Source organism: Mesorhizobium sp. CA5 (assembly GCF_020165105.1).
GTDB lineage: Bacteria > Pseudomonadota > Alphaproteobacteria > Rhizobiales > Rhizobiaceae > Mesorhizobium.
In genome coordinates this window covers 1-55,049 of sequence record NZ_JAIUHJ010000024.1, presented here as the reverse complement: position 1 = coordinate 55,049, position 55,049 = coordinate 1, and the positions used below count along the sequence as shown (strand labels likewise).

Genomic DNA, 55,049 nt, shown 5'->3' with positions numbered 1-55,049 from the left:
GGAATCCATGCCGTGACGTCGAAGCGCCGCAGCGTTTCAGAATTCTGCACCGTTTGCACCCTACGGCAACCGTCACGGCATGGATTCTAGGGTCTGCGCTCCGCTACGCGTCGCTCCGCCCTAGAATGACGAAGGCACGGATGGTCGCCCTAGTTCCCCTGCGCGTCGTCATACGCCTTCTTGATGTCGTCCGGCCAATCCTTCATCGACGGCCAGGCCTGCGGCTCGCCATTGTCGCCGCGGCGGGCGAAATAGACTTTCTGCTTGGCCGGGTCGAGCGCCATAAAGCCGTCATTGCCGCCGCAGTCATGCGGCACGCAGCCGGTGGCGTAGAAGGCGCCGGACGCCGTCTTTTCGGTGCCGCCGCCGACCAGAAGGCTGGTCGCCATGTCGGGCATGTCGTTGCCCAGCAACGCCTGTCCGGCCTTGTAGACGGCCTCGTTGTGGAAGGCGTCAATGATGTTGTCCAATTTCGACGGGTCGACATCCTTCCAGCCGGTGCCGGGCTCCGGCGTGTAGGTCAGGGTGCCGGAGGTCGTCAGCCCTTCCGTGGGCGACCATTGCAGCGCTGGCTTGGACTCGCCCGGCAGCAGATAGGGCACGAAATAGATGGCGCTGTCGGAGACTGCTGCCGGCGGCGCGCCGCATTCGTCCTGCTCGACCGTGGTGGTCTGGATCTCGCCGTCCTTCGGCTTCCAGACGATGACCTTGGCCGGCCCGCACTGGTTGCCGCCGTCACCGACATCGACCAGCGCCACGTTGACGTCGCCGATCTTGACGATCCTGTCGAAGAACACGTCGTAATTGCTGGCCAACTGCTTGCCGTCATAGGCAAGCACCCTTTCGCTGTCCTGCTCCGGCTGCGTGATGGTGAGCTGCCCGCCCTCGAACGGGATCGGCGCCTGCTTGTCGTCATCCGACGCGGCCTGGTCGTTGCCCTGGTCGGCCGCGCCTTGATCGGGCGCCGGCTGGTCGGACGCGGCGGGCGCCGGCTGCGTGGCCGGCGCGGTGGTCTGCGCATTGGCGCCGATCGTGGCGAGAAGGATTGCCACCGATGCGCAAGCGCCGGCCAGAAGCAAGCGTGTCATGACTGTCCCTCCATTCAGCCGCCACCAACCCGGCCTGCCATGGCCAGGGCCTATCGGTATAGCTTAGGTGCTCAGGCCCAGGGGCGCAGCTCGGCGTTCTTCTTCTCGAAGGACGCGATGGCGCCGGCCTTCTCCATGGTCAGCCCGATGTCGTCGAGGCCGTTCAAGAGGCAGTGGCGCTTGAAGTCGTCGAGGTCGAATTTGACCACGCCGCCGTCCGGCCCACGAATTTCCTTGGCTTCCAGATCGATCGACAGCGTCGCGTTGGAGCCGCGCGAAGCGTCGTCCATCAGCTTGTCGAGGTCTTCCGGGCTGACCGTGATCGGCAGGATGCCGTTCTTGAAGCAGTTGTTGTAGAAGATGTCGGCGAAAGAGGTCGAGATCACGCAGCGGATGCCGAAATCGAGCAGCGCCCAGGGCGCATGCTCGCGGCTCGAGCCGCAGCCGAAATTGTCGCCGGCCACCAGGATCTGCGCCTTGCGGTAGGCCGGCTTGTTGAGCACGAAATCCGGGTTCTCCGAACCGTCCTCATTGTAGCGCATCTCCGCGAACAGGCCGGTGCCGAGCCCGGTGCGCTTGATCGTCTTGAGATAATCCTTCGGGATGATCATGTCGGTGTCGACATTGACGATCGGCATGGGCGCGGCGACGCCGGTGAGCTTGGTGAATTTATCCATGGTCCTTGCCCGTCTTCTTCGTGGCTTGCGGGGAATTTTGCCGGACGGTTTACACAAAGCCGGCGGCAAATGAAAGGCAACTGTTCGTGCGCAGGCCTTGGGCCAATGTCGAGCATGGCATGCGCGCCGGAGCTGGAACACCTCAAAAAACGGCTTCGAAATCCTGGCCGGCTGGTGCAATCTGCGGCCATGGCCGATCCTTCAAAAGTCCTTTACGCCAGCGAGCCTGCCCTCGACGTCGCCGAATTCCGCCGCGTGCTGGTCGAATCCGGTCTCGGTGAAACACGGCCCGTCGACGATGAAGCGCGCCTGAAGATAATGCTCGGCAATGCCAATCTGGTGCTGACAGCGCGGCTCGACATCGAAGGCAAGCCGCTGATCGGCGTCGCGCGCGGCGTCACCGATTTTTCCTGGGTCTGCTACATCTCCGAGCTCGCCGTCTCCAAGACGGCGCAAGGACTCGGCGTCGGCAAGGGCCTGATGGACGAAGCACAGCGCCACCTTGGCCCTTCGGTCGCCATCAGCCTGATCTCGATGCCCAATGCCGTCGGCTTCTACGAGCGCATCGGCATGACGCGCATGACCGACGCGTTCTGGTTCTCCCGCAAGCGCTGACCTGAACCGCCGCCGATATCGGAGCCGATTTCTGCTTGGAATCGGCGAGCCAGATCGACCCCCACTCCGTCGAGCTTCGCTCGACACCTCTCCCCCGATCGACGGGGGAGAGGAACGGTGCGAGTTCGCCGACCCTGGCTCCCTTCCTCTCCCTCCGGAGGGGGGAGAGGTGGCGCTGCGAAGCAGCGACGGAGTGGGGGAAGGCGCTGCTCAAAATCGAAGCCGCCCCAAGACAAGTACAATCCGGCAAGAAAACTCAGGCAATCAGCAATCAGGCGGAGAATATTTTCGCCACCGCTTGACATGCAACCAGATGGTTGCATATTAAAGTCATGAGCATGGATGCCGTCTTTCGCGCTTTGGCCGACCCGACCCGCCGGCAATTGCTGGACAGCCTCCATGCCCGGAACGGGCAGACGCTGAACGCGCTCTGCGAGCACATGGAGATGACGCGCCAGGCGGTGACCAAGCACCTGGCGATCCTCGAGGAGGCGAACCTCGTCACCACCATGCGCCGAGGCCGCGAGAAGGAGCACTACCTCAACCCCGTTCCGATCAACGAGATCGCCGAGCGCTGGATCGGCAAGTTCGAGCGGGGGCGGCTTGCCGCTCTCAGCGACCTGAAGCAACGCCTTGAAAGGGAAGAGCCGTGAGCGAGAACAGTTTTGTCTATGTCACCTACATCCGCACCACGCCTGAAAAACTCTGGCAGGCGCTGACTGACCCGGAATTCAACCGGCGGTTCTTCCTCAGCTCCTACCAGGAGAGCGACTGGAAGGTCGGCTCGAGCTGGAAACTGGTCTTCCCCGACGGCCGCATCGCCGATTCCGGCGAGATCCTCGAGATCGACCCGCCGCGGCGTCTGGTGATCAAATGGCGCAACGAATGGATGCCCGAGGTGAAGGAGGACGGCTACACCCGCTGCACCTTCACCATCGAGCCCGACGGCGAATTGATGAAGCTCGCCGTCACCCACGAGGCCGACGGCCCGCACAGGCTGATCCAGAACGTCGCCAAGGGCTGGCCGCTGGTGCTGGCGAGCCTCAAGAGCCTGCTCGAGACCGGCAAGGGTTTCGAGCGCCCGCCGTCAAAAGGGTAAAGTTCGTTTCGGACACGAGACAATTGCCGGCAGAGGTGGATTCGATGCTTCAATTATCCTTGCCGCAAGCCATGGCGAATGCGGACACGGTCATGGCCTCGGCCGAGCTTCCCGCCTCGCCGGACGAAGTTGGCGCGGCGCTGATAACCAGCGAGGTCGAGCGCTGGTGGGGTTCGCCCGAAACTTACCGCATGACCGGCTGGAACGCCGATCTGCGCGTCGGCGGAAGCTGGCGTGTCACGGTGCGAACCGCCGACGGCAGGCGCCTGCCCGCCGGCGGAGAGTTTCTCGAGATCGAAATGCCGCGCCGGATCGTGCAGACGCAGCGCTACGACTGGGACCATCCGGCGCTCGGCCGGCGCGAAACGACCCTCGCCTATCTGCTGGAGCCGATCGCCGGCGGCACGCGGCTCACCATCTGCCATGGCGGCTTCGCAGGTTTCCCGGACGCCGCCGCGGAACATGCCGAAGGCTGGGCGCGGGTGCTTGGGTGGCTGCAAACATATTTTAGTGACGGACGGCAGGCGGCTTAGCGCCACCTTCTCCCCTTCTTGTGGGAGAAGGTGGATCGGCGCGCAGCGCCGAGACGGATGAGGGGTGTTCCAGCGGAGTGAGAGGCTTGCTTTCCCTGGAGCACCCCTCATCCGTCGCCTTCGGCGACACCTTCTCCCACAAGGGGAGAAGGGGGAGCCCTCAAATCACGTTCAGCTCCCGGAACGCCCGTCCTTCTGCCACACGCTCATATCCAAATGCCGTACAGTCGATCGTCCGATACCCGCCATGCACGATGAGCTCGGCGATCGACTTCCCCACCGCCGGCGCCTGTTGCAGGCCGTGGCCGGAAAAGCCGTTGGCGAACAGGAAATTGTCGACCTCCGGATGCGGCCCGATCACCGCGTTCTGATCGAGCGTGTTGTAGTCGTAATGCCCGACCCAGGCGCGCATCGGCTTGATCGCCTCGAAGGCCGGGATGCGGGTGGCGAGCACCGGCCAGATCACCTCTTCGAACAGCGGCCAGTTAACCTCGAAATCCGTTGGATCGGGCGCATGATCGCCTTCCTCCGGCTCGGCGCCGCCGGTGATGTAGACCGAGCCTTCGGGCCGCACATAGATGCCGGACGGATCCACCAGCAGCGGCATGTCGGCGAATTTGTCGCGCGCTTCGAAGACGAAGACATTGCGCTTGCGCGGCTCGACCGGCAGCGCCAGCCCGGCCAAGGCGGCGACCTTGCCGGCATTCGGCCCGGCCGCGTTGACGACGATGCCGGCTTCCAGCGTCTCGCCATTGTCGAGGCTTACACTGGTGACGCGGTTGCCGTCCCGCGCGATGCCGGTGACGGAGGCGGTGATGAGATCGATCTTCTTGTCGCGCAGCGCCTTGCGGAACAACATCAGCATCGCATGCGCGTCGAACCAGCCTTCGCCGGTGCGGCCATAGGCGCCGGCGGCAATGCCTTCGGCCGATAGCCAGGAGAAACGCTGCGTCAGCTGGCCGGCATCCTCCAGCACAATGTCGGCGCCCTCGGCGACCTGCGTCTCGTGATTGGCCTTGAGGATCGGCAGCCCGGCCTCGCCGGCGAGGATGAGATAGCCGCCCTCGCGAAAGCCGATATCGGCATCGGCGCCGAAGGTTTCCTTCAGCCGCCGGAACAGTTTCAGCGTGAACTGCGACAGGCGGATGTTTTCAGGGATCGAGAATTGCTGGCGGATCGAGGCGCAGGACAAGGTCGTCGCCGCATGCGAGAATTGCGGATCGCGCTCGATCAGCGCGATCGAGCCGGTAAAGCCCTCCTCGCGCAAATAATAGGCGACCGAGGACCCGACGATGGCCCCGCCGATGATGACGATGTCGTAGCGCACGCTTTTGGTTCTCCGACTCCAGAGCATGATCCCGACGCTCGGGTTCGCACGCTCAAATCAATGCAGGAAGATCGATCTCGAAGCGCGTGCCGCGCTCGGAGTCAACCAGCCTGATCGTGCCATCATGCGCTTTCAGGAGGGCCAGCACGATGCCGAGCCCCATGCCGGTGCCGCCGGTCTCGCGCCGCGTGGTGAAGAAGGGCTCGAAGATCCTGGCGCGGTTGGCGGCCGAGATTCCGTCGCCGTCGTCGCCGATCCGGACCGACGCGCGCTCGCCGTCGGCTGAAGCATGGATCGCCACCTGTCGGGCGGCATGTCGTGCCGAATTGTCGATGAGATTGGCGAGCACGATGCCGAGATTCTCGGCCGAGATGCCGAGCCTGATGTCGCCGCCGCCTTCAAGCCGCGCTTCCAGCCTTGTGTCGATCGGCAAGGACGCCAACGCCGCATGAAGCGTCGTGCTTTCGCCGCTCGGTTCCAGATTTTCAGCGCGCGCCAGGTCAAGCAGCCGGCGCACCAGGAGATTGAGCCGCCCGGCGTCGGTGACGATGTTGTTGGAGAAACGCTGGCGCTCGGCCTCGTCCATCGCGCCGCCGGAATCCCTCAGCAGCTCCGCCGCGCCCTGGATCGCCGTCAACGGCGATTTCAGCTCATGCGAGACATGGGTGGCGAAGGTCTGGATGCTGTCGGAGCGCGCCTGCAGTTTTTGCGCCATGTCGAGGAACGCCGCCGACAGCGCCGCCATCTCGCGCGTGCCGTGATGGGCGAGCGGCCTGATCGCCTCGCGGTCGCCGGCGGCGATGCGTTTCGTCCGCTCGATCAGCGCGTAGATCGGCCGGCTGACAGTACGGATGAACACCAGCGCGATCAGCAGCGTGCCGCCGAGGATGGCGATCGCCGCCAACGTCACCTTGCCGCGCTCGCCATAGAGGTGCTTGACGATGTTGTTCGGCGTTCGCGACAGATAGACCACGCCCGCGACCCGGCCGTCGAGCTCGACCGGCAGGGCGACGAAGACGCGCACCCTGGTGCCGCGGCTCACCGAATAGAGCGGCGGCGGCGGTTGGTCGGGAATGCGCAGCCTGAGCGCGCTGGCATAAGCGCCTGAAAGCGCGGTCCGCACCTCCTCGACATCGCCGAGCGACCGGCCGACCTCGTCGCCGCCGGCGATCACCACGCCGCGCGGATCGAGCAGCCGGAAGCCGGCAAGCGTCGTTTTCTGCGTCTCGTCGAGGATGCCGTCGAGCCGCGCGCCTATTGCCGCGAAGGCCGGATCGGCGGTGGCGGGAAGCGCCGCCGGGCGCGTCGGCATGACATCGTCCGAGGCAAGGTCGAGGCGCGGCTCGATCGGATCATAGGGATAGTTGTTGTCCCTTGCCGGATCGGCCGAGATCGGCGACCCGAGTTTTTCCTGGGGAATGCCGGCAGCGCGCACCTCCTGGGCATAGACGGCGGCGGCGACCGCGCCTTGCGCGATGAGCTCGCCTTCGGTCTGGCGGATGAGCTGGTTCTCGTAGAGCCGGAAGAAGAACAGTCCGACCAGCGGCAGCGCCATCACCAGGATGAGGATGACGACGACGACGGTGGCAAGCCTGGGCCGCCACTTCTCCTTGCTCAACCACCGCATCGGCCGAGCCGGAAGCCAACGCCATGCACCGTGGCGATCGCATCGAGACAGCCGACCGCCGCCAGCTTGGCCCGCACATTGCGGATATGGCTGTCGACCGTGCGCTCCGAGACATGGATGTTGGAGGCATAGGCATTGGCCATCACCGCGTCGCGGCCAAGCACATGCTGCGGGCGGGCGAGGAAGCCCTTCAGGATCGCGAACTCGATCGCCGTCAAGATGAGCGGCTTGCCGTCGAAGCTGGCTTCATGGCTTGCCGGGACGAGCATGAGCTTGCCATGCGCGAATTGACGCTCGTCGGCTTCTTCTTCGACCGGCGCGGGACGCGCGCGCCGCAGGATGACGTTGACGCGGGCGACCAGCTCGCGCGGGCTGAACGGTTTCGTCACATAATCGTCGCCGCCCATCTCCAGCCCGAGCACCCGGTCGATCTCCTCGTCGCGCGCGGACAAAAACAGCACCGGCACGTCGGACTTCTGCCGCAGCCTGCGGCAGACCTCCAGCCCGTCCATCTCCGGCATGCCGATATCGAGCACGATGAGATCGGGCGCGCGGCGCTCGACCGCTTGCAGCGCCGCTGCGCCGTCGGCGACGGCGGCCGTCTTCATGCCGGCCTTTTCCAGCGCGAAGCAGATGATCTCGCGGATATGCGGGTCGTCGTCAGCGACGAGAATGTTGTGCGGCATGAAATCAGCGGCCCGGCGCGTAAGGTTGGATGACGGCAGGATTAGAGCAATTCCAGGGAAAAGTGCGAAATTGTTTTCGGTCGGGAGTGGAGCGGCCTCGGGGCGAAAAGCAGGATACCCGCCCCATGGCATGGTCTTTGCGGCTCGACGAGCCACCAGCCGTCATTGCGGAGCCGGCGCGGCAGCGACCAGCGGGATGTGTGACGTGTTCGCATGACGCCGGTTTCGCCGGCCGGTGCGGTAAGTGCGCGGCGGAATCCCGGAGCTTTTCAGCAAGGGTTTGCAGATTTGGTGCAGGCAGGTCGCCTTTTCGGCGGGATAATCGCGTAGGGCGCTCCCCCTCTCCGTCTCGGCTTCGCCGAGCCACCTCTCTCCCGCCTCTGGCGGGGGCGAGGAACCCAGGCCTGCGAAGGTCGCGCGCCCTCGGCGATTAGCGTTTCCTCGCCCCCACAAAGTGGGGGAGAGGTGGCTCGGCGCGCAGCGTCGAGACGGAGCGGGGGCTGGCGCCGCCATATGCGATTGTCCTGTCCCCTCCGCCTTGCCTCATCCGCCATCACCCGGCATAGATCGGCGATGGCTCAAGAACCCTACCGCCCGCGCCGCTCTGTGCTTTACATTCCCGCCTCCAACGACAAGGCGTTTGCCAAGCTCGGCTCCCTGGCCTGCGACGCCGTCATCATCGATCTCGAAGACGCCGTCCTGCCCGCCGGCAAAAAAGCGGCGCGCGACAAGATTGCCGGCATCCTGGCTGGGCGCCCCGAACGGCGCTGCGAGATGGTGGTGCGCATCAATCCTTTGGCCAGCGAATGGGGCACCCATGACTTGTTGGCAGTGGCCAAGGCCGAGCCCGACGGCATTCTTCTGCCCAAGATCGCCACGCCGCGCGACATCCTCGAGGCCGGCGACCTGCTCGACGACAATTTCGCGCCGGACAGCGTGAAACTATGGGTGATGGTCGAGACGCCCAGGGCGCTGCTCAACATCGGCGCCATCGCCGAACTCGGCCGCGATCCGGCTTCGAGGCTGGCTTGTTTCGTGACCGGAACGAATGACCTGGTGAAGGCGACCGGCATCCTGGCGACGCCCGACCGACGCTATCTGATGCCGTGGCTGATGCAGCTGGTGCTTGCGGCGCGGGCCGGCGGTCTCGATGTCATCGATGGCGTTGCCAATGATTTTCGCGATCTCGGCGCTTTTGCCCGCGAATGCGCCGACGGGGCCGCCATGGGTTTCGACGGCAAGTCGCTGATCCATCCCGCCCAGATCGAGCCGGCGAACCGCGCCTTTTCGCCGTCGCCCGAGAGGCTGGCTGCGGCCCGGGCGATCAAGGATGCGTTCGCGCGGCCCGAGAATGCCGGCAAGGGCGTGATTGCGATGGACGGGCGCATGGTCGAACGGCTGCATCTGGCGGAAGCCGAGAAACTTCTGGCGAAGGCCGCGATCATCGGCGCATGATGCGCCGGTCTTCAAGATAGGCTCGATAAATGAAACTCTACCGCTTTCTGTCCGGTCCGGACGATTCAACTTTCTGCCACAAGGTGACGGCAGCCCTGAACAAGGGCTGGCACCTGTTCGGCTCGCCGACCTATGCCTTTGACCAGCAGACGAAGTCGATGCGCTGCGGCCAGGCCGTGGTGAAGGACGTCGAAGGCCAGGACTACACAGCCGACACCAAGCTCAGCGACTGGTAGGAGGGCAGCAGGCTCTCTCATTCGTCATCCTAGGGCGTAGCGACGCGAAGCGGAGCGCAGACCCTAGGATCCATTCCGTTCCCTCTGCCGAAGGGCGCGGCGGGCCAGAATATAGGGAAATTGCGGTGTCGGGCGGCAGGCGTTCCGTTCTGCACCGCGGCTTGGTGTTGATGGAATGGCATGGATCCTAGGGTCTACGCGCGTCGCTTCGCTCCTTGCTTCGCCCGACGAGGTGCGTGCTCAGCCTGCCGCCGCCTGCTCCGCCGCCTCCTCGATCCGCTCCATGTCGTCGTCCGACAGGCCGAAATGGTGGCCGATCTCATGGATCAGCACGTGGGTGACGATGTCGCCCATCGTCTCTTCATTCTCGGCCCAGTAGTCGAGGATGGCGCGGCGGTAGAGCGTGATGCGGTTTGGACCTTCGCCGGTCTGCGGGTTCCAGCGCTCGGCGATGCCGCGCCCCTCGAACAGACCGAGCAGGTCGAAGGGCGTCTCCAGCGACAGATCGTCCATGATCTCGTCGGTCGGGAACTCGGCGATCTGGATGATGATCTCGCCGGTGAGCTTGCGGAACTCGTCCGGCAGATGGGCATAGGCCTCCAGCGCCAGAAGCTCCATCTCGTCCATCGACGGCGAGAGCTGGTCGTGCCAGGTGCGGGTCTTGTAGATGCGGGCCATGAAATGTCCTTTAATCCCGGCATATAGGCTTTCACGCCGATTGAGGCAAATGGACCGGCTGGGGTGTTCGCTTTCAAGGTAAAAGACGAAGGAATAAATTCCTTGCGACTCTGCTTGACTCTTCCGGGCGCCTCTGGAATCTATAGGAACATAACAGGAACAACTGCTGCTGGAAGTGAACGTCATGGCGATGAGCGCCGTGGCGCGGGACACTGTTTTTGCCCTGCGCCGCCAGATCGCGAAGATCGAGGGAACGCTGCCCGAGCGCCTGCAGGCGCCCTTGGGGTGCGCGCCCGAAGCAATTCCAGGAAAAGTGCGAAGCAGTTTTCCCTCCGGAATGGCGCAAAACCAAACATCCAGCGATGCCGCCGGGCCGGACATGACGATTGTCCGGCGCGGCCTTGCCGTGGCTTCGGCGGATGCTTTCCTGCACACCGGCATCGATAGGCTCGATGCAGCGCTTGGCGGCGGCCTACCCAAGGCGGCGCTCAGCGAAATCCATGGCCTGGAGACCCGCGATGCCGGCGCCGTTGCCGGCTTTGCGCTGTCGCTCGTAAGCCTGGTCCTCAGGGAGAAGCAGGGTCTGCCGATCCTCTGGGTCGGCACGGCGGAAATCTTCCACGAGGCCGGCATGCCCTATGCCAGGGGCCTTCATGCCCTGTTCGGCATCGAGCCTGGGCAATTGCTGTTTTCCGAGGCGCCGAAGCTGCTCGACGCGCTGTGGATTGCCGAGGAGGCCGCCCGCATGACGGCCTTTGCCGCGGTCATCCTCGAGATCCGCGGCAGTCCGCGGCTTCTCGACCTCACCGCCACGCGCCGGCTGCATGCGCGGGCCCGGAGCGCCGGCCGGCCGCTGCTGTTGCTGCGCCAGGCCGGCGAGACCGATCCCACCGCCGCTCCGGTGCGCCTCATCGTTTCGGCGGCGCCCGCGGCAAGCCGCGAGACCCTCGCCGGGCCGCTCGCCGGCTCGATCGGCCGCCCCGCCTTCAAAGTCGATATCGGCAAGAGCCGCACGGCCCTGCCTGGACAGTTCACACTGGAGTGGAACCCCGATGAGCATGCTTTTGCAGAAAGAACAGAGAATTCTGTCGCTGTGGTTCCCGCATCTGGCCGCGGAGCGGATCCTGCGCCAGCGTCTGGGGCGGTCCTGGCGTTCCCGGCCCTCGCATCGCCTGCCGTCGCTTCAGCCGCCGCTGGTGATCAGCCATCGCGACAACAACACCCAGCGCATCGCAGCCCTCGACGAGCGGGCTGAGGCGCTCAGATTGAAGCGCGGCATGGGCATCGCCGATGCGCGCGCCATGCATCCCTCGATCGATGTGGTCGAGGCAGACCCGGAAGCCGACCGCCGCCTGCTCGAAGGCCTTGCCGACTGGTGCGACCGCTACACGCCGCTGGTGGCGATCGACGGCGAGGACGGGCTGTTCCTCGACGTCACCGGCTGCACGCATCTGTTCGGCGGCGAGCGCGCCATGCAGGACGAGATCCTCGCCCGCTTCTTCCAGCAGGGCTTCGATGTTCGCGCCGGGCTGGCCTCGACGCCGGGCGCCGCCTGGGCGGCGGCGCGCTTCCATGGCGATCGCATCGTGGCCGGCGGCGAGGAGGAGGCGCTGCTTTCGCCGCTGCCCTTGTCGGCGCTGCGCATCGCGCCGGAAACCCGCGCCAGCCTGGAAAGTGTGGGCCTGCGCACCGCCGGCGCGGTGATGGCAGCACCCCGCGCGCCGCTCGCCCGCCGTTTCGGCGCCACCTTGCTTCTGCGCCTCGACCAGGCGCTCGGCCGCCTCGACGAGGCCGTGTCGCCGCGCCTTCCCGTCGCGCCGCTCTCGGTCGAGCGCCATCTTGCCGAGCCGGTCGTGCTCACCGACGACATCGAGCGGCTGGTGAGCCGGCTGGCGATCGCCTTGAAGACCGACCTCGAACGCCGCGGCGAGGGCGCAAGGACGCTGGCGCTGCTTCTCTTCCGCGTCGATGGCGCCGTCAACCGCATCGCCGTCGGCACCTCCCGCCCGATGCGCGAGCCGCGTCTGATCCAAAGACTGTTCCATGAGCGGCTCACCGCGCTGGAGCAGAGCATCGACGCCGGCTTCGGCTTCGATCTCGTGCGGCTGTCCGTGCTGTCGGTCGCGGCCTTCGACCTGGTTCAGGGCGACCTCACCGGCGAGACCGACGACGATGACGCCGACATCGCGCTCTTTGCCGACCGCGTCCGCGCCCGTCTCGGCGAAGCCGCCGTGCTGAAGCCGGTGGTCGTCGAAAGCCATCTGCCGGAACGCGCCGTCAAAACCGTGCCTTTCACCGAAGCGCCGCAAGGACGCGCCCCGGCGGCCGGACGGACGCCGCCGCCCCGAACAGCGCCACCGATGACCGTTTACCCGCCGGAGCGGCCGGTGCGCCTGTTCCGCTCGCCCGAGCCGATCGAGGTGCCGGCGACCGAGATCCCGGAGGGACCGCCGATGAATTTCCGCTGGCGGCGCGCGCTCTATCGTGTCGCCCGCGCCGAGGGGCCGGAGCGCATCGCCGCCGAATGGTGGCGCCAGCTGCCCGGCGAGGAAGAGGCGCCGACCCGCGACTATTACCGCATCGAGGACAGCGAGGGACGCCGCTACTGGCTCTACCGCCAGGGCCTCTACAACAGCGCGCCGCAGGCCGCGCCGCCGCGCTGGTTCATGCATGGAGTGTTCGCATGAACGCGCTGACCGTCATCCCCTATGCCGAATTCGGCATAAGCTCGAATTTCTCCTTCCTGCGCGGCGCTTCGAAACCCGAGGAGCTGGTGGTGACGGCGAAGTTCTACGGTTTTGCCTCGATCGGCCTTGCCGACCGCAACACGGTCGCCGGCGTCGTGCGCGCCTGGCAACAGGCCAGGGTGGAAAAGCTCGCCTACCATCCCGGCTGCCGCCTGGTGTTTGGCGACGGCACGCCGGACATCCTCGCCTATCCCCGCGACCGCCAGGGCTGGGGGCATCTCTGCCGCATGCTCACGCAAGCCAATCTGCGCGACGAGAACGAGAAGGGCGCGACGCTGCTCCAGTTGAGCGACCTGCTCGAATGGGGCGATCGGATGTCGCTGGCGATCCTGCCCGATCTGTCGGCACAAGACAACCTGGCATTCATTAGCCGGTTTAAGGATCGCTTCGGCGCAGCGCTCCGGCTGGCCGTGGCGCCGGATTATGCCGGCAACGACCGTTTCCGCATCGAGCAGGCTTCCGCGATGGCCGAGCATGCCCGCGTCCCGCTGATGGCGACCAACGACGTGCTCTACCATGCCGCCGATCGCCGGCCGCTGCAGGACGTGCTGACCGCAATCCGCCTCAACACGCCGGTTTCCGAGGTCGGGCTGGAGCTGATGGCCAATGCCGAGCGCCACCTGAAGCCGCCGCTGGAGATGGCGCGGCTTTTCCGCCGCCACCCGCAGGCGTTGGCCGAGACACTGCGCTTCGCCGACGAGCTCGCCTTCTCGCTCAGCGACCTCGAATACAATTATCCGGACGAGCCGACCGAATCCGGGCTTGGACCGCAGGCCGAGCTCGAACGGTTGGCGCGGGAAGGCGCGGCCGTTCGCTATCCGGCCGGCGTTCCCGAGGATGTGCTGAAACGCATCGACAGCGAGCTCGTTTTGATCGAGCGCCTGAACTATGCCCGCTATTTCCTCACCGTCCATGACATCGTCAAATTCGCCCGCAGCCAGGGCATCCTTTGCCAGGGCCGCGGTTCGGCCGCCAATTCGATCATCTGCTTCTGCATCGGCATCACCGAGGTCGGCCCCGATCGCATCGACACCTTGTTCGAACGTTTCATCTCGGAGGAACGCAACGAGCCGCCCGACATCGACGTCGACTTCGAGCATGAGCGGCGCGAAGAGGTCATTCAGTACATCTATACGAAATACAGCGCCAAGCGCACCGCCTTGGCCGCCGCCGTCATCAGCTATCGCGGCCGCTCGGCCCTGCGCGAGGTGGCCAAGGCCATGGGCTTGTCGGAGGATGTCCGCAGCGCGCTCTCCAGCACCATCTGGGGCTGGTCGACCTCCGAGCTCGGCGAAAGGGAAGCCAATGCCGGCGGCCTCGACCGCACCGATCCGCTGTCGCGGCAGGTGCTGGAGCGCGCCAACGAGATCATGGGCTTTCCCCGCCATCTTTCCCAGCATGTCGGCGGCTTCGTCATCACCCGCGACCGGCTCGACGAGGTCGTGCCCATCGTCAAGACGGCGATGGAGGAGCGCAAGATGGTCGAGTGGGACAAGGACGATCTCGACGCGGTGAAGATCCTCAAGGTGGACGTGCTGGCGCTCGGCATGCTGACCTGCCTGAAGCGCGCCTTCACCTTGCTCACCGATCATTATCCGCGGGCGCGGGATCCATTTGGACAGCCTTATGTGCTCGCGACCCTTCCCGAGGAGGACAGGCGCGTTTACGCCATGATCCAAAGAGCCGACACGCTCGGCGTCTTCCAGATCGAGTCGCGTGCGCAGATGTCGATGCTGCCGCGCCTCAAGCCGGCAAATTTCTACGACCTTGTCATCGAGGTGGCGATCGTGCGCCCCGGCCCGATCCAGGGCGATATGGTGCATCCCTATCTGCGCCGGCGGCAGGGCAAGGAGAAGGCCGAATACCCCAGGCCTGAGTTGGAAGAGATTCTCGGCAAGACCCTTGGGGTACCTTTGTTCCAGGAGCAGGCGATGAAGATCGCCATTGTCGCCGGCGGCTTCAAGCCGGGTGAGGCAGACGAGTTGCGCCGCGCCATGGCGACCTTCAAACGCACCGGCACGATAGGAAACTATGAAACGCGAATGGTCGAGGGAATGGTCAAGAAGGGCTATCCCAGAGAGTTCGCCGAGCGCTGCTTCAAGCAGATTGAAGGCTTTGGCGAATATGGCTTTCCCGAAAGCCATGCCGCGTCCTTCGCGCTGCTTGTCTATGCCTCCTGTTGGTTCAAGACCTTTTATCCCGACGTGTTCTGCGCCGCGATCCTGAATTCCCAGCCGATGGGTTTTTACCAGCCGGCCCAGCTCGTGCGCGATGCGCGCGACCATGGCGTCGAGGTGCGCGAGGTCGACATCAACCATTCCGTCTGGGACTGCACACTGGAGGAAACCGCCTTCGATCCGTCCCGCATTCTCGAGCGCCACGCCTCGATGCGCGGCGTCATCGAGACGGCTCACGCCGTCCGCCTCGGCTTCCGCCAGATCAAGGGCCTGTCCGAAGAGCGCATGGATATAGTCGTCGCCCGCCGCGGCGACGGCTATCGCTCGGTCAGGGACGTCTGGCTGCGTTCGGGCCTCGATGTCGGCGAGATCGAACGATTGGCGCAGGCGGACGCCTTCCGCTCGATCGGCCTCGACCGCCGTGCCGCGCTCTGGGAAGTCCGCGCCCTTGACGGCAAGAGCGCCGCCGAGAAATTGCCGTTGTTCGACCAGCCCTCGCTTCGCCTGCGCGAGCTGGAGCCGGAAACGAAACTGCCGAAAATGCCGCTCGGCGAGCATGTCGTGCACGATTACCGCTCGCTCGGCCTATCTTTGAAGGAACACCCCGTCGCCTTCCTGCGCGAACGGCTGGATCGCGCCGGCGTCACCCCCAACGCCCGTTTGCGGTCTGTGCGCGACGGCCGCCGCGTTTCCGTCGCCGGGCTGGTGCTGGTGCGCCAGCGTCCGGGCAAGGGCAATGCCATTTTCCTCACGCTGGAAGACGAAAAATCGATCGCCAACGTCATCATCTGGCCACGCGTCTTCGACCGCTTCCGCCCGGTGGTCATGGGCGCGCGCTTCATCCGCGTCACCGGCAAGCTGCAGCATGAATCGGACGTCATCCACATCGTCGCCGACCGGATCGAGGATTTGACGTCCTGGCTGAGCGTGCTGCTGGAGACCGCCAATCGGCCGGTCATCGAGCATAATCCCGCCGAACGGCCGGTTGGAACCGCCGCAAGCCGTGGCCGGCCGGTCCATCAGGAGATCGAAGCCCTGTCGGGTGCCGCGCAACAAGTCATGCCGAAAGGGCGGAATTTTCAGTAGAACGATACGGGAAGCAGACGCCCGACTGCGTGTGCCGTCACGATGCACAACTTTGATGTCGGCGGGACAGCGCCCCCCTCTGTCCTACCGGACATCTCCCCCTCAAGGGGGGAGATCAGACGTCACGCCGGCTTTTCGCTAATCTCCTACACTGCAGAATGGACGGGAGGCCCAAGCTGCCAATCTCCCCCCTAGAGGGGGAGATGGCCGGCAGGCCAGAGGGGGGCGCGAAGGATCGCCTACCTACGTCACTGTACCAAGCACAGCCCACTCACGAAGCCCCGCCGAGCCGAGGCGGCGGTGGGGTCAGCATGTCCTCGGCCGAGATCGTGCGCGCCTCCGACGGCAGCATGATCGGGATGCCGTCGCGCACCGGATAAGCGAGCTTCGCCACGCGCGAGACCAGCTCGTTGCGCTCAGGGTCCCAGGTTAGCGGTCCTTTGGTCAGCGGGCAGGCGAGCAGCTCCAGCAGCTTCGGGTCGACCGTGGCTTTTCGTCCGTCCCGTCCGTCCGCCATGAACTCATCCCCGTGCCGGCAAGCTATTGTAGACTCGAGCCAAACTCATCATCCTCGCGCGCCAGCGTCATTTCGGTGATGGCGATCAGTGTTTCGGCGCGCGTCTTCAGGTCCGGCGCTTCCAGCAGCGCCTGCTTCTCGGCCGGCCCGTAGGGCGCCATCATCGACAGCGCGTTGACCAGCATGCCGTTTTCGGCGCGGCTGACGCTTTCCCAGTCGGCCTCGAGGTCGTTGGCCTGCAGATAGGAACGAAAAGCCTTGAGCAGCGCCGGCCGGTCGACGTCGGCGCCGGCCGGGTCTTCCTCGAGGTCGGCGAGAAACGGCGCGATCTTGCACTGCCGGAACGGCGCCTTTGCCGTAAGCTCCTGCACAATGCGGAACCGGCACACGCCCTGCAGCGAGATCAAATAGCGCCCGTCGCCCGTCTCGGCGAGCGAGATGATGCGCCCGGCGCAGCCGACGCTGCACAGTTCAGGCTCGCCGTCGTCGCGCAATGCGCCGTCGAGGCTGGGCTGGATCATGCCGATCAGCCGCGAGCCGGCCATCGCCAGATCGATCATCTGCAGATAGCGCGGCTCGAAAACGTTGAGCGGCATGCGGCCGCCCGGCAGAAGCAGCGCGCCGGCGAGCGGGAAAACCGGGATTGCCGCCGGCAGATCCTTGGCAAGCCTGTAAAGTGCGTTACCGACGCGCACCGCAACCCTCCCAAAGCAACGCCGGCAAGCGTATCAAGCTGCAATCTCCTCTCGCACCGGCGAATTCGTCACGATCGGCATCCGGCCCGCCCTTATCTGGCGCTGATGTCCCACTGCGCAAGCCTGCCGGCCGCGACAGCCGGCAAAAAATTCACGGCAATTCCGGGAAAGTATCAGTTGGGGTCGGCAAATTCGCCGCAGCTTTCCGTCTGGAATTGCGCAAACCGAACTTAAAGCGGTTCAGCGGCTCTGTGAATCGCCGAAACCGTCCTACGAGAACAGCAGCGACGAGAGCTTGCGGCGTGCCGCGAGCGTCGCCTCGTCGGTCATTCCCCAGGCTTCGAATAGCTTCAACAGCTGCGCCCTGGCGCCGTCGTCGTTCCAGGTCCGGTCGGCCTTGACGATCGCCAGCAAATTGTCGGCGGCCGCGTCACGCTCGCCGCGCGCGTTCTGGATCATCGCCAGATCGAAGCGCGCCTGATGGTCGGCGGGGTTGGCGGCGAGCCGGCGCTCGAGCTCGGCCGGACTGCCGAGCGCGGCCGCTTCCGCGGCAAGCGTCATCTTGGCGCGCAGCGCAGCCAGCGCGGGCGCGTCCTTCTTGTCCTCGGGCGCTCGCGCCAGCACGGCCTCGGCGCCTTCCACGTCCCCGGCATCGTACAGGATCTCGCCCAGGCCTGCGATCGCCTCGATCGTCTCCGGCGCCTGCTCGAGGACCGCGTCGTAAATGCCGGCCGCGGTCTGGACGTCGCCGGCCGTGCGCGCCTCGGCCGCCGCCGCAAGTGCGTCGGCGATCTGCGCCGCGCCGCCGCCCTTGCCGCCGACCTTCTCGATGAATTGGGCGACCTGGCTTTCCGGAACCGCGCCCATGAAACCGTCGACGGGCTGGCCGTCCTTGAAGGCGATGACCGCGGGAATCGACTGGATGCCGAGCTGGCCGGCGATCGAGGGATGATCGTCGATGTTCATCTTGACCAGCTTGACCTTGCCGCCGGCGTTCTTCACCGCCTTTTCGAGCTGCGGCGTCAGCTGCTTGCAAGGCCCGCACCATGGCGCCCAGAAGTCGACCAGCACCGGCTGGCGGCGCGATTCCTGGATGACGTCGGCGGCGAAAGTCGCGGTTGTGGTGTCCTTGATCAGGTCGGCCGCCGCCGGCCCGTCGCCGAGCGAAACCTTGGCGCGGTCGCCGCCGCCATATTGCACCGTCTGGGCATACTGGCCGCCATTGCCGCCAAACGCGCCGCTATACGGATTGTTGTCACTCATCTTGTCGCCCTTTCGGTCACGCTCTCAGGCGTCGGCGCCCGGCGCGTCATTGTCGGATTTCGCAACCGCCTTCCATGTGGCGATCAGCCCCCGAGTTTCAAGGCAATAAGGCCTTCAAGGCAAGGGCACTTTCAAGGTCATGAGACTTTCAGGATAACAGGATCATGGCCGGTTGCCTCGACGAATCTGATCAGGTCGGCGGCGGCGATCGAGGTCGTCGCCTCATTGGTCAGCGGATGGCCGTTGATGACGTCGTGGCTCATCAACGCGTCGTCGAGCACGACCTTGACCTTGCCTTCCGTGTCGTTGATCAGGCCGAAAACGGTGACCGCGCCGGGGATGACGCCGAGCAGCTCCATCAGCATTTCCGGCTTGCCGAACGACACCCGGCCGGCGGCGCCGATCAGGTGGTGGATCTGCTTCAGGTCGACCACGGCGTCCTCGCCGACGGTGACAAGGAAATAATTGTCCTTCTTGTCCTTGAGGAACAGGTTCTTGGTGTGGCCGCCGGGAATCTCGCCGCGCAGGCCTTGCGAATCGGCGACCGTGAACAGCGGCGGGTGCCTGACCGTCGAGACGGAAATGCCGAGATCGGCAAGAAATTCGTTGAGCTCGGCTTCGGTCTTCGGCATCGGTCCTCGCGCGGTCAAAAAAGGGCTCATGCCGTTTACGGCCAACGGTGCCATCGGGGCAAGGCCGCCGGAGCCATTGCGGGCAAAGCGGGCGGCGGCTTGCCTGCGGATTTGCGAGCAGTCCGGTTTCGCCGCCGCTTCGATGCTTTTGAAGCGAACGTCGCCGCGGGAAGAATTCACGCCAAAAAAGACCGTCATTTCCCTGTTGCAATCGCCGCGCTCTTCGGCCATATAGGCGCGGCTTGCGGCCCAAGGCCGCGCGAGCGGGTGTAGCTCAGGGGTAGAGCACAACCTTGCCAAGGTTGGGGTCGGGCGTTCGAATCGCCTCACCCGCTCCAGTTTCCTTCAAGGGATCAAGCAAACGAAAAGCCGCGGTCTCCGCGGCTTTTTCGCGTTTGCGGCTAGCGGGAAACCCACCCGCGGCACAGCGCCGGAGTTACGTCTGGACCGTCGGCAACGCGCATTGCCGCATCCCCACGGATCTCCCGCAAGACATCCAGCAGATAGTTCACGCGATATTTTCCTTCAAACAGCCACGCTCGCCTTCCGGAAAGTATCCGCTGCCCATCAGACTTGAGTCGCATGCCGAAGGGACTGTAGAGCCTCTTTTGCCGGGCGCCCGACAACTGTTATGTTGTGTGAAAGTGCTGGAATAATCCGGCCGGGCAGTCTCGCGGGAGTCATTCCCGCAAGTCGTTACATTGGGGCATAGCTGGAGCAATTCCAGGAAAGTATGAGCGGTTATGCTCGGCGACTTCGCCGTAGTCTCCGTTCGGAATTGCGTCAAAGCAAAGATAGAGCAGACGTCGGCCATGAGGTTCACAGCCTTACAGGATCCGTGCGGCCAACGGATGGTGTTCGATTTGCGGTCCGGTTTCCCGGCGCGAATGCCGGACATGTTGCTGCTTGGCCCGATTCGCGAGGAGGCGGAGCAGCTCGCGGGCCAGGCAGATGAATTCCTCTCGGTGCCGCGCTCGGCCGTGCCTCTTTCTCGATATTTGATCGCCCCGCAATGGAACGATTGGGCATCATCGGAACTTTAGCTTGCGCTAAAACAAGGAGCGCCTATGAGGTTCGCAGCAATACAGGATCCTTGCGACGACTGGCTTGTCTGCGATCTGGTTTCCGATCTCCCGGCGGAGATAGCAGGCCGGCTGCTGATCGGGCTGACGCAAGGCGAAGCCGAGCGACTTGCCGACCAGGCCAATGCCGGGCTAATCGGGCAGGCGATCGATTGGCCGATCCCGCTCGCCAGCGTCGCCTGAAGACGGCTGGGCTTGGGAACCCGCCTCGCCGACGGCGCATCGGCGATTCAACCCCAGATCACATCGGATAACGTTTGCGTGCTGCTCCATTTCAACGCCGCGGCGGTTTCTATATCTCCTCCCTGGGCCGAGATCCGCCGGCGGCGAATGGCCAGCACCGCGACACGACGCGACCGGACGGCCCGTTTTCGGAAAAAGCGGTCTTGCCGCTTCCTCCATCACGAGGAGATGTCATCATGCGTTCTTTCACCCCAAAACTCATCGCAGCCGCCTCGATCTTCGCGGCCATACCGCTTTCGAGCGCCTATGCTGTGCACCGCCACCATAGGGCGCAGATCGACACAATGACCACGGCGTCAGTGCCGGCGGAGCCCGAAGCGAGAGCCGCGACGCAGCAGCTGCTTGGCGTGAAGCAAGGCATCCGTGCGGCCAGGCAGGCCGGCAAGATCACGCAGGAACAGGCTCGCGACCTGATGCGGCAGGCCGATAGCATCCAGCCCGCCGGCGGCCGTTCTGCGATCGGGCGGATCAATGAGCTGGATCAGCGGCTTCGAAACGCTACCGGCCAGGGAATCTATATGGGCGACGGCTCGGACGGCGGCTATTATCCGAACGGCTGACCCCCTGAACTAGCTGAGCGGTGCGATGCGGCAGTCCTGGAGCAATTCCGGGAAAGCCGGATCGCGCTCCGGCCCGGCGCCGTCGCTTTCGGCCCGCGCACGAAATAAGAACCTGAAGCGGCCCGGCGTTTCGCAAGATCGCCGAACCGCTTCACGCCTGGCGCTGCCGTCACCGATTCTGCCGCTACGCCAGCCGCGCCCGTGTCGTCCTCGGCGTCGCCAGCAGCAGGCTTGTCTCGCTCCCCGTAATGCCGGGGATCAGCCGGATGCGCCGCAGCACCGCGTCGAAGTCCGTCAGCGTGGCGGTGCCGAGCTCGACCACCAGGTCCCAGCGGCCGTTGGTGGTGTGGATGGTCGAGACCTCGGCGAGGCCGCCGAGGGCCTTGACGACGCGGTCGGCGGCATGGCCTTCGATCTCGATCGTCATCACGCCGCGTATCTTCTGATCGACCGCGTCGGCGCGCAGCACCACAGTGTAGCCGATGATCTCGCCGGACTTTTCCAGCCGTTCCATGCGCGACCTGACCGTGGCGCGTGACACGCCGAGATCGATGGCGAGGTCGGATACACTGCGCCGCGCATCGTGCCTCAGCAGCGTCACCAGTTTCTCGTCCAGCGCGTCCATGGCTTCCATTTCGATCAAATCATCTGACCATTATGATAGATTAGTCTTCTCGAAATGCCAATTTTCACTGTTCAAGCCGCCAGCAGCTGATGGTTCACTCCTTCGATCAATCGCAAGGTGAGAAAAGATGCGCTGCAGGATCGTCGGCGCGCCGGTGCAGGACGGCGCGGGCAGGATGGGATGCGAGATGGGGCCGAGCGCGCTGCGCACAGCAGGGCTGGTCTCGGTGCTGGCCGAGCTCGGCCACCAGGTCGAGGACTGGGGCGCGGTCGAGAAAGCCGCGGCGCGGCCCGTGGCGCACGGCAATCTCGCGCTGAAGGCGCTGCCGGAGATCTCCGCCTGGACGGCGGCAATCGCCGAGACCGCTTACGCGGCTTCGCGGGACGCCATGCCGATCTTCCTCGGCGGCGACCATTCGATCTCCGCCGGCACTATGTCGGGCGTGGCGCGCCGCGCGGCCGAGCGCGGACGGCCGCTCTTCGTGCTGTGGCTCGACGCGCATCCCGATTTCCACACGCTCGACACCACCACCAGCGGCAATCTGCACGGCGTGCCGCTCGCCTATGCCAGCGGCCAGGCCGGCTTCAAGGGCTATTTCCCGGATCTGCCGCAAGCCGTCGACCCGGTCCGCATCTGCGCCATCGGCCTGCGCAGCGTCGATCCGGCCGAGCGCCGCGCGCTTACTGAAGCCGGCGTCACCGTGCACGACATGCGCGCCATCGACGAGCACGGCATCGCCCCGCTGCTGCGCGCCTTCCTGGCCCGCGTCGAGGAGGAGAACGGGCTCTTGCATGTCAGCCTCGACGTCGATTTTCTCGACCCTTCGATCGCGCCGGCCGTCGGCACCACCGTGCCCGGCGGCGCCACCTTCCGCGAGGCGCATCTGGTGATGGAGATGCTGTCCGACTCGGGCCTCGTCTCAAGCCTCGACCTGGTCGAACTGAACCCCTTCCTCGACGAGCGCGGCCGTACCGCCACCCTGATGGTCGACCTCACCGCCAGCCTGATGGGCCGCCGCATCATGGATCGCCCGACCCGCAGCCATTCCGGAAACCTCTGATCATGACCCAGCCTTCGCGCCTTGCCATCGTTCCCTTTGTCAGCGTCGATCGCATGATGAAGCTGGTGCTCGCCATCGGCGTCGAGCGCTTCCTCACCGAGCTCGCCGCCTATATCGAGGAGGATTTCCGCCGCTGGGAGCTGTTCGACAAGACGCCGCGCATCGCCTCGCACAGCCATGACGGCGTCATCGAGCTGATGCCGACCAGCGACGGCAAGATGTACGGCTTCAAATATGTCAACGGCCATCCGAAGAACATGCGCGAAGGCCGCCAGACCGTAACCGCTTTCGGCGTGCTCGCCGATGTCGGCTCCGGCTATCCGATGCTGTTGACCGAGATGACCATCCTGACGGCGCTGCGCACGGCGGCCACCTCGGCGGTAGCGGCAAAATACCTGGCGCCGAAGAACTCCCGCGCCATGGCCATCATCGGCAACGGCGCCCAGTCCGAATTCCAGGCCATCGCCTTCAAGGCGCTCGTCGGCATCGACCGGCTGCGGCTCTACGACATCGACCGCTCGGCCTCGGAAAAATGCGCCCGCAACCTCGCCGGCAAGGGGTTTGATATCACCATCTGTTCGACCGGGCAGGATGCCGTGGAAGGCGTCGACATCATCACCACGGTTACCGCCGACAAGCAGTATGCCACGATCCTCACCGACAACATGGTCGGCGCCGGCGTCCACATCAACGCCGTCGGCGGCGACTGCCCCGGCAAGACCGAGCTGCACCGCGACATCCTCTTGCGCTCCGACATCTTCGTCGAGTTCCCGCCGCAGACCCGCATCGAGGGCGAGATCCAGCAGCTCGACGCCGATCATCCGGTGACCGAGCTGTGGCAGGTGATGACCGGGAAGGCCGAGGGCCGCAAGTCGCCCGAGCAGATCACGCTGTTCGATTCCGTCGGCTTCGCCACGGAAGATTTTTCCGCGCTGCGCTACGTCCGCGACCAGCTCCAGGCCACCGGCCTCTATGAGGAGCTCGACCTGCTCGCCGATCCCGACGAGCCGCGCGACCTGTTCGGCATGCTGCTCAGGGCCGCCATGCAGCCGGCGGCTTGAAGGGGTTCGCTAAGGCGACTTCATACGGCGGGATAACCGCATAGAGCGCTCCCCCTCTCCGTCTCCAAGCTTATGAAGGCCGCGCCCTCGGCGATTAGCGTTTCCTCGCCCCATGCACATCTTCTGTGACTGGCGCGACTGATCAGGCCAAGGCTTGATTGCCACGTGGTTCCCCCATCCGTCGCTGCTTCGCAGCGCCACCTTTCCCCCCTCCGGAGGGAAAGGAAGGGAGTGTTGCTGGACGGGCGTTGACGGCAAAAGGCTTGGCGCCTTTCCTCTGTCCCGTCGATCGCGGGAGAGGTGGCTCGGCGAAGCCGAGACGGAGTGGGGGTCGACCAGCGCGCTGCCATGCACGCTATCGCCAAAGGCCGGCCGCTTCGAAAGGTGTGCATGCCGTAGATGAAATGGCGGAGAGGTGGATCGGCGCGCAGCGCCGAGACGGAGCGGGGGCAGCGCCCGCGTCGACGATTGCAAGACTACTGCCGCGCCGCGCAGCTTTCCCTCTCCACCAGAACCGGCGCCAGCACCTCGCGCCTTGACGGCGCTTCCGGCTCGCCCAGCCTCTCGAGCAGCAGGCTCACCGCCAGCGTGCCGATCTTTTCCACCGGCTGTGCGATTGTCGTCAGCGGCGGCCAGGTGGTGACGGCGTAGGGGATGTCGTCGAAGCCGATCATCGACATATCGTCGGGAACATGCAATCCCCGCGAGCGCAGCGCCGTGACCGCGCCCATGGCCATCAGGTCGTTGCAGGCGAACACCGCAGTGATGCCGGCCGCCTGTACCATAAGCTGCTCCATCGCTAGGCGGCCGCCGGCGAAATGATAGTCGGAATCGACGATTGACGACGCCGGCAGCTCAACGCCTGCTTCGCCAAGCGCGCGGACAAAACCGCGCAGGCGGGCCGGGCTGGAGCTCGAATCGCGCGGACCGCCGATGACGCCGATCTTCCTGTGGCCGAGGCCGGCCAGGTATTTGCCGGCGAGATAGCCGCCATGGTCGTGGTCGACCAGCACCGAATCGACATTGACCGACTGGATCTCGCGGTCGAGCAGCACCGCCGGCACGCTGGGCAGGAGGCGGGCGAACACCCGCGCGTGGTCGGACGAGCCGGCAAAGATCAACCCGTCGATCTGCTTGGCCATCAGCACCGAGAGATAGCGCTCCTCCTTCTCGGCATTGCCGTCGGAGTTGCACAGGATCACCGTGTAGCCGGAGACGAAGCCCGCATCCTCGATCTGCCGCGCCACGCTGGCGAAGAAGGGATTGGAATTGTCGGGGAGCAAAAGACCGATGGTCTTGGTCTCGCCGCGCCTGAGACTCCTGGCCACCGAGTTCGGGCTGTAGCGCAGCGCGCTGATCGCTGCGCGCACGCGCTCGGCCGTTTCCGGCTCGACATGACGCGTATGGTTCATCACATGCGAGACGGTGGCGACGGACACCCCCGCACGGCGCGCGACATCGGCAATCGTCGTCATGGCCCGTTCCCCTCAGCGGATTTTCCGCAACAGCCTCTCCCGGTACGCGTCTAGGATGACCGCGAGCACGATGACAAGGCCAATCACGATCGGTTTGAAATTGTCGCCGACGCCGAGCAGCTGCAATCCGGTGGAAAGCACCTGCAGGATGCAGGCGCCAACCAGCGTGCCGATGATCGAGCCCTTGCCGCCGCTGAGGCTGGTGCCGCCGATGATAACGGCGGCAATCGCGTTGAGCTCGTAGCCGACGCCGGCGATCGGACTGCCGATGTTGAGGCGCAACAGATAGACCATGGCCGCGATGCCGGCGGTGAGCCCGCTGATGGTGAAGGCGGCGACCTTGTAGAAATCCGGATTGTGGCCCGACAGCCGAACCGCCTCGTCATTGGTGCCGACGGCGAAGATCATGCGGCCGAATACGGTGAAGCGCAGCACGAACCAGCCGGCCGCGATCACCAGCACTGCCACCAGGAAGATCGACGGCAGGAAGCCGCCGATGATGAGGTTGCCGAAATCGACGAAACTTTGCGGCAGGCCTGTGATGGTCGAGTTGTCGCTGACGACGCGGGCAGCGCCCGCCGCCATGTTGAGCATGCCCAGCGTGACGATGAAGGAAGGGATCTTCCACCGCGTCGAGATCCAGCCATTGAGGAAGCCGCACACCGCGCCCGTCGACATGCAGGCTAAAAGCGCCAGCGTGATCGCCACGGCCGGCGACAGGCTCTCGTTGATCATCACGGTGGCGCCGACCACGGTGCACAGCGCCAGCACCGAGCCGACCGAAAGGTCGATGCCGCCGGTGAGGATGACGAAGGTCATGCCGGCCGCCAGCACCGTGTTGATGGCGATCTGCACGAAGATCTTCAGCGCGTTGCCCGAGGTGGCGAAATAGGGCGCGGTGGCCGAGAAGAACAGCGTGATCAGCACCAGCGCCAAGAGCACGCCGGCATCGCGCACCAGGAAGCGCAGGAATTTTGCCCGGCCCGGAGAAACAGGCGCCGCAACGGCTGCTTCGGTCGTCTCGCTCATGGTCGCACATACTCCTGATAGGCGAGCGACAGGATGCGCTCCTGGTCGAATTCGGATCGCGGCACTTCGCCGACGATCTTGTTTTTCGAAAAGACGATGATGCGGTGGCACATGCCCATCAATTCAGGCAGGTCGGACGACACCATGATGATGCCCTCCTGCCGCGCCGCCAGCATCCACAGCAGCTGATAGATCTCGCGCCGCGCGCCGATGTCGACGCCGCGCGTCGGCTCGTCGAGGATCAGCGTCGAGGTCCCGCGGAACAGCCATTTGGCCAGCACCACCTTCTGCTGGTTGCCGCCGGAGAGGTTGCGCACCGCCTGCTCGATAGAGCTCGCCTTGACGCGCAGCTGCCCGACGAGATCGTTGGCGGCCGCAGCCTCCGTCCTTCGGTTGAGTAGCCCGTTGCGCGAAACCTTGCTGAGATTGGTGATGGTGATGTTCTTGTCGACGGCCATGTCGAGCAGCAGGCCCTGGCCCTTGCGGTCTTCGGTAAGCAGGCTCAAGCCATGCCGCACCGCGTCCTTCGGCGCGGCGATCGCCACCGGCTTGCCGTCGATCTCGACGACGCCGTCGAGTTTTGCGTCGGCGCCGAACAGAGCGCGCATAGCTTCGGTGCGGCCGCTGCCGACCAGGCCGGCGACGCCGAGGATCTCGCCATGGCGCACGGCGAACGAGATCTCCGGGGTGGAGGCGTCGCGCTTCAGATTGGCGACGCTGAGCGCCACCTTGCCCGGCACAACCCTGGCATCGAAACCGTATTCGTCGGCGATATCGCGGCCGATCATCATGCGCACGATATCCGGCACGGTGAGGCCGTGCAGGTCGCGCGTCGCGACCAGCCTGCCGTTGCGCAGCACCGTCACCCGGTCGCCGATCTCGAACACCTCGTGCAGCCGGTGCGAGATGTAGATGATGGTGACACCCCGGGCCTTCAGCCGCTTGATGATGGAAAACAGCCGCCCGATCTCCGGCGGCGTCAGCGTCGCGGTCGGCTCGTCCAGCACCAGAAGCTTCGAGTCGTAGCTTAGCGCCTTGGCGATCTCGACCAGCTGCATCTGCGCGACGCCCAGCGCCTCGACGCGTATGCGCGGATCGATGTCGAGGCCGACTTCCTTGAGCAGCGCCACCGCGCGGCTGTTCAGCGCCCTGCGGTCGACGATGCCGAAGGCGCGGCGCGGCAGGCTTTCCAGCATCAGATTCTCGGCGATGCTGAGATAGGGCAACAGGTTCAGCTCCTGGTGCACGACGCGGATGCCGCTCTGCTGCGCATCATGCGGCGTCTTCGGCTGATAGGGCTGGCTGTTGAAGGCGATCGTGCCGGAGTCCGGCTGGTAGATGCCGGCCAAGAGCTTGATCAGCGTCGACTTGCCGGCGCCGTTCTCGCCCAGGATGATATGGGTCTCGCCGCGCGCGATCGACAGCGACACGTCGCTCAGCGCGACGGCGCCGGGAAAGATCTTTCCGACTCCTTCAAGGGAGAGAATCGCATCCATAGGCGGCAGAATCCTAAACCGTGCCCGTCGGCGACGACAGCAGCGCGGGCGCTCCGTCACCGCCGCCGAAACTGGCGGCGGCGGTGACGAGAGAGGCGAAGCCTGGCGCCGGAAGGGAGCGCCGGCGCCCCGGCTCGCCTCATGCGGTGACCAGCTTGACGTCGGTCTTGACCCAGCCGGAGAATTTCTCGCCGGCCAGCTCGCGCAGGCCGTAGTCGATGCCCATCGCCGCCATCTTCGCGCCATACTGCTCGACGGTGGCGAGCATCTTGCCTTCCTTCAGCAGCGGACCGACAGCGGGGATGTTGTCAAAGCCGACGACCTTGATCTGGCCGGACTTGCCGGCAGCGTCGATCGCCTTGACGACGCCGAGCGCCATGGAGTCGTTGGCCGCCATCACGCCCTGAATGTCGGGATGCTGGGTGAGGAAGTTGGTCATCAGCGTGTTGGCTTCCTCGGTCTCCCAATGCGCGGTCTTGGAGTCGAGCAGGTCGAGGCCGTATTCCTTCACCGAATCATCGAAGCCGAGCTTGCGCTGCTTGGCGTTGTCGGCCTCGGGATTGCCCTCGAGGATGACGACCTTGCCGCCCTTGCCCAGCGCCTTGCCGAGCGCGTCGCCGGCCAGCTTGGCGCCGGCGCGGTTGTCCGGGCCGAAGAAGGCGAGGTCGATGCCGGCCTTCTTCTTGGCCTCGGTGTCGAGCGCAACGTCGATGTTGATGACCTTGATGCCGGCCTTCAGCGCCTTGGCGATCGGCGTAACCATGGCTTTCGAATCGGCCGGGGCGACGACGATGATGTTGTAGTTCTGGGTGATGAAGTTCTCGATGGCGTCGACCTGCGCGGCGAAGTCGCGCTCGTCCTTCATGCCGACGGCGGCGAAATCGAACTTGTCCTTGTTCTTGGCCGCATACTCCTCCGCGCCAGCCTGCATCTGCTTGAAGAACTCGTTGGCCAGGGACTTCATGACCAGGCCGACCTTCGGCTTGTCGGCGGCGAGAACCGGGCCGAGCGGCAGCGCCAGCGCGCCGGCGGCCAAGGCGCTGGTCTTCAGGAACTGGCGGCGCGAGAACGGGCCAAGCCCATGCGTGTTCGAGAACTTGCTCATTAGTCTCCTCCACTTGATTGAGCCGTAATCGGTTACGTAACCGATTACGCGCCAAAGTAGATTGCTATTTTATCAGATGTCAACGTCGAGGGAAGGACGAGAGGGAAGGCGGTGCCATGGCTGACGTTGGTGATTGGCGAAAGCCGGCGTGAAGTCTGATTTCCCCCCTTGCGGGGGAGATTACGCGTTTTGCGGTTTTCGCCACCTCACCGCCAGCCCAGTGCCGGCGCGACGTGCTTCAGGATCGACTCGATGACATGGGCGTTGTAGTCGACGCCCAGTTGGTTGGGCACGGTGAGCAGCAGCGTATCGGCCTCGGCGATCGCCTGATCCTCCTTCAACTGCTCGATAAGCACGTCCGGCTCGGCGGCATAGGTGCGGCCGAACACGGCGCGCTTCTCCGGCTCGATATAGCCAAAATGGTCCTCGCCCTCGCTACCGCCGAAATAGGCGCGGTCCATGTCGTTGACGAGGGCAAAAATGCTGCGGCTGACCGAGACGCGCGGCTCCCTGGCATGGCCTGCTTCCTTCCAGGCGGCGCGGTAGGCTCTTATCTGCTTGGCCTGCTGGACATGCAGCGGCTCGCCGGTCTCATCGAATTTCAGCGTCGAGCTTTGCAGGTTCATGCCGAGCTTGGCCGCCCACACGGCCGTGGCGTCGGTGGCCGCGCCCCACCAGATGCGCTCGCGCAGGCCAGCCGAGAAGGGTTCGAGCCGCAGCAGGCCGGGCGGGTTGGGGAACATCGGCCGCGGATTGGGCTGGGCAAAGCCCTCGCCGCGCAACAGGTCGAGGAAGATCTCGGAGTGCCGGCGTGCCATGTCGGCGTCGCTCTTGCCCTCTTCCGGCACATAGCCGAAATAGCGCCAACCGTCGATCACCTGCTCGGGCGAGCCGCGGCTGATGCCCAACTGCAGACGCCCGCCGGCGATCAGGTCGGCAGCGCCCGCATCCTCGGCCATATAGAGCGGGTTTTCGTAGCGCATATCGATGACGGCGGTGCCGAGCTCGATACGCCGGGTCTTGGCGCCGGCGGCGGCAAGCAACGGAAACGGCGAGGCGAGCTGCCGGGCAAAATGGTGGACGCGAAAATAGGCGCCGTCGGCGCCGAGTTCCTCGGCCGCGACCGCGAGGTCGATCGACTGCAGCAGCGCGTCTGCGCCCGAGCGCGTGCCCGACTGCGGCGAGGGCGACCAATGCCCGAACGACAGAAATCCGATCTTCTTCATAGCTCCATTCCTGCTGGAGCGGCCCATCGACCGCTTAAAACTTCTTGTTGCTCCAGCAGATAGCCAGGGCAGCGCCGCGATACAACGGACACCGAACGGATACAGACCGTCAATGAGTTCTCCAGAAGTCCGCTGCCGCCGCCCTTGCCCCACGCGATACCAGAGAGGATCATCCCTGGCATTTTCGCCGCCGCCGAAGCGCTGTATCGTTCACGCCACCCGATGATTCCCAAGCATTGGACGAAGCCTGGATGCATGGCCTGACATTTTCCACCGTGACGGCCTCTTTCCTGGCGTCCTTCGTCGAAGTGGTCGAAGCCTTCACCATCGTGCTCGCCGTCGGCGTGACCCGAGGCTGGCGCCCCGCTCTGACCGGCGCCGCCCTGGCGCTCATCTTGCTCGCGGCGCTGGTGCTGGCATTCGGACCGCTGCTGGCGCTCGTCCCCATCGCCGTCCTGCAATTCGTGGTCGGCGTGCTTTTGATCCTGTTCGGCATGCGCTGGCTGAGGAAGGCGATCCTGCGCAGCGTCGGCGTCATCGCGCTGCATGACGAGGAGCGGGCTTTCTCCAAGGAGACGGCCGCCTTGCAGCGGCAGGCCGCTGACCGCCGCGCCGACTATCTGGCGGCCGTCGCGTCGTTCAAGGCGGTGCTGCTCGAAGGCGTCGAAGTGGTATTCATCGTCATCGCCGTCGGCGCCGCGCACGGGCAGACGCTCTATGCCGGCCTCGGCGCGCTGGCGGCCTTCGTGCTGGTGATGCTGATCGGCCTTGCCGTGCATCGTCCTTTAGCCCGCGTGCCCGAGAATGCACTGAAATTCGTCGTCGGCCTGATGCTGACCAGCTTCGGCGTGTTCTGGACTGGCGAGGGCCTCGGTGCCGAGTGGCCGGGCGCCGATCTCGCTCTGCTCGCCATCTTCGCCGTCATTGCCGCCGCATCCTTCGCCATCGTGCGTCGGCTGCGCGGCGCCTACCCGGCACCCGCCGAAGGAGCTGCCCGATGATCCGTCTCGTCTTCAAGGAACTCGTCGGCATGTTCGTCGACGACGGCAATCTCGCCCTGCTCGCGCTGATCCTGATCGCGCTGATCGCCGCCGCGGTGAAGTTCTTGGGGCTGCCGCCGCTCATCGGCGGCCTCCTGCTTCTCGTCGGCTGCCTGGCAATTCTTCTGCAGAGCACGCGCCGCGCCGTGCGCGGCAAGGCGCGCTGACCGGGGTTTATTCCGGTGAAGCTGCGCAACCGCTGGAGATTGGCGGAGCCGCCCCAGCCTCGTCATTCCAGGGCGGAGCAGCCGCAAAGCGGCGTCGCGGAGACCCTGGAATCCATTCCGTGACCTTGGCCAAGGAACGCAGCGGAGCAGAATTCTGCACTGCGGCAGCGCTTGGAAGTCACGGAATGGATTCTAGGGTCTGCGCGCGTCGCTCCGCTCCTTGCTCCGCCCTAGAATGACGATCGCGATGGAACTAGTAAACGGTAAAGAGCGTCGGCAGGTCGCCGCTGAGGCGCAAATACTCGACCGCCTCGATCACCGGAAACAAAGCCAGGAAATAGAGCCCGTCGCGGAACGTGTTCCGCAGCGCGCCGGTCGAAAACAGCCACTGCGCCTCGTCGCGGTAAAGCAGCGGATTCGGCCAGAAGGACGGCGTGCGTTCGGCATAGGCCGCGTAAGCCGCACCGAACTTGCCGGCGAGATACTCCGCCTCCTTGCGCGCGGTGAAGCGGAAGACGAGGAAGCTCGCCAGGCCGAGCAGCGCGGCCGCGAGCAGCGAGCCGAACATCAGCCCGATGCCGGCAGTGCCGACGGTCGAGAAGAAATAGAGCGGGTTGCGGGTCATCGAGAACGGACCGGACACGATCAGCTCGTCATTCTTCCTGCCGCCGACGAACAGGATGCTCCACAGCCGGCCGACAAAGCAGATCAGCACCATCGCGAAGCCGATCGTCTCGACGATCTCATGACCGTCCGAGCCCTCGGCCAACGCCGGCTTGCTGAACAGGAGCAGGATGACGGCAAGCACGGCGGCCAGCTGCACGACGATCAGGCGCTTGTGCTGGTCGAACGCATTCGGCGTCGATTTGGGGGATGCCATTCTTCTCACCGCTCCGGCGCAGCCAGGGGGCGCCAAGGCTTGTCTATCTCTTCGCTGGCGGCATGACGAGGCTCGGCGGATGTTTTTGGCCAACCTTACGAATTTGTAAGAACGCGGACAGGCCGCGGTGAATTCGCCTGCCTAATTTGGGCGTCGCCGCCATACGGAATTCGAGGCGGCTCGAACGAACAACGGATCGCGCCATGATCTCTCAAGCCGACAACCTCGCCCCCAACCGCGTCCCGGACGTCACCATCGATTTCTGGCTGGTCAAGATCATGGCGGTGACCATGGGCGAGACGGCGGCCGACTACCTCGCCGTGAAGCTCGGCCTCGGCCTTGCTGTCACGTCCTTGATCATGGGCGGCATCCTCATCGTCGCGCTCGTCCTGCAATTCGCGCAGAAACGCTATGTACCTTGGGCCTATTGGCTCGCCGTCGTGCTGATCAGCGTCGTCGGCACCCTGGTCGCAGACAACCTCATCGACGATTTCGGCGTGCGGCTGGAGACAACGACCATCGTCTTCTCGGTCGCCCTCGCACTGACTTTCGCGGTCTGGTATGCCAGCGAAAGGACCCTCTCGATCCACACCATCTTCACCGCCAGGCGCGAGATCTTCTACTGGCTAGCGATCCTCTTCACCTTCTCGCTCGGCACGGCTGCCGGCGATCTGGTGGCCGAGCGCTTCGATATCGGCTATCTCGCTACCGGCCTCATCTTTGGCGGCGTGATCGCGGCGATCGCTTTTGCCTGGTTCTTCCTCGGCCTGAACAGCGTCCTCGCCTTCTGGCTTGCCTATATCCTGACCCGGCCGTTCGGCGCCTCCTTCGGCGACCTGCTCTCGCATCCGGTCGACTATGGCGGGCTGGGCTTCGGCGCCACCTTCACCAGCCTGATTTTCCTCGGCTGCATCGTGGCCATCGTTCTCCATATGACGCTGAGAAAACTGATCGACGAAGACGAGCTGGCGCTCCTCGACTAGAGCATGTCGCGATCGACCGTAAGCTGCAGCAGCGAGACTGGCTCGGTCCGGGAGGGCCGGCAGCGCAGCCCGCCCGCTATCCCCTTGCGCGCCGCTCAACGATGCGCTAGATACTGAACCAAATGGTTCAGTATTCGAAGTCCCGCCTCGATGTCTCGTTCGCCGCGCTCTCGGACGCCACCCGGCGCGGCGTTCTGGAGCAGCTCGGACGCGCGGAGGCCTCGATCACGGACCTTGCCGAGAAATTCCACATGACCCTCACAGGCATGAAGAAGCATATCGGCGTCTTGGAACAGGCGGGGCTCGTCACCACCCGGAAAGCCGGGCGGGTGCGGACCTGCACGCTCGGCCTGCGCGGACTGGAGGAAGAGGCGGCTTGGATCGAGAGCTACCGCCGGCTTTGGGACGCACGCTTCGAAGAGCTGGACAAGGTTGTCGAGGAACTGAAACGGAAGGAGGAAGTCGATGGAACGGAGTGAGCCTGCTCGCACGACGGTAGAACGGAGGTCCGACCGTGAGCTGGTCGTTACGCGAACCTTCGACGCCCCCGCACGCATCGTGTTCGAGGCGTGGACCAAGCCCGAACTGTTCAAGCGGTGGTGGGCGCCCAAGTCTATGGGCATGATCCTGCGTTCCTGCGAGATGGATGTTCGCGTCGGAGGCGGGTACCGTTTGGCGTTCGGCCATGATGCCTCGAACCCCGCCGAGTTCTTCGGCCGGTATATCGAAGTGGTGCCGTACTCGCGCCTCGCCTGGACCAATGACGAAGGCGGCGACGGTGGACCCGTCACCACGGTGACCTTCGAGGAAAAGGGTGGCAAGACGCTGCTGGTGATGCACGAGCTCTATCCCTCGAAAGAAGCTCTCGACGCTGCCGGCACCGGGGCGGCCGATGCGATGGGCGAGACGTTCGGGCAACTGGACGAGCTTCTTCTCACGCTGGGCGCGAGCGCGGGACGACCATGAGGTCGCTCTCGCCGCCGGCCGCCCGGTTCTTCGCCGCTGCCGTCGGCGGTCGCGACGGATATCGGCTGTCCCTCGCAAAAATGTGTAGCGGCACTCGGTCTGGAAGCTCGTAAAAACAAATGGTTGAGGTGGCAAGGACGGCACCGGACAATGCGACTTCTGCTTGTTGAAGACGACCCGAGAACCGCGGATTATATCGTCAGGGGACTGACCGAGGCCGGCCATGTCTGCGATCTCTTGCGCGACGGTCATGACGGGCTCTTCGCCGCGACCCGCAACGCCTATGACGTGATCGTCGCCGACCGCATGGTGCCCGGCCTCGACGGCCTGTCGATGATCAAGGCGGTGCGTGCCGCCGGCATCCGCACGCCCGCTATTTTCCTGACCTCGATCGGCGGCGTCGACGACCGGGTCGAAGGCCTCGAGGCCGGCGGCGACGACTATCTCGTCAAGCCCTTCGCCTTTTCCGAGCTGCTTGCCCGCATCCATGCGCTCGGCCGCCGGCCGGCGGCGCAGGAGCAGAAGACGGCTTTGCGTGTCGCCGACCTCGAAATGGACCTTATCCAGCGCCGCGTCACCAGGCAGGGCCAACCGATCGACCTGCAGCCGCGCGAGTTCAGCCTGCTCGAAGTGCTGATGCGCGGCGAGGGCCGCGTCATCACTCGCACCATGCTGCTCGAGCGCGTCTGGGATTTTCATTTCGACCCCAAGACCAGTGTCGTCGAGACGCATATCAGCCGGCTCAGGGCCAAGGTCGACAGGCCCTTCGACGTGCCGTTGATCCACACCGTGCGCAACACCGGCTACAGCCTGCATGTCCCGGCCTGATCTTGCCTCCGCAATCACGGGGCGGCCAACCGCTTCCGCGGTCGCATGAGCGGGACGCGCTCCAGCCTGCTGCGCAGCACGCCGTTCCGGCTGGCGCTGACCTTCGCCTTCCTGTTCCTGCTGGCCTTCATCCTGTCGGGCGCGATCGTCTATCAGCTGATGAGCGCCTCGCTCGCCAGGCAGCTCGATCAATCGATCAAGGAGACCTATTCGCTCATCGCCGCGACCCATGCCGAGGGCGACGAGGAAGATCTCGTTTCAACCGTCAGGGACCATGCCCAGTTCAGCCAGGACAAGGACGAAATCTTTTCCCTCACCGATCGGAACGGCAACCGTCTCGCCGGGGATTTCACCGCCTCCAGCCTGCCGGACGGCTTTTCCATCTTCGCCGCCAGCCTGCCGGGCGTGCCGCCCAATACCGAGTATCGCGCCTATTCGGGCACGGTCGGCGGCAACAAGCTGACGGTCGCCTTCTCGCTTTCGGAAACCGAGGATCTGGAGAGGATCGTGTTGATGAGCTTCGGCTGGGCCACGCTCTTCATCACCGTCCTGGCGATCGGCGGCGGCGCCGTGCTTGCCTCGCGCGTCCAGCGCCGCCTCGACGGCATCGCCAATACTATGGTCGACGTTTCGCATGGGCGTCTCGATGCCCGCATCCCGCTGACCGGCAATGGCGACGACATCGACGCCGTCTCGGCCCAGGTGAATTCCGCGCTCGATCGCCTGTCGGCCCTGGTCGATGGCATGCGGGAGGTGAGCGCCAACATCGCCCATGATCTCAAGACGCCGCTCAACCGGCTGCAGATGATCCTGGAATCCGCCGCCGACAAGACGGTGTCGGGCGAGGACGTCTCGACCGAGCTGAGCGACGCCCGCACCGAGAGCCAGCAGATCAACAGCACGTTCGACGCCTTGCTGCGCATCGCCCAGATCGAAGCCGGCGCCCGCAAGGCGCGCTTCGTCGATCTCGATGTCGGCCCGGTCGTCGAGACCATTGGCGAAGTCTATGCCGATGTCGCCGAGGACGACGGCAAGTCTCTGTCCACCGTGATCGTTCCGGATACAAAATGGTACGTTCACGGCGACCGCGATCTGCTCATGCAGATGCTGGCCAATCTGGTCGAGAACGCGCTCAGGCATTGCCCGCCGGGCACCGCGATCGAGCTCTCGGTGACCCGGGCAGGCAACCACGTCCTCATTCATGTCCGCGATAATGGCCCGGGCATTCCCGCCGAGGAGCGCGAAAAAGTGTTCCGCCGGCTCTATCGGCTCGATGCCAGCCGCACGACGCCGGGCAGCGGCTTGGGCCTCAGCCTGGTCAAGGCGGTGGCGGACCTGCATGGCGCCGCGATAACGCTCGAGGACCGCAATCCGGGTCTCGGCGTTACCGTCAGCTTTCCGGCCGTGGGAACTCCGGTGACGTCGTCATTCTAGGGCGGAGCAAGGAGCGGAGCGACGCGCGCAGACCCTAGAATCCATGCCATAACTTCTGCCGGGAAATGCAACGGTGCAGAAGATTCTGTAACCGCTGCAACGCCTTAACGTCACGGCATGGATTCTAGGGTCTACGCGGTACGCTTCGCTTCCCGCTCCGCCCTAGAATGACGATCGCGATGGGCGACGACGGGTGGGCGACCGTCGGCCATTTTTACCGCGCCCCGCCCGCCCGGCGGAAATCGGAGGGCGACATGCCGGCAAGCTTGCGGAACGATTTGTTGAAGGCGCTGAGCGAGCCGAAGCCCGAGTCCATGGCGACCCTCAGCACATTGGCGTCCTCATGCATCAGCAGCGCCTGGGCGTAGCTCAACCGCAGCAGGTTGACATATTCGTTGAGCGTCATGCCGGTCGATTTCTTGAACAGGCTCATTGCGTATTTCGGGTGGATGTCGGCGGCAGCCGCGATGGTCACGCAGTCGACGTCGTAAAGGAAATTCTCGGCGATGAAATCGCACATGCGCCCGACATTGCGCGAGGACTGCTGGTCGAAGGCATTGCCGGCGCCTTGCCCGACCACCCTTTCCGGCACCAGCCGGTAAGGCTCGAAGCGCACCCGCTCGAGCCGCAGCAGCAGCTCGTTGACGGCATGTTCGGCCCTCGCCGGATCGCCCGAGCGCGCATATTCGTTCCAGCGCTTGAAATTGTCGTTGTCCGACTGGTCGGTCGCATAGGTCACCAGCGTCGCCCCGGTCATCAGCCGGTGGCGTATGTCGGCCGGCAGGTGCAGGCGGAAGAAATGCACCAGCGGCAGATGAGCGCCGGCATAGACGGCGTCGTCGGAAAGATCGTCCATCTGGTGCGGCAGGCCGCCCCAAAACAGGCACATCTCGCCGGCCGAAAGCGAAATCTCGTGCTCGGCCATGCGGTAATGCACGCGGCCCTGCACGATGAAATTCACCTCCACCTGGGCGTGCCAGTGCGGCTTCAGCATCACCAACGGGTGGTTGTAAAACATCTGCAGCATGAGCGGCAGTCCTTCGACGCTGCTCGCGCCAGGCTGGTAGAACGGACGCTCCGGCATCTTACTTTCCGCCAACTTCTTATTCCCTCTGACGGCGACAAGCCTTCCGCGCCGCATAGTCTAGTCACGCTCACAGTGAGAGAGCAAATGAAATGGGAGGATTTCAATGCGCACTACACTGACCTGCGCCGCGCTTATGCTTGCCCTGGGCTCCGGCCCGGCGCTGGCGCAGTCCGGCGAGATCACCATCTGGAGCTGGAACATCGCCGCCTCGTCGCTGAAGGCGACGGTCGAGGGCTTCAACAAGAAATACCCCGACATCAAGGTCACGGTTCAGGACCTCGGCAACCAGCCCACCTATGACAAATCGATCGCCGGCTGCGCCGCCGGCGGCGTCGGCCTGCCCGATATCGTCTCGATCGAGAACGGCGAGGCGGAGAATTACTGGAGCCAGTTCCCGGACTGCTTCGTCGATTTGCACACGCTGGGCTACACGGCGGAAGACCAGAAGAAATTCCCCGACTTCAAGCGCACCGAGCTCGAAGTCGGTGACAAGGCCTATGCCATGCCCTGGGATTCCGGCCCGGTGGCCGTCTTCTACCGCCGCGACTTCTACGAGAAGGCAGGCGTCGACCCGGCCTCGATCAAGACCTGGGACGATTTCATCGCCGCCGGCAAGAAGATCCAGGACGCCAATCCGGGCGTGTCGATGACCAATGCCGATTTCAACGGCGACACCGAATTCTTCCGCATGATCTCCAACGAGCAGGGCTGCGCCTATTTCGCCGAGGATGGCCAGTCGATCACCGTGGCCGAGCCGAAATGCGTCGACGCCATGACCAAGGTCAAGGAGATGAAGGACGCCGGCATTGTGTCGTCGGCGGACTGGTCGACCAAGATCACCAACAACACCGCCGGCACCGTCGCCAGCCAGGTCTATGGCGGCTGGTATGAAGGCACGATCCGCACCGAATCGCCGAAGGAGAGCGGCAAGTGGGGCGTCTACCTGATGCCGAGCCTGACCGCCGACGGCCCGCGCGCCGCCAATCTCGGCGGCTCGTCCCTGGCCATCACCTCGGCCTCGAAGAACAAGGAGGCGGCTTACGCCTATCTGAAATACACGCTTGAGACCAATGACGGCCAGATCACCATGCTGAAAGATTTCGGCCTGGTGCCGTCGCTGATCTCGGCGCTCGACGATCCTTACGTCTCGCAGCCGCAGCCCTATTGGGGCGGCCAGGCGGTGTGGAAGGACATCCTGGCCACGCTGCCCAAGGTGGTGCCGAGCCGCGGCACGCAGTTCCAGAGCGATGCCGAGATCATCGTCCGCGCCGTGCAGACCAAATACCTGGCCAACGGCTATCCCGACGCCAAGGCCGCGCTCGACGACGCCGCCAAGCAGATCGCCGCCGCGACAGGTTTGCCGGTTAAATAGTGCGCTGCCTCCCCTTCTCCCCTTGTGGGAGAAGGTGGATTGGCGCGCAGCGCCAAGACGGATGAGGGGTGTTCCAGCGGAGTGAGACGTTGGCGTTCCCTGGAACACCCCTCATCCGGCCGCTTCGCGGCTACCTTCTCCCACAAGGGGAGAAGGCAAGACAGGGCAGCGCCTGCATCGACAATTGGCGCTGCTCCGGCATTCGAAGCATGATCAACACCGCGCCCGCCAAGAAGGCGTAACCGGGAAAGGAGGAAGCCAATGCGCACCCAGAACGCCACCGCGTACCGCTTCCTCACGCCCTATCTTTTGATCTTCGCCATCTTCTGGATCTGGCCGATCATCTCTTCCTTCATCATCTCCTTCCAGGCGACGCGCACCGTGCCGTGGCGCTTCGCGCCGACCTTCAACTGGGGCCGCCTGATCGGCGACCCCGCCTTCTACAATGCGCTGAAGAACACGCTGCTGATCCTGGTCATCCAGGTGCCGGTGATGATTGCGCTGGCGATCGTCATGGCGGTGCTTCTGAACTCGCCGCTGCTTAAAGCCCGCGGCCTCTACCGCTTCGCTTTCTTCGCGCCCGTGGTGGTCGGCGAGGTCGCCTATTCGGCCGTCTTCCGGCTGATGTTCAGCCTCGATTTCGGCATCGTCAACAAGCTCCTGGAGAGCGTCGGCATCTCAAAGATCGACTGGTTCTCCAACGTCACGCCGGCCATGGCGCTGATCATGATCGCGGTCACCTGGCGCTGGGCCGGCTACAACGCCATCATCATCCTGGCCGGCCTGCAGTCGATCCCGGAGGATGTCTACGAGGCGGCGACGCTCGACCGCGTCAGCAGGGTGAAGCAGTTCTTCTACATCACCTTGCCGCTGCTGAAGCCGGTCATCGTCTTTTGCGCCGTGCTGTCGATCATCGGCACCATGCAGCTCTTCACCGAGCCGTTCCTGATCACTGAGCGCGGCGGCCCGGGTGGCGGCACCGAGACGCTCGGCCTGCTGCTCTACCGCCAGGGCTTCCGCTCGCTCAATTTCGGCTACGCCTCGGCCGTCGCCTATACCATGGCCGGGCTGGCCATCGCCATCACCCTGGTGCAGCTCTGGCTGATGAGGGAGCCGAAATGACCTCGCGCTCGCAAGCAAGGCTGGGCCGCGTCATAGCGCTGCATCTTTTCCTGACGCCGCTGGCGCTGGTCTGGTTGTTCCCGCTGTGGATGATGGTGGTGTTCTCCACCATGCCCGACAACGGCATCTTCAGCCCCGGCATCGAGCTCCTGCCGCATGACAATTTCCTCGACAATGTCGCCAACCTGCAGCGCGACACCAATTTCATCGGCGCCATCGGCATTTCGGTCTCGGTGGCGGTGACCTACACCGTGCTGTCGGTGCTGCTCACCTCGATGGCCGGCTGGGCGCTGGCGCGCTACGAATTCCACGGCAAGGGCGCGGTCGTCGCCATCATCTTCGGCACCATCACGCTTCCCTATGCGGTGGTGCTCATCCCGCAATTCATCATGGTGGCGCGCGACTTCGCTTTGGCCAACACCTGGATCGCGCTGATCGTGCCGCCCCTGTTCAATTCGCTGGGGGTGCTCTTCATGCGCCAGGCTTTCTCGATGATGCCGGCCGAATTGTTCGACGCCGCCCGCGTCGAAGGCGTCAAGGAATGGCGCATCTTCCTGTTCGTGGCGCTGCCGCTGGCCCGCCCGATGCTGGCGGCGCTTGCGATCATCCTCTTCCTCGCCTCGTGGAACAATTATCTCTGGCCGCTGCTGATCAACAGCCAGCCGGGCGCGATGACCGCGCCGGTGGCGCTCGGCACGCTGATCGGTCTGACCAAGGTTTCGTGGGGCGGCATCATGGCCGGCGCCGTCATGCTGACGGTGCCGATGCTCATCGTCTTCGTGCTGTTGCAGCGCCATTTCATCGCCGGCATCGCCGCCGGCGCGGTCAAATAGGAAGCGCGAGATGCCTCGCCGACTGGGACACAGAATGATGCAACCTAACTACATCTCGCTCTAACATGGCGGCCGTCACCCTCACCAATGTCGTCAAACGCTTCGGCACCTTCGAAGTCGTCCATGGCGCCAACATCGATATCACCGACGGCGAGTTCGTCGTCTTCGTCGGCCCCTCCGGCTGCGGCAAGTCCACGTTGCTGAGGATGATTGCCGGGCTGGAGGACATCAGCGGCGGCGACATCGCCATCGGCGGCAAGGTGATGAACGATGTCGAGCCGGCTGACCGCGGCATCGCCATGGTGTTCCAGTCCTACGCGCTCTATCCGCATATGACCGTGGAGCAGAACCTCTCCTTCGGCCTCAGAATGAACGGCAATCCGAAGGCCGACACCGAGCGCCGGGTCAGGAAAGCCGCCGAGATCCTGCGCATCGACGAATTGATGCAGCGGCGGCCGAAGCAGCTCTCCGGCGGCCAGCGCCAGCGCGTTGCCATCGGCCGCGCCATCGTGCGCGAGCCGCAGGTCTTCCTGTTCGACGAGCCGCTCTCCAATCTCGACGCCGAGCTCAGGGTGCAGATGCGGGTCGAGATCTCGCGCCTGCACAAGGAGCTCGGCGTCACCATGATCTATGTGACGCACGACCAGACCGAGGCGATGACGCTGGCCGACCGCATCGTTGTGCTCAAAGCCGGCAATGTCGAGCAGATCGGCGCGCCGCTCGATCTCTATGACGACCCGGCCAACCGTTTCGTAGCCGGCTTCATCGGCTCGCCGAAGATGAATTTCCTCAGCGCCAAGGTTGTCGAGACGACGAACAGCGCCGCGATTATCGAGCTCGCCCATCACGGCGGCGCCAGATTGCGCAAGCCGCTTTGCGAGACTTTTCCCGCCATCGGCGCCGAGGTCGTGCTCGGCGTCAGGCCGGAGCATTTCTTCGAGGCCGGCGAGGGCGATTGCGACATCCCGGTCAAGGCCGACGTCGCCGAGCATCTGGGCTCGGTGAGCTATGTCTATGCCAATGCCGGACCCGAGGAGCTGATCGTCGAGCGCGAGGCTTCGCGCCAGCGCGCCAGCGGCGACCATTTCACGGTCTCGATCAAGGCGGAACGGGCGCTGCTCTTCGACAAGGCGGGTGCCAGGATCCGCTGACCCGCAAATTTTCTTTGCCGGCACGCCAGGCGTGGCGGCGACCCATGGAGAATTCGACATGACACCCTCATCCAGGAAAATCCGCTGGGGCATCCTCGGACCCGGCAGCATCGCCAAATCCTTTGCGGGCGGCGTGGCGGGGTCGCGCAACGGCGAGCTGGTCGCGCTCGGCGCCCGCAATCCCGCCAAGCCGGGCTTGGCGCAGAGCTTTCCGGGCGCGCGCATCCTTGACGGCTATGAGGCGCTGCTCGCCGACAAGCAAGTCGACGCCGTCTACATTTCGATCCCGCATCCTGGCCATGCCGAATGGGCGATCAAGGCCGCCGAGGCCGGCAAGCATGTCTTGTGCGAGAAGCCGCTGGCGCTGACCGCCTTCGAGGCCGACGCCATGATGCATGCGGCGCGCAAGGCCGGCACCTTTCTCGGCGAGGCCTTCATGTACCGGCTGCACCCGCAGACGCTGCAATTGGTCGAGCTGATCAAGTCGGGCGCCATCGGCGAGATCCGCATGATCAAGTCGAGCTTCGGCTTCGCCATGCCGGGCTTCATGCCGGAACATCGGCTCTATGCCAACGACATGGCCGGCGGCGGCATCCTCGATGTCGGCGGCTATCCGGTGTCGATGGCGCGGCTGATCGCGGGCGCCGCCGCCGGGCAGCCTTTCCTCGAGCCGGACAAGGTCGTGGGCGCTGCCCATCTCGGCCAATCGGGCGTCGATGAGTGGGCCTCGGCCCTGCTCACGTTCCCCAACGGCATCGTCGCCGAGATCTCCTGCAGCATCTCGCTCAACCAGGACAATGTGTTGCGCATCTTCGGCACCAAGGGTCAGATCGAGGTGCCCGATTTCTGGTTCGCCGGTGGCAACCGCGACGTCGGACCGGGCCGGATCGAAGTGATCCGGTCCGGGGCGGCTCGCGAGGTGATCAGCCTCGACGAGACCCGCCACCTCTACTCCTTCGAGGTCGATGCCGCCGGCGAGGCGATCCTGGCCGGACGGCAGGAGTTCGCCTGGCCGGGCATGGGCTGGGCCGACAGCCTCGGCACGCTGCGCGTCCTCGACAAATGGCGTGCCGCGGTCGGGCTGGAATATGACATCGAAAAGCCGGCTAAGCGCGTCAACACCCTCTCTGGCCGGCCGCTGCGGACCGATGGCAAGGCCATTGGCAAGCGCGCCATTCCCGGCCTGCCGCGCGCAGTGTCGCTTCTGGCGCTCGGCTTCGAGGATTTCCGCACCTTCTCCTCCGGCTCGATCCTGCTCGACGCCTATTTCGAGGCCGGCGGCAATCTGTTCGACACCGGCTTCGTCTATGGCGCCGGCTACACCGAGACGCTGCTTGGCCAATGGCTCAGGAATCGCGGCGTGCGCGAGCAGTCGGTGATCATCGCCAAGGGCGCGCATTCGCCGCTCTGTTATCCCGATGTGATTGCGAAGCAGCTGGCGCAGTCGCTCGACCGGCTGCAGACCGACCATGTCGACATCTATTTCATGCATCGCGACAATCCGGACGTGCCGGTCGGCGAGTTCGTCGACGCGATGGATCGCGAGGCCAAAGCCGGCCGCATCCGCGGCCTGTTCGGCGGCTCCAACTGGACGATGGAGCGCATGGATGCGGCCATTGCCTATGCCGAAAAGAACGGCAAGCAGAAGCCCGGCGCGCTCTCCAACAATTTCTCGTTGGCCGAGATGCTGGAGCCGATCTGGGCCGGTTGCGTCACCTCCTCCACGGATGCCTGGAAAGCCTGGCTGACGGCAAGGCAGATGCCCAACTTCGCCTGGTCGAGCCAGGGCCGCGGCTTCTTCACCGACCGCGCCGGCCGCGACCGGACCGAGAATGAGGAGCTGGTGCGGGTCTGGTATTCGGAAAAGAATTTCGGCCGCCGCGACCGCGCCATCGAACTGGCGCGCAAGCTCGGCAAGAGCCCGATCCATGTCGCGCTCGCCTATGTCCTGGCGCAACCCTTCCCCTCGGTGCCGCTGATCGGCCCACGCACGCTGGACGAGCTGGAGGACAGTCTTAGGGCGCTGGATATCAAGCTGACGCCGGAGGATGTGGCGTGGCTTGACGAGGGGCCGGAGAGACGGAGGGCTTGATCGGAGCGAGGAAAAACAAACGCCTCATTCCTTCGCCCCCCTCTCTGCCCTGCCGGGCATCTCCCCCTCAAGGGGGGAGATCAGATGTCACGCCGGCTTTCGCCAATCACCAATGCTGCAGAAAAGGCGCCGGCGTCGAAGCTGCCAATCTCCCCCCTTGAGGGGGAGATGTCCGGCAGGACAGAGAGGGGGGCCTCGCGCCAACATCTCAGACCCCCCGCCTACCGATCCACCCGTGTCGACAAAATAATCGACGACGACGTCCGCTCGACCCCCTCCATCGCCCCGATCCGGTCTAGCAGCGCGTCGAGGTCGCGGATCGATGGCGCGTCGACGATGACGATCATGTCGAAATTGCCGCTCACCGAATGCACCGTGCGCACCGGCGGCATCGCCGCGAGGCTGCGCACCACCTTCTCGGCGAGCTTCGGCGTCACGGTGAGCAGCACATGCGCCTTGACCAGCCCTTGCTCATAATCGGGCGACAGCCTGACCCCATAGCCGGTAATGATGCCGCGCTGCTCCAGCCGCTCGATGCGGCTCTGCACCGTGGTACGCGACACGCCAAGCTGGCGCGCGAGCTCGGCGGTCGAGGCGCGCGCGTTGGCGCGCAACAAGGTAAGCAGGGCTTGTTCGGCTTCACTGATCATTTCGACGAAACCTTTCGCCATATCGCTCAAAGTTCGGCGTCATATTGCCAGATTCCACGCTTCCCTTCGACAGGCAAGCTGCGAAGATTCCCGCCACATCGCAATCAGCATTGGCAGGGGAATTGGATCATGAAGAACATCGTTGTCGTCGGCGCCGGCAAGATCGGCTCGACCATAGCTGAAATGCTGAACGCCACGGGCGACTACCGCGTCACGCTGGTCGACCGCTCGGCGGCCCAGCTTGCCGCTGCCGAACTGCCGGCCGGCATCGCGACGCAGGAGCTCGATATCGCCGCTTCGGGCGAGCTCGAAAAGGTGCTCGCCGGCAAATTCGCCGTGCTCAGCGCCGCGCCCTTCCACCTCACCACGCGCATCGCCGAGGCGGCCGCCGCCACCGGCGTGCATTATCTCGATCTCACCGAGGACGTCGTCTCGACCCGCCGCGTCAAGGAGCTCGCGCGTGACGCCAAAAGCGCCTTCATCCCGCAATGCGGCCTGGCGCCAGGCTTCATCTCGATCGTCGCCAACGACCTCGCCAGCCGCTTCGACACTCTGGAAAGCGTGCGCATGCGCGTCGGCGCGCTGCCGCAATATCCGTCCAACGCGCTGAACTACAACCTCACCTGGAGCACCGACGGCGTCATCAACGAATATTGCGAACCCTGCGAAGCGATCGTCGAGGGCGAGCTGATCGAGGTGCCGCCGCTGGAGGAGCGCGAGGAATTCTCGCTCGACGGCGTCACCTATGAGGCCTTCAACACCTCCGGCGGTCTCGGCACGCTCGCCGAGACGCTGAAGGGCAAGGTGCGCACGCTGAACTACCGCACCATCCGCTATCCCGGGCACGCCGCGATCATGAAGGCGCTGCTCAACGACCTCGGCCTGCGTCATCGCCGCGACGTGCTCAAGGACATTTTCGAAAGCGCCCTGCCGGCGACGCTGCAGGACGTGGTCATCGTCTTCGTCACCGTCTCGGGCCGCCGCAACGGCCGCCTGCTGCAGGAGACCTACGCCAACAAGATCTATTCGCAGCGCGTCGGCAACATCGTGCGCAGCGCCATCCAGATCACCACCGCCTCAGGCATCTGCGCCGTGCTCGATATGCTGGCCGACGGCTCGCTGCCGGCGAAGGGCTTTGTCAAGCAGGAAGACATCGCCCTCGACGCCTTCCTCGCCAACCGCTTCGGCCGCGCCTATGCCCAGCACGAGATGGTAAGCCGGCTGGCGAGCTGAGGTCTCTTCCTTCTCCCCTTGTGGGAGAAGGTGGATCGGCGCGCAAGCGCCGAGACGGATGAGGGGTGTTCCAGCGGAGTGAGAGGCTTGCTTTCCCTGGAGCACCCCTCATCCGTCGCCTTCGGCGACACCTTCTCCCACAAGGGGAGAAGGGGGAGCTAAACATGCAGCGCGTGGCCCAGCGCCTTCAGCGCCGCTTCCTGAAAACCCTCGCCCTGCGTCGGATGCGCGTGGACCATGCCGGCGATGTCCTCCAGCCGTGCGCCCATCTCCAACGCCAGGCCAAATGCCGCCGACAGTTCCGACACGCCCTGCCCGACCGCCTGGATGCCCAGCACCAGATGGTTGTCGGCACGCGCCACGACCCGCACAAACCCGTCCTCGCCCTGTTTGGTCATGGCGCGGCCATTGGCGGCGAAGGGGAACTGGCCGATCTTGATCTCGCCGGCGAGCGCCTTCGCTTCTTCGGGCGACAGCCCGGCGGTGACCAGCTCCGGATCGGTGAAGCAGATCGCCGGAATGGCGCGCTTGTCCCAGCTTCTTTTGTGGCCGGCGACGATCTCGGCCACCATCTCGCCCTGCGCCATGGCACGGTGCGCCAGCATCGGCTCGCCGGTGACGTCGCCGATGGCAAAAATGCCGCGCATCGAGGTGCGGCACTGGTCGTCGATGCGGATGAATTTTCCCGCCATGTCGAGGTCGATCTGCTCCAGCCCCCAGCCTTCGGTCAGCGGCTTGCGGCCGACCGTGACCAGGATCCTGTCGGCGGCGATCTTGGCGTTCTTGCCGTCGGCCGTCTCGACCAGCAGCGCGTCGCCCTTGGCCGACAGGCCTTTGGCCTTCGCCCCTGTCATCACCTCGACGCCGAGCTCGCCGAGCCGTTTCAGCACCGATCTTGTCAGCTCGGCGTCATATTGCGCGAGCACCCGCGGCAAGGTCTCGACCACGGTGACCTTCGCACCCATCCTGGCGAAGGCCATGCCGAGCTCCAACCCGATATAGCCGCCGCCGACGACCGCGAGCTTGTTCGGCATTTCGCCGAGATCCAGCGCTTCGGTGGACGAGATCACCGGGCCGCCGAAAGGCAGGAAGGGCAATTCTACAGGCGCCGAACCAGTGGCGATGACGACGGTCTCGGCGCGGATCACCTGGGTTCCGGTTTCGGTCTCGACCTCGACGGTCTTGCCGTCCCGGAAGGTTGCCCAACCATGCACGGTCTTCACCCTGGCCTTCTTCAACAGGCCGGCCACGCCGCTGTTGAGCCGGCTAACGATCCCGTCCTTCCAGCCGACAGTTTTCGCAAGATCGAGCGTCGGCGCGGCGACCTTGATGCCCAGCTGATCCTTGCCGCCGGCCATATGCGCGACCTTCTCGAACGCCTCCGCGGCATGGATCAGCGCCTTCGACGGGATGCAGCCGACATTGAGGCAGGTGCCGCCCGGCTTGCCGAACTCGACGATGACCGTGTCGACGCCGAGCTGGCCGGCACGGATGGCGCAGACATAACCGCCCGGCCCGGCGCCGATGACGAGCAGCTTGCAGGAGATTTCTTTCATGACGGCTTGCTTCCTTTCGGCGGAGGCGGCGAGGCGCCTTTTCCTTCTCCCCTTGTGGGAGAAGGTGGATCGGCGCGACAGCGCCGAGACGGATGAGGGGTGTTTCAGGGAAAGCCAACGTCTCACTCCGCTGGAGCACCCCTCATCCGTCGCCTTCGGCGACACCTTCTCCCACAAGGGGAGAAGGGGGAGCGCGCATTTCGGCGCCGCGACGTTCGAGATCAACCCCATCTCCCTCAATCCACGAAGATCAGCGCCGGCGTTTCCAGCAGCGCCTTGATGCGCTGCACGAACACCGCGGCGTCCCAGCCGTCGATGACGCGGTGGTCGAAGCTGGAGGACAGGTTCATCATCTTGCGCGGGATGAACTGCGTGCCGTCCCACACCGGCCGCACCATCATCTTGTTGACGCCGACGATCGCCACTTCCGGGTAGTTGATGACCGGCGTCGTCGCCACGCCGCCCATGGCGCCGAGCGAGGTGATGGTGATGGTCGAGCCGGAAAGCTCCTCGCGGCTCGCCGTGCCGGCCTTGGCCGCATCGGCCAGCCGGTTGACTTCCGCAGCACTATCCCACAGGTCGCGCGCCTCGGCATGTTTCACCACCGGCACCACCAGCCCGTTGGGCGTCTGCGCGGCGATGCCGATATGGATGCCTTCATGCCGGTGGATGATGCCGGCATCGTCGTCGAACAAGGCGTTGAGGTTCGGCTGCTCGCCAATCGCCTTGACCATCGCCCGCATCAGGAATGGCAGCAGCGTCAGCTTGGGCCTTTCTGTCCCCTTGGCGCCGCGCTTCTCCTTGTTGAGCGTGGCGCGCAATTCTTCCAATGCGGTGACGTCGATCTCCTCGACATAAGTGATATGCGGGATGCGCGATTTCGCCAGCGCCATCTTTTCGGCGATCTTGCGCCGCAGCCCTACGACCTTGATGTCCTCGACGCCGTCCTTCCGGGCAAGTCCGGTGGCGCGGGCGACTTGCGGGCCGCGCGCGAGGAATGCGTCGATGTCCTCATGGCTGATGCGCCCGGCCGGACCGCTGCCCGGAACCTGGCGCAGATCGATGCCGGCTTCCTTGGCGCGCAGGCGGACGGCCGGCGAGGCAAGCGGCTTCTCGCCTTCCGCGCGCGGCGCGCCCGAAAGGCTGGGCATGGCGCGATCCTTCTTAACGCCGTCATCCTCGGGCTTGTCCCGAGGATCTGCCGACCTGCGTGGATGCGACGCCGCCGGTTCCGGCGAACCAGCGGATCCTCGGGACAAGCCCGAGGATGACGGCGCTGCGTTTTGCGCAGGGGGAAGACGATCGCCATGGCTCGCCCCAGCTGGGATGCCGTCGGCACCACTCTCACTTGACGGCGTGTTTTTCACATTGCCTTCGCCGGCCACTTTCAGCCGCACGATCGGCGAGCCGATCGCCACCGTGTCGCCGATCTCGGCGCCGAGCCACAGGATCTCGCCATCGACCGGCGACGGGATTTCGACCGTCGCCTTGTCGGTCATGACGGCGGCGAGAACCGTGTCCTCGCGCACGAGGTCGCCGACCTTGACGTGCCACTCGACAAGCTCTGCCTCGGCGACGCCTTCGCCGACATCGGGCAGCTTGATGACGTGCTCGCCCATCTCAGGCCTCCCCCACTCTAAGCTTCCAATGTTTCGATCAGCGCGCGCCCGACCCGCGCCGGGCCGGGGAAATAGTCCCATTCCTGCGCATGCGGATAGGGCGTGTCCCAGCCGGCGACCCGCGCCACCGGCGCTTCCAGATGGTAGAAGCAGTTCTCCTGCACCAGCGCCACCAGCTCGGCGCCGAAGCCGGAGGTGAGCGTCGCCTCGTGCACGACGACGCAGCGGCCGGTCTTCTTCACCGAGGCGACGATCGCCTCGAGATCGAGCGGCAGCAGCGTCCGGAGGTCGATGACCTCGGCATCGATGCCGGTCTCCTCGGCCGCCGCCTGCGCGACATAGACCATTGTGCCGTAAGCGAGCACGGTGACGGCCGATCCCGGCCGGCGGATCGCCGCCTTGCCGAGCGGGATCGTGTAGTGGCCGTCCGCCACCTCGCCCAACTCATGCTTTGACCACGGCGTCACCGGCTTGTCGTGATGCCCGTCGAACGGGCCGTTGTAGAGCCGCTTCGGCTCGAGGAAGATCACCGGGTCCGGATCCTCGATCGCCGCGATGAGCAACCCCTTGGCGTCATGCGGGTTGGACGGCACGATCACCTTCAGGCCGGAGACATGGGTGAACAGCGCTTCCGGGCTCTGGCTGTGCGTCTGGCCGCCGAAGATGCCGCCGCCGGTCGGCATGCGCACCACGATCGGGCAGGTGAAATCGCCGTTGGAGCGATAACGCAGCCGCGCCGCCTCCGACACGATCTGATCGTAAGCCGGATAAACATAATCGGCGAATTGCACCTCGACGCAGGGCTTCAGCCCATAGGCGGCCATGCCGATAGCCGAGCCGACGATGCCGGATTCGCTGATCGGCGCGTCGAAGCAGCGGCTTTTGCCGTATTTGGCCTGTAGGCCTTGCGTGGCGCGGAAGACGCCGCCGAAGAAGCCGACATCCTCGCCATAGACGATGACTTGGCTGTCGCGCCCCATCGACACGTCCATGGCGTCACGGATCGCCTCGATCATCGTGCGTCTCGGCATGGTCAGACCCCCGCCTGCTGGCGCTGACGCCTGAGATGCGGCGGCATCTCGGCATAGACGCCCTCGAACATGTCGCGTGTCGACGGCTTGCCGCCGGCATGCAGCGTGCCGTGGCTTTCGGCCTCCTTCTGCGCCGCGATCACCGTTTCGAGGATCTCGGCCTCCGCCTGGGTGTGTCGCTCCTCCGACCAGACTTCCTTGTGGATGAGGTGGTTCTTCAACCGGATCACCGGATCGCCGAGCGGCCAGGCATCGGATTCCGCCTTCGGCCGGTAGGCAGACGGATCGTCCGAGCTCGAATGCGCGCCGGCGCGGTAGGTGACATATTCGACCAGCGTCGGCCCGAGATTGGCGCGCGCCCGCTCCGCCGCCCATTTGGCCACCGCATGCACGGCGAGATAGTCGTTGCCATCGACGCGCAGCGACGGAATCCCGAAGCCGAGCCCGCGCGCGGCGAACGTGCCGGAGCCGCCGCGCGCGATGCCCTGGAAGGTCGAAATCGCCCACTGGTTGTTGACGACGTTGAGCACGACAGGCGCCTTGTAGGTGGAAGCAAACACCAGCGCCGCATGGAAATCGGACTCCGCCGTCGAGCCGTCGCCGATCCACGCTGCCGCAATCTTGGAATCATTGGAGATCGCCGAGGCCATCGCCCAGCCGACCGCCTGGATATATTGCGTGGCCAGATTGCCGGAGATCGAGAAGAAGCCGTGCTCCTTCGACGAATACATGATCGGCAATTGCCGGCCCTTCAGCGGATCGGCTTCGTTGGAATAGATCTGGTTCATCATCGTGACCATCGGATAGCCGTCGGCGATCAGAAGGCCGGCCTGCCGGTAGGTCGGGAAGTTCATGTCGCCCGGCTTGAGCGCCTTGCGGAAAGCGCAGCTCACCGCCTCTTCGCCCAGATGCTGCATGTAGAAGGAGGTCTTGCCCTGACGCTGCGCCATCTGCATGCGCGCATCGAAGGTCCTGAGCGTCATCATATGGCGCAGGCCCTCGAGCAGCTCCTCGTCGCTGAGCAGCCCGGCCCATGGCCCGACGGCCTCGCCGGCGCGGTTCAGCACACGGATGATGGAGAAAGCCATGTCGCGGATGCTGCGCGGATCGACCTCGATCTCCGGACGCGGCACCGAGCCCGCCTTGGGGATGGTCACATTCGAGAAGTCGGGCGTGCCGCCGGGCCGCACCTCGGGCTCGGGCACATGGAAGCGCAACAATCCAGCGTCGGCCATGAGCTCACATCCTCCAATGTTGCCGGTGCGATATTTGCACATCCGCGCCGCCAGACCAGTGCCAATTCGCCGGACCTCGGCACGGCCTTCCTCCCGGGCCGTCAGCTCGGCTGAGCAATGCGGCACGCAAGCGCCAAGATGCAGATATGGCGGCGAAATTTCTTTTCGATGTTTTCACGCCGCGCGCAATTTGGCGGAAGTTTGCGGGGCGATTGCCGCCAGAAAATGCGATTGGGAGGTGGAGCCGGGCGCGGCCTTCCCCTTCTCCCCTTGTGGGAGAAGGTGTCGCCGAAGGCGACGGATGAGGGGTGTTCCAGATGCCACCAGCGTCTCACTCCGCTGGAACACCCCTCATCCGTCTCGGCGCTGTCGCGCCGATCCACCTTCTCCCACATGGGGAGAAGGGGAAGACGCTAGTTCCGTCACCCCGCCCCGTGCTAACTCACCGGGCATGGCACAGAAGAAAGGATACGAGGTCGATTCGTGGCTGGCGAAGCCGGATCCGGCCATGGCAATCGTCCTGCTTTACGGCCCCGACCGCGGCCTTGTCGCCGAGCGGGCGAAGACCTTTGCCGCGAAAACCGGGCTGCCGCTCGATGACCCGTTCTCCGTCGTCAGGCTGGACGGCGCCGAAGTCGATCGCGACGAAGGCCGCCTGCTCGACGAAGCGCGCACCGTGCCGATGTTTTCCGACCGGCGGCTGCTTTGGGTGCGCAACGCCAGCGGCCAGAAGGCGCTGGCTGACGACATCAAGGCGCTGACCGCGGAGCCCGCGCGCGACGCCATCATCCTCATCGAAGCCGGCGACCTGAAGAAAGGCACGGGCCTCAGGGCCATCGTCGAGGCTGCGGGCAACGCGATCGCCTTGCCGTGCTACGCCGACGAAGCCCGCGACCTGGATTCGGTGATCGACGACGAATTGCGCAAGGCCGGCATGTCGATGACGCTGGACGCCCGCCAGGCGCTGCGCCGCAACCTCGGCGGCGATCGCCTCGCCTCGCGTGGCGAGATCGAGAAGCTGGTGCTCTACGCGCACGGCCACAAGGAGATCGGCATCGACGACGTCAACGCGCTGTCGGGCGACGTCTCCGGCGCTTCCTTCGACGCCGCTGTCGACGCCATGCTGGACGGCAAGGTCGGCGATTTCGACATCGCCTTCAACCGTCACTGCCAGTCCGGCGGCCATCCGTTCCTGGTTCTGTCATCGGCGATGCGGCAATTGCAGGCGATCCAGGCGATGCGCGGCCAGATGGAGACCGGCGGCCGCAACGCCGCTTCGGTCGTCGCCGGCGCCCGCCCCCCGGTCTTCTTCTCGCGCCGCAAGCTGGTGGAAAAGACGCTGGAGCGCTGGAACGTCGAGGCGCTCGCACGCGCGCTCGGCCGGCTGCAGACGGCGGTGCTGCAGACCCGCAAACGACCGGACCTGTCGGAAGCGCTGGCACGCCAGGCGCTGCTTGGCATTGCCATCGAGAGCGCGAGGCTGGGGCAAAGGTAGCTGCCTGCCGCTGCTCAATTCATCATCATAGCCGCCGGCTGAAAGGTCGGCAGCGCCTGGGGAAAGACCAGCACCACCGCGCCGTAAAGGAGCAGGGCGATGCCCGACACCTTGGCTATGCCCTTTCCCGCCGGGAAGGTCTTTTCCGCAAAGATCAGCAGCGTGACCACGGCCATTGCGGCGACATTCATGATCCCGAGCGGGAAAAGTGCCAGAAACAAGAGCCAGCAACAGCCCAGACAAAAGGCGCCGTGCTCGAGGCCCATGCGGACCGCGCCCCAAGAACCATCGCGCCAGGAGGTCAGGATGAAACCGATTGGCGTGCGGCATTTGGCCAGGCACAGATCCTTCAGCGGCGAGAGCTGGTAGGCGCCGGCAATGATCAGCAGGGCGCCGCCAATGCGCGCGGCCGTCGCCGTGGACAATCCCGCATGATCGGCAAGCGTCTCGGCTCCTGCGGCGCCGGCAAAAGCCAAAACGCCCACCGTGCCCCAAACCAGCATATAGCCTGCCACGAATACCCAGGTAGCGACAAAGGCCTCGCCGCGACCTCGTTTGCCGGCTTGGACCTGGTGGAAGGTCAGGATCATGGGCGCCGCCGTCGGAAACATCATGGCAATCATCATGATCATCCAGACGGCAAGAAACAGCGGCGCCGCCATGCCCATGGTGGGTGAGTACATCTGCATGCGCATGTCCGCGTCCATGCCGATCTGCTGCCGGATGAGCAAGACCCACGCCGCCGCGGCGACCGCGCCCAACAGGGCGAGAATGATGTTTCGCTGCAATGTCAGCGTCATGGGCGAGGCCGTTCCGACCATGCGTGCGGGACTATTGCTGGCCGGACCAATTGATCGGAGCGTAGTGTGCGTTCCGGCGGGAATTGTCCCAACTCATGCCATGGTCGCTGAAAGTATTGCCTTCCATTCCCATCGCCATACCGAGCCAGTCGGGATTGACGGGATGGCCGGAGGCCACCCACATCTCGCCGTCCTCGCGCATTGTCGGCAACGGTTCGACCGCCAGCTGCATCACGCCGGCAATCTCCACCGACCGCTTCTTGCCGTCGACCTGGTATCTGATCGGCACCTTCTTGGCTCCGAGATTGGTGCTGATCATCGGCGCGAAGGCGGCCATCGGCCCGCCCGCGGCGCCGGTGAAGATGGCGCCCAGCGCTTCGGTCTGCCTGTCATCCGCATGGTCGTCGATATAGGCGGCGGCCGTCCAATTGCCCTCCGCCATCGGGCCCGGCGTGTGAGCAACCATCGCGACATTGAGCCCGTCCAATCGAACGTCCCCGAAACTGCCCTTGTCGATATGAAAGACCAGAGCGACGTCGCAAACGCCTTTCGTCGGCTTCGACGTCAGCTGCGCCTGGGTGGACAGCAGGCAAGGACATACGACATCGCAGCTGCAGTTTTCGAAGTAGCTTCCAGACAACCGCCAACTGACTGCCATTTACACCTCCCCATTGTGTCAGGCGTGTCCGGCTTTGGCGAGGCGGTGCCGTTTCACGGAGAACGGCAGATAGCCCTCACCGCGACTGATCGGCACGCCGGGGCAGTAATTTAAGGTCAAGCTAATAGAGCGTACGCCGTTGCCGTGGACTGTCAAGCGGAGGGCGCTGGGGAGGGGCGCTGTCTCGCCGACATATCCTTCGTCATTCTAGGGCGGAGCAAGGAGCGAAGCGACGCGCGCAGACCCTAGAATCCATGCCATGGCATTGGCCGTAGAATGCTGCGGTCCAGAATAGGCGCCGATGGCTGCGCCAGCTAGGATCGCCAGATGACCGGCTATGTCTCATGACTGCTAGCCAGAAAGGGGGCACGATCTATATCGGTGTCACCAATGACCTTGCCCGCCGCATACCCGAGCACAAGAATGGCCAAGATTCCAGCTTCGCCAGCCGTTGCGGTGTGCAGCGTCTCCTCTGGTACGAGGAATATTTCGACATCGCTGATGCCACCCAGCGTGAGACGTCACTGAAACGCTGGCCACGGCGATGGAAGATTGAACTGATCGAAAAGAGCAATCCGGAATGGTTCGAGCTGTTTCGCGGAATTGGTTGGTGAGCGTTCTGCACCGTGGCGGCGCTCAGGCGTCACGGCATGGCAACTGTGTTCACGCGAATGCGGTTTTGTCGCGAATGATAGCGTTGAGGACGACCAGGAGCTT

53 protein-coding genes, 1 tRNA gene and 1 pseudogene are annotated in these 55,049 nt (G+C 64.8%); 30 read left to right on the top strand and 25 right to left on the bottom strand.

The genetic code is table 11. The features are described 5' to 3' along the window. Nucleotides 1–149 precede the first annotated feature (149 nt). Together LB529_RS25045 and leuD are read right to left on the bottom strand one after the other, a co-directional pair. Complete coding sequence (locus LB529_RS25045; protein WP_224712586.1) at nt 150–1,088, bottom strand: hypothetical protein; 939 nt, start codon at nt 1,086–1,088, stop codon at nt 150–152. 71 nt (nt 1,089–1,159) lie between these two features. Beyond that, nucleotides 1,160–1,765 (bottom strand): 3-isopropylmalate dehydratase small subunit, encoded by a 606-nt coding sequence (gene leuD / locus LB529_RS25040; protein WP_041000473.1) that lies wholly within the window; start codon nt 1,763–1,765, stop codon nt 1,160–1,162. A 189-nt stretch (nt 1,766–1,954) separates the two neighbouring features. Between leuD and LB529_RS25035 the strand changes: the two genes are divergently transcribed. From LB529_RS25035 to LB529_RS25020, 4 genes are all read left to right on the top strand, one after another. After that, on the top strand, nt 1,955–2,380 hold the full coding sequence (locus LB529_RS25035; RefSeq protein ID WP_224712585.1) for a GNAT family N-acetyltransferase: 426 nt from the start codon (nt 1,955–1,957) through the stop codon (nt 2,378–2,380). Between the two features lie 332 nt (nt 2,381–2,712). Beyond that, the gene (locus LB529_RS25030; RefSeq protein WP_095770025.1) at nt 2,713–3,033 is read left to right on the top strand and encodes an ArsR/SmtB family transcription factor; all 321 of its coding nucleotides are present in this window, start codon (nt 2,713–2,715) and stop codon (nt 3,031–3,033) included. After that, entirely contained in the window at nt 3,030–3,479 is a 450-nt protein-coding gene (locus LB529_RS25025) for an SRPBCC family protein (protein ID WP_224712584.1), read from the top strand. Before LB529_RS25030 ends, LB529_RS25025 begins: the two co-directional genes overlap by 4 nt. 44 nt (nt 3,480–3,523) lie before the next feature. Next, nucleotides 3,524–4,012: an SRPBCC domain-containing protein gene (locus LB529_RS25020; RefSeq protein ID WP_224638185.1), complete on the top strand. Its 489-nt coding sequence runs from the start codon at nt 3,524–3,526 to the stop codon at nt 4,010–4,012. Between the two features lie 160 nt (nt 4,013–4,172). Here LB529_RS25020 and LB529_RS25015 read toward each other — a convergent pair whose 3' ends face one another. The 3 genes from LB529_RS25015 to LB529_RS25005 are packed head-to-tail and all read right to left on the bottom strand — an operon-like array spanning nt 4,173 to nt 7,652. Next, complete coding sequence (locus tag LB529_RS25015; protein ID WP_224712583.1) at nt 4,173–5,339, bottom strand: NAD(P)/FAD-dependent oxidoreductase; 1,167 nt, start codon at nt 5,337–5,339, stop codon at nt 4,173–4,175. Between the two features lie 52 nt (nt 5,340–5,391). Beyond that, nucleotides 5,392–6,894 carry an ATP-binding protein gene (locus LB529_RS25010; RefSeq protein WP_411962576.1) on the bottom strand — a complete coding sequence of 501 codons (1,503 nt, stop codon included), beginning with the start codon at nt 6,892–6,894 and terminating at the stop codon, nt 5,392–5,394. A gap of 59 nt (nt 6,895–6,953) precedes the next feature. Then, nucleotides 6,954–7,652 carry a response regulator transcription factor gene (locus tag LB529_RS25005; RefSeq protein ID WP_224638188.1) on the bottom strand — a complete coding sequence of 233 codons (699 nt, stop codon included), beginning with the start codon at nt 7,650–7,652 and terminating at the stop codon, nt 6,954–6,956. Between the two features lie 573 nt (nt 7,653–8,225). On the opposite strand from LB529_RS25005, the gene LB529_RS25000 reads away from it, so the two are divergent. Together LB529_RS25000 and LB529_RS24995 are read left to right on the top strand one after the other, a co-directional pair. Beyond that, on the top strand, nt 8,226–9,107 hold the full coding sequence (locus LB529_RS25000) for an HpcH/HpaI aldolase/citrate lyase family protein (protein ID WP_224712581.1): 882 nt from the start codon (nt 8,226–8,228) through the stop codon (nt 9,105–9,107). A 29-nt stretch (nt 9,108–9,136) separates the two neighbouring features. Beyond that, nucleotides 9,137–9,343, top strand: a complete 207-nt coding sequence (locus tag LB529_RS24995) for a DUF1737 domain-containing protein (RefSeq protein ID WP_140845953.1) — start codon at nt 9,137–9,139, stop codon at nt 9,341–9,343. A 240-nt stretch (nt 9,344–9,583) separates the two neighbouring features. Here the strand turns inward: LB529_RS24995 and LB529_RS24990 are convergent, their stop codons facing one another. Continuing rightward, a complete protein-coding gene (locus LB529_RS24990; RefSeq protein WP_095769832.1) occupies nt 9,584–10,021 on the bottom strand; it encodes a metallopeptidase family protein in 438 nt (145 codons plus the stop codon). Between the two features lie 184 nt (nt 10,022–10,205). Here LB529_RS24990 and LB529_RS24985 point away from each other — a divergent pair, with 184 nt between their 5' ends. Genes LB529_RS24985 through LB529_RS24975 form a run of 3 tightly spaced genes read left to right on the top strand, consistent with a single transcriptional unit; the run spans nt 10,206 to nt 16,031 of the window. Further along, on the top strand, nt 10,206–11,276 hold the full coding sequence (locus LB529_RS24985) for an ImuA family protein (protein ID WP_224712580.1): 1,071 nt from the start codon (nt 10,206–10,208) through the stop codon (nt 11,274–11,276). Continuing rightward, complete coding sequence (locus tag LB529_RS24980) at nt 11,218–12,708, top strand: DUF6504 family protein (protein ID WP_224712579.1); 1,491 nt, start codon at nt 11,218–11,220, stop codon at nt 12,706–12,708. Before LB529_RS24985 ends, LB529_RS24980 begins: the two co-directional genes overlap by 59 nt. Next, a complete protein-coding gene (locus LB529_RS24975) occupies nt 12,705–16,031 on the top strand; it encodes an error-prone DNA polymerase (protein ID WP_224712578.1) in 3,327 nt (1,108 codons plus the stop codon). The genes LB529_RS24980 and LB529_RS24975 overlap by 4 nt, the downstream gene beginning before the upstream one ends. Nucleotides 16,032–16,302: 271 nt before the next feature. Here LB529_RS24975 and LB529_RS24970 read toward each other — a convergent pair whose 3' ends face one another. The 4 genes from LB529_RS24970 to LB529_RS24955 form a co-directional block, all read right to left on the bottom strand. Then, nucleotides 16,303–16,548, bottom strand: coding sequence for a Trm112 family protein (locus tag LB529_RS24970; protein WP_224633999.1), 246 nt, complete (start codon nt 16,546–16,548; stop codon nt 16,303–16,305). A 23-nt stretch (nt 16,549–16,571) separates the two neighbouring features. Beyond that, a complete protein-coding gene (locus tag LB529_RS24965; RefSeq protein WP_095769837.1) occupies nt 16,572–17,243 on the bottom strand; it encodes an LON peptidase substrate-binding domain-containing protein in 672 nt (223 codons plus the stop codon). Nucleotides 17,244–17,513: 270 nt separating this feature from the next. Beyond that, entirely contained in the window at nt 17,514–18,506 is a 993-nt protein-coding gene (gene trxA, locus LB529_RS24960) for a thioredoxin (protein ID WP_224712577.1), read from the bottom strand. 137 nt (nt 18,507–18,643) lie between these two features. Continuing rightward, nucleotides 18,644–19,138 carry a prolyl-tRNA synthetase associated domain-containing protein gene (locus LB529_RS24955; RefSeq protein ID WP_224712576.1) on the bottom strand — a complete coding sequence of 165 codons (495 nt, stop codon included), beginning with the start codon at nt 19,136–19,138 and terminating at the stop codon, nt 18,644–18,646. Nucleotides 19,139–19,401: 263 nt separating this feature from the next. On the opposite strand from LB529_RS24955, the gene LB529_RS24950 reads away from it, so the two are divergent. From LB529_RS24950 to LB529_RS24935, 4 genes are all read left to right on the top strand, one after another. Further along, nucleotides 19,402–19,476, top strand: a tRNA-Gly gene (locus tag LB529_RS24950). A gap of 405 nt (nt 19,477–19,881) precedes the next feature. Continuing rightward, complete coding sequence (locus tag LB529_RS24945; RefSeq protein WP_224712575.1) at nt 19,882–20,181, top strand: hypothetical protein; 300 nt, start codon at nt 19,882–19,884, stop codon at nt 20,179–20,181. Nucleotides 20,182–20,205: 24 nt separating this feature from the next. Then, nucleotides 20,206–20,403: a hypothetical protein gene (locus LB529_RS24940; RefSeq protein ID WP_140845947.1), complete on the top strand. Its 198-nt coding sequence runs from the start codon at nt 20,206–20,208 to the stop codon at nt 20,401–20,403. Nucleotides 20,404–20,639: 236 nt separating this feature from the next. Beyond that, nucleotides 20,640–21,023 carry a hypothetical protein gene (locus LB529_RS24935; protein ID WP_224544354.1) on the top strand — a complete coding sequence of 128 codons (384 nt, stop codon included), beginning with the start codon at nt 20,640–20,642 and terminating at the stop codon, nt 21,021–21,023. Nucleotides 21,024–21,207: 184 nt separating this feature from the next. Here LB529_RS24935 and LB529_RS24930 read toward each other — a convergent pair whose 3' ends face one another. Next, nucleotides 21,208–21,648, bottom strand: a complete 441-nt coding sequence (locus LB529_RS24930; RefSeq protein WP_095769871.1) for an Lrp/AsnC family transcriptional regulator — start codon at nt 21,646–21,648, stop codon at nt 21,208–21,210. Nucleotides 21,649–21,775: 127 nt separating this feature from the next. Between LB529_RS24930 and rocF the strand changes: the two genes are divergently transcribed. Next, nucleotides 21,776–22,708: an arginase gene (rocF, locus tag LB529_RS24925; RefSeq protein WP_224608502.1), complete on the top strand. Its 933-nt coding sequence runs from the start codon at nt 21,776–21,778 to the stop codon at nt 22,706–22,708. 2 nt (nt 22,709–22,710) lie between these two features. Further along, nucleotides 22,711–23,769: an ornithine cyclodeaminase gene (locus tag LB529_RS24920; protein WP_224712574.1), complete on the top strand. Its 1,059-nt coding sequence runs from the start codon at nt 22,711–22,713 to the stop codon at nt 23,767–23,769. 476 nt (nt 23,770–24,245) lie between these two features. Here LB529_RS24920 and LB529_RS24915 read toward each other — a convergent pair whose 3' ends face one another. From LB529_RS24915 to LB529_RS24895, 5 genes are all read right to left on the bottom strand, one after another. Further along, complete coding sequence (locus LB529_RS24915; RefSeq protein WP_224712573.1) at nt 24,246–25,244, bottom strand: LacI family DNA-binding transcriptional regulator; 999 nt, start codon at nt 25,242–25,244, stop codon at nt 24,246–24,248. Between the two features lie 12 nt (nt 25,245–25,256). After that, the gene (locus LB529_RS24910) at nt 25,257–26,273 is read right to left on the bottom strand and encodes an ABC transporter permease (RefSeq protein ID WP_224712572.1); all 1,017 of its coding nucleotides are present in this window, start codon (nt 26,271–26,273) and stop codon (nt 25,257–25,259) included. Continuing rightward, a complete protein-coding gene (locus LB529_RS24905) occupies nt 26,270–27,769 on the bottom strand; it encodes a sugar ABC transporter ATP-binding protein (protein WP_411962575.1) in 1,500 nt (499 codons plus the stop codon). The genes LB529_RS24910 and LB529_RS24905 overlap by 4 nt, the downstream gene beginning before the upstream one ends. Before the next feature lie 139 nt (nt 27,770–27,908). Next, entirely contained in the window at nt 27,909–28,874 is a 966-nt protein-coding gene (locus tag LB529_RS24900) for a sugar ABC transporter substrate-binding protein (protein WP_140845939.1), read from the bottom strand. Nucleotides 28,875–29,080: 206 nt separating this feature from the next. Next, a complete protein-coding gene (locus LB529_RS24895; RefSeq protein WP_224712571.1) occupies nt 29,081–30,100 on the bottom strand; it encodes an LLM class flavin-dependent oxidoreductase in 1,020 nt (339 codons plus the stop codon). A gap of 251 nt (nt 30,101–30,351) precedes the next feature. Here LB529_RS24895 and LB529_RS24890 point away from each other — a divergent pair, with 251 nt between their 5' ends. Both LB529_RS24890 and LB529_RS24885 read left to right on the top strand, forming a co-directional pair. Continuing rightward, nucleotides 30,352–31,101, top strand: coding sequence for a COG4280 domain-containing protein (locus LB529_RS24890; RefSeq protein ID WP_224532514.1), 750 nt, complete (start codon nt 30,352–30,354; stop codon nt 31,099–31,101). Then, nucleotides 31,098–31,307, top strand: a complete 210-nt coding sequence (locus LB529_RS24885; protein ID WP_224532515.1) for a hypothetical protein — start codon at nt 31,098–31,100, stop codon at nt 31,305–31,307. Before LB529_RS24890 ends, LB529_RS24885 begins: the two co-directional genes overlap by 4 nt. A gap of 253 nt (nt 31,308–31,560) precedes the next feature. Here the strand turns inward: LB529_RS24885 and LB529_RS24880 are convergent, their stop codons facing one another. Next, on the bottom strand, nt 31,561–32,187 hold the full coding sequence (locus LB529_RS24880) for a methyltransferase family protein (protein ID WP_224532516.1): 627 nt from the start codon (nt 32,185–32,187) through the stop codon (nt 31,561–31,563). A 203-nt stretch (nt 32,188–32,390) separates the two neighbouring features. Between LB529_RS24880 and LB529_RS24875 the strand changes: the two genes are divergently transcribed. The 5 genes from LB529_RS24875 to LB529_RS24855 all read left to right on the top strand — a co-directional run bounded on the left by LB529_RS24875 (nt 32,391) and on the right by LB529_RS24855 (nt 36,398). Then, entirely contained in the window at nt 32,391–33,170 is a 780-nt protein-coding gene (locus LB529_RS24875) for a hypothetical protein (RefSeq protein ID WP_224712570.1), read from the top strand. A 122-nt stretch (nt 33,171–33,292) separates the two neighbouring features. Next, a complete protein-coding gene (locus LB529_RS24870; RefSeq protein ID WP_224532518.1) occupies nt 33,293–33,649 on the top strand; it encodes an ArsR/SmtB family transcription factor in 357 nt (118 codons plus the stop codon). Beyond that, complete coding sequence (locus tag LB529_RS24865) at nt 33,636–34,136, top strand: SRPBCC domain-containing protein (RefSeq protein WP_224532519.1); 501 nt, start codon at nt 33,636–33,638, stop codon at nt 34,134–34,136. The genes LB529_RS24870 and LB529_RS24865 overlap by 14 nt, the downstream gene beginning before the upstream one ends. A gap of 150 nt (nt 34,137–34,286) precedes the next feature. Further along, nucleotides 34,287–34,964 (top strand): winged helix-turn-helix domain-containing protein, encoded by a 678-nt coding sequence (locus tag LB529_RS24860; protein WP_140683150.1) that lies wholly within the window; start codon nt 34,287–34,289, stop codon nt 34,962–34,964. A gap of 45 nt (nt 34,965–35,009) precedes the next feature. Further along, nucleotides 35,010–36,398: a sensor histidine kinase gene (locus tag LB529_RS24855; RefSeq protein ID WP_224712569.1), complete on the top strand. Its 1,389-nt coding sequence runs from the start codon at nt 35,010–35,012 to the stop codon at nt 36,396–36,398. 214 nt (nt 36,399–36,612) lie between these two features. On the opposite strand, the gene LB529_RS24850 is transcribed toward LB529_RS24855, so the two are convergent. Further along, complete coding sequence (locus LB529_RS24850) at nt 36,613–37,482, bottom strand: helix-turn-helix domain-containing protein (protein WP_224712568.1); 870 nt, start codon at nt 37,480–37,482, stop codon at nt 36,613–36,615. Nucleotides 37,483–37,588: 106 nt separating this feature from the next. On the opposite strand from LB529_RS24850, the gene LB529_RS24845 reads away from it, so the two are divergent. From LB529_RS24845 to LB529_RS24825, 5 genes are all read left to right on the top strand, one after another. Next, complete coding sequence (locus LB529_RS24845; RefSeq protein ID WP_224532413.1) at nt 37,589–38,857, top strand: ABC transporter substrate-binding protein; 1,269 nt, start codon at nt 37,589–37,591, stop codon at nt 38,855–38,857. A 261-nt stretch (nt 38,858–39,118) separates the two neighbouring features. Then, nucleotides 39,119–39,979: a carbohydrate ABC transporter permease gene (locus LB529_RS24840; RefSeq protein WP_095769856.1), complete on the top strand. Its 861-nt coding sequence runs from the start codon at nt 39,119–39,121 to the stop codon at nt 39,977–39,979. Next, nucleotides 39,976–40,812 carry a carbohydrate ABC transporter permease gene (locus LB529_RS24835; protein WP_224712567.1) on the top strand — a complete coding sequence of 279 codons (837 nt, stop codon included), beginning with the start codon at nt 39,976–39,978 and terminating at the stop codon, nt 40,810–40,812. The genes LB529_RS24840 and LB529_RS24835 overlap by 4 nt, the downstream gene beginning before the upstream one ends. A gap of 65 nt (nt 40,813–40,877) precedes the next feature. Further along, entirely contained in the window at nt 40,878–41,963 is a 1,086-nt protein-coding gene (locus tag LB529_RS24830) for an ABC transporter ATP-binding protein (RefSeq protein ID WP_224712566.1), read from the top strand. A gap of 58 nt (nt 41,964–42,021) precedes the next feature. Continuing rightward, nucleotides 42,022–44,055: an aldo/keto reductase gene (locus LB529_RS24825; RefSeq protein ID WP_224712565.1), complete on the top strand. Its 2,034-nt coding sequence runs from the start codon at nt 42,022–42,024 to the stop codon at nt 44,053–44,055. Nucleotides 44,056–44,276: 221 nt separating this feature from the next. On the opposite strand, the gene LB529_RS24820 is transcribed toward LB529_RS24825, so the two are convergent. After that, nucleotides 44,277–44,705: an Lrp/AsnC family transcriptional regulator gene (locus tag LB529_RS24820; RefSeq protein ID WP_224712564.1), complete on the bottom strand. Its 429-nt coding sequence runs from the start codon at nt 44,703–44,705 to the stop codon at nt 44,277–44,279. Between the two features lie 129 nt (nt 44,706–44,834). Between LB529_RS24820 and LB529_RS24815 the strand changes: the two genes are divergently transcribed. Next, a complete protein-coding gene (locus tag LB529_RS24815; RefSeq protein ID WP_224712563.1) occupies nt 44,835–45,938 on the top strand; it encodes a saccharopine dehydrogenase family protein in 1,104 nt (367 codons plus the stop codon). A 158-nt stretch (nt 45,939–46,096) separates the two neighbouring features. On the opposite strand, the gene lpdA is transcribed toward LB529_RS24815, so the two are convergent. The 4 genes from lpdA to LB529_RS24795 form a co-directional block, all read right to left on the bottom strand. Further along, nucleotides 46,097–47,494 (bottom strand): dihydrolipoyl dehydrogenase, encoded by a 1,398-nt coding sequence (lpdA, locus tag LB529_RS24810; RefSeq protein ID WP_224712562.1) that lies wholly within the window; start codon nt 47,492–47,494, stop codon nt 46,097–46,099. Nucleotides 47,495–47,730: 236 nt separating this feature from the next. Then, on the bottom strand, nt 47,731–49,113 hold the full coding sequence (locus tag LB529_RS24805) for a dihydrolipoamide acetyltransferase family protein (protein ID WP_224712561.1): 1,383 nt from the start codon (nt 49,111–49,113) through the stop codon (nt 47,731–47,733). Nucleotides 49,114–49,130: 17 nt separating this feature from the next. Continuing rightward, nucleotides 49,131–50,144, bottom strand: coding sequence for an alpha-ketoacid dehydrogenase subunit beta (locus LB529_RS24800; RefSeq protein WP_140845359.1), 1,014 nt, complete (start codon nt 50,142–50,144; stop codon nt 49,131–49,133). A 2-nt stretch (nt 50,145–50,146) separates the two neighbouring features. Beyond that, nucleotides 50,147–51,379, bottom strand: a complete 1,233-nt coding sequence (locus LB529_RS24795) for a 3-methyl-2-oxobutanoate dehydrogenase (2-methylpropanoyl-transferring) subunit alpha (protein ID WP_224544376.1) — start codon at nt 51,377–51,379, stop codon at nt 50,147–50,149. A gap of 451 nt (nt 51,380–51,830) precedes the next feature. On the opposite strand from LB529_RS24795, the gene holA reads away from it, so the two are divergent. Beyond that, nucleotides 51,831–52,874 (top strand): DNA polymerase III subunit delta, encoded by a 1,044-nt coding sequence (gene holA, locus LB529_RS24790; RefSeq protein ID WP_224544377.1) that lies wholly within the window; start codon nt 51,831–51,833, stop codon nt 52,872–52,874. A gap of 14 nt (nt 52,875–52,888) precedes the next feature. Here holA and LB529_RS24785 read toward each other — a convergent pair whose 3' ends face one another. Continuing rightward, nucleotides 52,889–53,635 (bottom strand): DUF2182 domain-containing protein, encoded by a 747-nt coding sequence (locus LB529_RS24785; protein ID WP_224712560.1) that lies wholly within the window; start codon nt 53,633–53,635, stop codon nt 52,889–52,891. A 70-nt stretch (nt 53,636–53,705) separates the two neighbouring features. Continuing rightward, complete coding sequence (locus tag LB529_RS24780; RefSeq protein ID WP_224712559.1) at nt 53,706–54,332, bottom strand: DUF1326 domain-containing protein; 627 nt, start codon at nt 54,330–54,332, stop codon at nt 53,706–53,708. 327 nt (nt 54,333–54,659) lie between these two features. Between LB529_RS24780 and LB529_RS24775 the strand changes: the two are divergent. Next, nucleotides 54,660–54,946 (top strand): annotated as a pseudogene (locus tag LB529_RS24775) (GIY-YIG nuclease family protein). The last annotated feature ends 103 nt before the right edge of the window (nt 54,947–55,049 follow it).

Bases quoted from the DNA above. Each gene is read 5' to 3' on its own strand.
- LB529_RS25020 (WP_224638185.1), top strand. From the start codon at position 3,524: ATGCTTCAATTATCCTTGCCGCAAGCCATGGCGAATGCGGACACGGTC.
- LB529_RS24855 (WP_224712569.1), top strand. From the start codon at position 35,010: ATGAGCGGGACGCGCTCCAGCCTGCTGCGCAGCACGCCGTTCCGGCTG.
- LB529_RS24840 (WP_095769856.1), top strand. From the start codon at position 39,119: ATGCGCACCCAGAACGCCACCGCGTACCGCTTCCTCACGCCCTATCTT.
- LB529_RS25030 (WP_095770025.1), top strand. From the start codon at position 2,713: ATGAGCATGGATGCCGTCTTTCGCGCTTTGGCCGACCCGACCCGCCGG.
- LB529_RS24805 (WP_224712561.1), bottom strand. From the start codon at position 49,113: ATGGGCGAGCACGTCATCAAGCTGCCCGATGTCGGCGAAGGCGTCGCC.
- LB529_RS24930 (WP_095769871.1), bottom strand. From the start codon at position 21,648: ATGGACGCGCTGGACGAGAAACTGGTGACGCTGCTGAGGCACGATGCG.
- LB529_RS24920 (WP_224712574.1), top strand. From the start codon at position 22,711: ATGACCCAGCCTTCGCGCCTTGCCATCGTTCCCTTTGTCAGCGTCGAT.
- LB529_RS24900 (WP_140845939.1), bottom strand. From the start codon at position 28,874: ATGAGCAAGTTCTCGAACACGCATGGGCTTGGCCCGTTCTCGCGCCGC.
- LB529_RS24830 (WP_224712566.1), top strand. From the start codon at position 40,878: ATGGCGGCCGTCACCCTCACCAATGTCGTCAAACGCTTCGGCACCTTC.
- LB529_RS24885 (WP_224532515.1), top strand. From the start codon at position 31,098: ATGATCCGTCTCGTCTTCAAGGAACTCGTCGGCATGTTCGTCGACGAC.
- LB529_RS24825 (WP_224712565.1), top strand. From the start codon at position 42,022: ATGACACCCTCATCCAGGAAAATCCGCTGGGGCATCCTCGGACCCGGC.
- LB529_RS24890 (WP_224532514.1), top strand. From the start codon at position 30,352: ATGCATGGCCTGACATTTTCCACCGTGACGGCCTCTTTCCTGGCGTCC.
- LB529_RS24990 (WP_095769832.1), bottom strand. From the start codon at position 10,021: ATGGCCCGCATCTACAAGACCCGCACCTGGCACGACCAGCTCTCGCCG.
- LB529_RS24845 (WP_224532413.1), top strand. From the start codon at position 37,589: ATGCGCACTACACTGACCTGCGCCGCGCTTATGCTTGCCCTGGGCTCC.
- LB529_RS25005 (WP_224638188.1), bottom strand. From the start codon at position 7,652: ATGCCGCACAACATTCTCGTCGCTGACGACGACCCGCATATCCGCGAG.
- lpdA (WP_224712562.1), bottom strand. From the start codon at position 47,494: ATGAAAGAAATCTCCTGCAAGCTGCTCGTCATCGGCGCCGGGCCGGGC.
- LB529_RS24970 (WP_224633999.1), bottom strand. From the start codon at position 16,548: ATGGCGGACGGACGGGACGGACGAAAAGCCACGGTCGACCCGAAGCTG.
- LB529_RS24860 (WP_140683150.1), top strand. From the start codon at position 34,287: ATGCGACTTCTGCTTGTTGAAGACGACCCGAGAACCGCGGATTATATC.
- LB529_RS24815 (WP_224712563.1), top strand. From the start codon at position 44,835: ATGAAGAACATCGTTGTCGTCGGCGCCGGCAAGATCGGCTCGACCATA.
- LB529_RS24880 (WP_224532516.1), bottom strand. From the start codon at position 32,187: ATGGCATCCCCCAAATCGACGCCGAATGCGTTCGACCAGCACAAGCGC.
- LB529_RS24955 (WP_224712576.1), bottom strand. From the start codon at position 19,138: ATGCCGAAGACCGAAGCCGAGCTCAACGAATTTCTTGCCGATCTCGGC.
- LB529_RS24850 (WP_224712568.1), bottom strand. From the start codon at position 37,482: ATGCCGGAGCGTCCGTTCTACCAGCCTGGCGCGAGCAGCGTCGAAGGA.
- LB529_RS24820 (WP_224712564.1), bottom strand. From the start codon at position 44,705: ATGATCAGTGAAGCCGAACAAGCCCTGCTTACCTTGTTGCGCGCCAAC.
- LB529_RS24795 (WP_224544376.1), bottom strand. From the start codon at position 51,379: ATGGCCGACGCTGGATTGTTGCGCTTCCATGTGCCCGAGCCCGAGGTG.
- LB529_RS24995 (WP_140845953.1), top strand. From the start codon at position 9,137: ATGAAACTCTACCGCTTTCTGTCCGGTCCGGACGATTCAACTTTCTGC.
- LB529_RS24870 (WP_224532518.1), top strand. From the start codon at position 33,293: ATGGTTCAGTATTCGAAGTCCCGCCTCGATGTCTCGTTCGCCGCGCTC.
- LB529_RS25035 (WP_224712585.1), top strand. From the start codon at position 1,955: ATGGCCGATCCTTCAAAAGTCCTTTACGCCAGCGAGCCTGCCCTCGAC.
- LB529_RS25010 (WP_411962576.1), bottom strand. From the start codon at position 6,894: ATGGCGCTGCCGCTGGTCGGACTGTTCTTCTTCCGGCTCTACGAGAAC.
- holA (WP_224544377.1), top strand. From the start codon at position 51,831: ATGGCACAGAAGAAAGGATACGAGGTCGATTCGTGGCTGGCGAAGCCG.
- LB529_RS24865 (WP_224532519.1), top strand. From the start codon at position 33,636: ATGGAACGGAGTGAGCCTGCTCGCACGACGGTAGAACGGAGGTCCGAC.
- LB529_RS24800 (WP_140845359.1), bottom strand. From the start codon at position 50,144: ATGCCGAGACGCACGATGATCGAGGCGATCCGTGACGCCATGGACGTG.
- LB529_RS24875 (WP_224712570.1), top strand. From the start codon at position 32,391: ATGATCTCTCAAGCCGACAACCTCGCCCCCAACCGCGTCCCGGACGTC.
- LB529_RS24835 (WP_224712567.1), top strand. From the start codon at position 39,976: ATGACCTCGCGCTCGCAAGCAAGGCTGGGCCGCGTCATAGCGCTGCAT.
- trxA (WP_224712577.1), bottom strand. From the start codon at position 18,506: ATGAGTGACAACAATCCGTATAGCGGCGCGTTTGGCGGCAATGGCGGC.
- LB529_RS25045 (WP_224712586.1), bottom strand. From the start codon at position 1,088: ATGACACGCTTGCTTCTGGCCGGCGCTTGCGCATCGGTGGCAATCCTT.
- LB529_RS24895 (WP_224712571.1), bottom strand. From the start codon at position 30,100: ATGAAGAAGATCGGATTTCTGTCGTTCGGGCATTGGTCGCCCTCGCCG.
- leuD (WP_041000473.1), bottom strand. From the start codon at position 1,765: ATGGATAAATTCACCAAGCTCACCGGCGTCGCCGCGCCCATGCCGATC.
- LB529_RS24975 (WP_224712578.1), top strand. From the start codon at position 12,705: ATGAACGCGCTGACCGTCATCCCCTATGCCGAATTCGGCATAAGCTCG.
- LB529_RS24780 (WP_224712559.1), bottom strand. From the start codon at position 54,332: ATGGCAGTCAGTTGGCGGTTGTCTGGAAGCTACTTCGAAAACTGCAGC.
- LB529_RS24935 (WP_224544354.1), top strand. From the start codon at position 20,640: ATGCGTTCTTTCACCCCAAAACTCATCGCAGCCGCCTCGATCTTCGCG.
- LB529_RS24985 (WP_224712580.1), top strand. From the start codon at position 10,206: ATGGCGATGAGCGCCGTGGCGCGGGACACTGTTTTTGCCCTGCGCCGC.
- LB529_RS24910 (WP_224712572.1), bottom strand. From the start codon at position 26,273: ATGAGCGAGACGACCGAAGCAGCCGTTGCGGCGCCTGTTTCTCCGGGC.
- rocF (WP_224608502.1), top strand. From the start codon at position 21,776: ATGCGCTGCAGGATCGTCGGCGCGCCGGTGCAGGACGGCGCGGGCAGG.
- LB529_RS25000 (WP_224712581.1), top strand. From the start codon at position 8,226: ATGGCTCAAGAACCCTACCGCCCGCGCCGCTCTGTGCTTTACATTCCC.
- LB529_RS24940 (WP_140845947.1), top strand. From the start codon at position 20,206: ATGAGGTTCGCAGCAATACAGGATCCTTGCGACGACTGGCTTGTCTGC.
- LB529_RS24945 (WP_224712575.1), top strand. From the start codon at position 19,882: ATGCTCGGCGACTTCGCCGTAGTCTCCGTTCGGAATTGCGTCAAAGCA.
- LB529_RS24915 (WP_224712573.1), bottom strand. From the start codon at position 25,244: ATGACGACGATTGCCGATGTCGCGCGCCGTGCGGGGGTGTCCGTCGCC.
- LB529_RS24905 (WP_411962575.1), bottom strand. From the start codon at position 27,769: ATGGATGCGATTCTCTCCCTTGAAGGAGTCGGAAAGATCTTTCCCGGC.